The following is a 56,446-nucleotide window of genomic DNA, read 5'->3' on the forward strand; positions in this document are numbered from 1 at the left end:
ACAATGCATGCTCAGGAGAATCAATACAGTCGAGCACAGGTAGCCGGAGCACCCGATGGCAGAAGATAGCGAAGCCGAGAAGACAGAACCAGCGTCAGAACAGCGCCTGCGAAAGGCGCGTGAGGAAGGCGACGTTCCCCGTTCGCGCGAGGTCGCGACGTTTACCGTGCTCATGGCCGCGGGTGCCGGCCTGTACATCTTTGGTACGACGATGGCGCGCCAGTTGTCGGCCACGCTGGCCTCCGGCCTGTCGCTCACGCGCGAACAGGCGTTCGACATGGACGTGCTGGGCCACCGCATGCTGGCGGACGTGGTGCAGGTGCTGATCACGTTCCTGCCGCTGGGCCTGGCCGTGATGCTGGTGGCGATCGCCTCGCCCGTGCTCGTGGGCGGCTGGCTGTTCACCGCCAACGGCTTCATGCCCAAGTTCGGCAAGCTCAATCCCATGAAGGGCCTCGCCAACATGGTGTCGAAGAACGCGCTGGTGGAGCTCGTGAAGGCGATCATCAAGACGATCATCGTGGGCGCTGTCGCCTACATGGTGGTGATGCGCTACAAGGACGCGATCTTCGGCCTGCCTGCCGAGCCGGCGAACGAGGGCTATGCCCACATGCTCGACATGCTGGCGATGAGCTTCCTGATCCTCGTGGGTTCGCTGGGTTTCATCGCCATGATCGACGCGCCGTACCAGATGTGGCATTACGCGAACAAGATGAAGATGACGCGCCAGGAGATGATCCAGGAATCGAAGGAATCGGACGGCAACCCGCAGATCAAGGGCAAGATCCGCCAGATGCAGCGCGAGATGGCGCGGCGGCGGATGATGCAGGACGTGCCGACCGCCGACGTGGTGGTCACCAACCCGACCCATTACGCGGTGGCGCTGAAATATGCCGATGGCTCGAAGGGCGCGCCGAAGGTGGTGGCCAAGGGCACGGACGCGGTGGCCGCGAAGATCCGCGAGCTGGCCAAGGAAAACAAGGTGGCGATCCTGGAAGCGCCGGCACTGGCCCGCGCGCTGCACAAGCACACCGACATCGGCGACGAGATCCCGCAGCGGCTGTATGCGGCCGTGGCCGAGGTGCTGGCCTACGTGTACCAGCTGCGTGCCTACCGCCCGGGCGGCCACTACCCGGATCGCCCCACGAAGCTCGACGTGCCGCCGGACATGGATCCGAACACGGCAACGCCGAAACCGTAACCGCATTACCCGAGGAAGAACCCGATGCAAGCGCTCAAGATGCCCGCGTGGACCAATACCATCACCGGTGGCAAGCCGCAGACCCTGGCCGCCCCGGTCCTGATCATCATGCTGCTGGCGATGATGATCCTGCCGCTGCCGGCGTTCATCCTCGACCTGTTCTTCAGCTTCAATATCGCCATTTCCGTCATCGTGCTGCTGACCGCCCTGTACACGGTCAAGCCGCTCGATTTCATGGCGTTCCCGATCGTGCTGCTGCTGACGACGATGCTGCGCCTGGCGCTGAACGTGGCGTCCACCCGTATCGTGCTGACCGAAGGGCACACGGGGCCGGATGCGGCCGGCAAGGTGGTCGAGGCGTTCGGCCACTTCCTGATCGGCGGTAACTACACGGTGGGTATCGTGGTGTTCATCATCCTTACCATCATCAACTTCGTCGTGGTCACGAAAGGCGCGGGCCGGATCGCCGAGGTGGGCGCGCGCTTCGCACTGGATGCACTGCCGGGCAAGCAGATGGCGATCGACGCCGACCTGAACGCCGGCCTGATCGGCGAGGCCGATGCCAAGCAGCGGCGCGCCGAAGTGTCGATGGAAGCGGAATTCTATGGCGCGATGGACGGTGCGTCGAAATACGTGCGCGGCGATGCGGTGGCCGGCATCCTGGTCACGGTCATCAACATCGTCGGCGGCCTGCTGGTCGGCCTGATTATGCACGACATGGCCTTCGGCGACGCCGTGCGCACCTACACGCTGCTGGCCATCGGTGACGGCCTGGTGGCGCAGATTCCGTCGCTGATCATCTCGCTGGCGGCGGGTGCCGTCGTGTCGCGCGTGGCATCGGAAAAGGATATCGGCTCGCAGCTGGTCGGCCAGCTGTTCGCCAAGCCGCAGGTCATGTACATCACCGCCGCGATCATCGGCGGCCTGGGCCTGATTCCCGGCATGCCGAACCTCGTGTTCCTGCTGCTGGGTGGCGCGCTGGCCGGCGGCGGCTACCTGCTGGCCAAGCGTGACGAGGCCGCGGGAGAAAGCGGTACCGCGCCCCGGCCAGCCAGCCCGGGTGGCGGTGCCGGCGCTGGCGGCGCGGGTGCGGGGGCGGGCGGCCCGGCCGCGGGCGGGCAGGGCGGCGCGGCAGCCGAGAACGAGGAGGCCACGTGGAGCGACGTGCTGGCCGTCGACACGCTGGGCCTGGAAGTGGGCTACCGCCTGATCCCGCTGGTGGACAAGGCGCAGAGCGGCGAGCTGCTCAAGCGCATCAAGGGCATCCGCAAGAAGTTCGCCCAGGAAGTGGGTTTCCTGGCGCCGCCGGTGCACATCCGCGACAACCTCGAATTGAAGCCTTCCGCCTACCGCATCACGCTCAAGGGCGTGGAAGTGGGCACGGGCGAAGCGTTCAATGGCCAGTACCTGGCGATCAATCCGGGCATGGCGAGCGGCACGCTGCCTGGCCTGGCCACCACCGATCCCGCGTTCGGCCTGCCGGCGGTGTGGATCGACGCCAGCCTGCGCGACCAGGCGCAGGGCATGGGCTACACGGTGGTCGATGCCGGCACCGTCGTCGCGACGCACCTGAACCACCTGATCACGTCGCATGCGGCGGAACTGCTGGGTCGCGGCGAGGTGCAGGCGCTGCTCGACCACCTGGGCAAGGAAGCGCCCAAGCTCACCGAAGACCTGGTGCCGAAGACGATTTCGCTGTCGGCGCTGCAGAAAGTGCTGCAGAACCTGCTGGCCGAGGGCGTGCACATCCGCGACATGCGCACCATCATCGAGGCGCTGGCCGAACATACCGTGCACACGCAGGATCCGAACGAGCTGACATCGCTGGTGCGCATCGCGCTGGGCCGGGCGATCGTCCAGCAACTGTTCCCGGGCAATGGCGAACTGTCCGTGATGACGCTCGATAACCGCCTCGAACGGCTGCTGATGCAGGCGCTGGCGCAGGGCGGCGCCGATGGCGCGGGCATCGAGCCGGGCCTGGCCGACACGATCGCCCAGCAAGCGGCGCAAGCGTCGGCCCAGCAGGAGGCATTGGGCGTCAACCCGGTGCTGCTGGTGCCGGGCCCGCTGCGGCCGCTGCTGTCGCGCTTCCTGCGCCGCGCGCTGCCGCAGCTGAAAGTGCTGTCGCATGCGGAAATTCCGGAATCGAAGACGATCCGCGTAACCGCTCTGGTCGGCAATACCTGACATCGTGACTACTGTCCAGCCCGTGTCCACCATGGGGTCAACCCCGAAATCGGACACGAGCTCAGCCTGAGCACGCTCAGCCAAGGCCGAGTTCGTGTCCACAAATGGGGTTGACCCCATGGTGGACACGGGCCCGGCCTTAGCGCGATTCTTGAAATACCCCCCTTTTCCCCGCCTGTTCAAATGATGCTTACTCTGCGGCATCGTCAATAATTTCACCATCGAGAAAATCTCTGTGCATGGCGAACAGGAGCAGCAATGAACGTCAAGAAATTTACCGCGCCCACGTCGCGTGAGGCGCTGCGGAAGGTGCGCGAGGCGCTGGGGCCGGATGCGGTGATCCTGTCGAATCGCCCGATGGATGGCGTGGTGGAGATCCTGGCATTGGCCAATGACGATGCCGCTTCGCTGGCCAGTCCCGTCGACGATGCGCCGCCCGGCGCGCCCCACCTGGACCTGGACGACGGCCATGCGGCGCATATGGCACGCCCGCAGGCGCCGCCGATGCAGCGCCCCATGGCACCGCCGGCGCGCCCGGCCGCGCCCGAGCCGATGATGGCCGCCCGCCCGGCGATGGCCGCGGCACCGGTGCCGCGCGCGCCGTTCGCGCAGGCGATGCAGTCCGCGCCGCAAGCGATGCAGCCGATGCCATCGGCGCAGCCCGCGGTGGACATGGCCGGTATCACGGCGCTGGTGGCCGAGGCGGTGAATTCCGCCAAGGCCAACGCGGCCGCCGAGATGCACGGCATGATGAGCGAGCTGCGCGCCATGCGCGGCATGATGGAAACCCAGCTGGCCGAACTGTCGTGGGGCAATACGCAGCAGCGCGAGCCGCACAAGGCGGCCGTGCTGCGCGAATTGCTGGCGGCGGGCTTTTCCACGACGCTGGCGCGCCGCCTGCTCGACAAGCTGCCGGCCGGCCGCGGTGCCGACGAAGCGTCGCGCTGGATCCGCACCGTGCTGGCGCGTAATGTGGGAGCGATGGCCAATGAGGATGCGCTGATCGAGCGCGGCGGGGTGTTCGCACTGGTGGGCCCCACCGGCGTCGGCAAGACCACCAGCACGGCCAAGCTGGCGGCCCGCTGCGTGATGCGCCATGGCCCGGAAAAGCTGGCGCTCATCACCACCGATGCCTATCGTATCGGCGCGCACGAACAACTGCGCATTTACGGCAAGATCCTTGGCGTGATGGTACATTCCGTCAAGGATGAGGCCGACTTGCGGATCGCACTGAAAGAGCTGCGCAACAAGCACACGGTGCTGATCGACACGGTCGGCGTCAGCCAGCGCGACCAGATGGTCACCGAGCAGGTGGCAATGCTGCAGGGCACCGATGTCGACGTCAAACGGCTGCTGTGCCTGAACGCCACGTCCACGCAGGAAACGCTGACCGAAGTCGTGCGCGCCTACCAGGGCAGCGGCCTGGCCGGCGGCATCATCACGAAGCTGGACGAGGCGGCGTCGCTGGGCAATGTGCTCGACGTCGTCATCCGCCAGAAGCTGCAACTGTTCTATGTGTCGAATGGCCAGCGCGTGCCGGAAGACCTGCACCTGGCCCAGCCGGCCGAGCTCGTGGAGCGGGCATTCCGGCTGAAGAAGGATGTGTCCGAATATACCGATGGCGAGCTGCCGATGCTGATGGCGGCCGCCGGCAACGATGGACTGCGCGAGGTACACCTTGGCTAACTTCAATTTCGATCAGGCGGAAGGACTGCGGCGGATGCTGGCGGGGCCGCCGCGGCCCCGCATCGTCACGTTCCTGTCCGCCACGCCGCAGGACGACAAGGGCGCCATGCTCGTCAACCTGGGGGCCTCGCTGGCGCGTGCCGGCAACGACGTGGTGCTGGTCGATGCGTGCGCCAGCGCGCATGGCGTGGCCTCGCGCCTGGGCATCGACAACGGGGCCAGCCTGTTGAACGTGGCGCGCCAGGAATGCGCGCTGAACGAAGTCATCCATGAAGTGCCGCAGGGCTTCAACGTGGTGTCGATGACGCGCGGCGAACCCCGCAACGGCCCCCCGGAAGCACGCCGCCTGGCCAAGGCGTTCGACGTGCTGGCCGCGCAGGCCGGCATCGTCCTCGTCGATGGCGAGTTCGACGGCGAGGCATTCCCGGTGCCGGTCATGGCCAGCTCGGAAATCGTGGTGCAGGTATCGAACAGCGCCACGTCGATCACGAATGCCTACATGATGATCAAGCGCCTTAACCACGAGCTGGGCCGGCGCCCGTTCGGCATCGTCGTCACCGGTGCGTCCGAACGGGAGGCGCGGGTCGTTTACGATAATATGGCACAGGCGGCAAGCCGTTACCTAGCCGTGAATCTCGTGTCGATGGGCTCGGTGCCGGCCGATGAATACCTGCACCGCGCGGCGCGCCTGGGTCGCGCCGTGGTGGACGCGTTTCCGCTGGCGGGTGCCTCGGTCGCGTTTCGTCAACTGGCGGGGCGGTTCGCGCTGGCCGCGCCGTCGCATTTTGCGGGGAGCGGCCACCCTATGCAGCACTGAACAAGAATAGAAATATATGTACACGGTCAAAGGGAAGGTGAACAAGGATTCGCTGCTGACGGAGCACATGCCCCTCGTGAAGCGCCTTGCCCACCACATGAAGGCAAAATTGCCGCCCAGCGTGGAAGTGGATGACCTGGTACAGGCGGGCATGATCGGCCTGCTCGACGCGATCAACCGCTACGAAGAAACGCACGGTGCCCAGTTTGAAACCTATGCGGTGATGCGCATCCGCGGGGCCATGCTCGACGAATTGCGCAGCAGCGACTGGATGCCCCGCACGCTGCGGCAGGACATGCGCAAGATCGAAAACGCCATGGCCGTGCTGCAGCAAAAGCTGGGCCGTCCGCCCGCCGAATCCGAAGTGGCCCAATCGCTCAAGCTCTCGCTCGAGGCTTACCAGGAAATGCTGGGCGAGGGCGGCGGTCACCAGCTGCTGTACTACGAGGATTTCAAGAACGAGGACGGCAGCGACAGCTTCCTCGAGCGCTATGCGCAGGACGACGAAGCCGATCCGTTGCGCTCGCTGATGGACACCGGGTTCCGCCAGGCCGTCATCAACGCGATCGATGCCTTGCCGCCGCGTGAAAAGCTGCTGATGGGCCTGTATTACGAAGAAGAACTGAACCTGAAGGAAATCGGCGCCGTCATGGGCGTCTCCGAATCACGCGTGTCGCAGCTGCATACCCAGGCGGTATCCCGGCTGCGCGCCACGTTGCGAGAGCAGGCATGGACTGGTCCAGCGTAGCGGGTCTGCTGCTGGCGCTGGCCGGCCTGGTGGTGGGCATGGCACTGGAGGGCGGCAATCCGTCGTCGCTGGTCCAGCCCGCCGCGTTTGCGATCGTGGTCGTCGGCACGTTCGGCGCCGTGCTGCTGCAGACCCGGCCCGCCACGCTGCGGCGCGGCGTCCTCATGCTGCGTTGGGTATTCCGCCCCCCGAAGGACAGCCGCATCCTGCTCGCGCGCGACATCCAGGCCTGGAACCAGACCATCCGCCGCGAAGGCCCGCTGGCGCTGGAACGCCACATGGCCGGTGCGCGCAATGTCTTCCTGGCCAAGGGCTTGCGCATGGTGATCGACGGCATCAACCCCGACAAGCTGCGCCAGCTGCTCGACACGGAGATCACGGCGTTTGAAACGGCGGAGCGGCAGGCCGTGCGCATCTGGGAATCGGCCGCCGGCTACTCGCCCACGATCGGTATCCTGGGCGCCGTGCTGGGCCTCATCCACGTGATGGAAAACCTCACCGACCCCTCCCGGCTCGGGCCCGGCATCGCCGTGGCCTTCGTTTCCACGATCTATGGCGTGGGGCTGGCGAACCTGTTCTTCTACCCGGTCGCCAACAAGCTCAAGAACATCGTCATCGCCCAGGTGCACCAGCAGGAAATCGCCGCCGCCGTCTTCCACGACATCGCCAGCGGCGATTTCTCCCGCATCATGGACGAGCGCATCGCCACGCTGATGCAGGATTATTAGGACACACCGCGATGAGCTTCCAGTACCGCCGCGCGCGCCGCCCGTTCGACGAGGAACCGGAAAACCACGAACGCTGGCTGATCTCGTATTCCGATTTCATCACGCTGCTGTTTGCGTTCTTCGTGGTGATGTATGCGATCTCGTCGGTCAACATCGGCAAGTACCGGATCTTTTCCGATGCGCTGGGCGATGCATTGGGCGGGCAGGGCGCCAACGTCAAACCCAATACCGAAGTGCTGAACCAGCCGATCCCGAATCCGAACCTGAAGAAGCGCCAGGAAATGATGCGCCAGGAGCGCGCCTCGATGACCAAGCTCGCGCAGGACCTGCAATCGACGATGGCCCCGCTGGTAAAGGAGGGCAAGGTACGCGTCACGCAGAACAGCCGCGGCGTGTCCGTCGAAATCAATGCCAGCGTGCTGTTCGACCCGGCCGAAGCGCAGCTCACGAACGAATCGCGCGAGGCGCTGACCGCCGTGGCGTCGCTGCTGAAGAACGACCCGCACGCGGTGCAGGTCGAAGGGCATACCGACGACCAGCCGGTGCGCAACATCTATCCGTCGAACTGGGAGTTGTCGTCGATGCGCGCCGCTACTGTGGTCCGGCTGTTCATCGAATCCGGCGTCGCCCCCGAGCGGCTGACTGCCGTCGGCCATGCCTCGAACCACCCGGTGGCGCCGAACGACGACCCGGTCGGCCGCGCCCGCAACCGGCGCGTGGCGGTCACGATCCTGTCGGCGGTGCCGGATCCGGAAATGGAAATCCCGACCGGCCCCACGCCGCAATAGGAATCGTTGGCAGTGGAGAACCGGTGTCTGACACCTTTTCTGGAAGATTCACCCAGAAAAGGTGTCAGACACCGGTGTTCGCGCGCCAACTGCTTTCAGTTGGCACGGTTGGTACGCATGTTCCGGATTTTGGCTGCTCAGCCGGCGAGGAAGCCGCGCGAGACGGTGGTGCTGGTGGCGGTCAGGCCGCTTGGACCATAGACATTGCCGGCGGGGCTGGGCGGGCGCAGCGCCTGCAGGGCGCCCTGGGTGTGCGACAGCTGCTTGTTGATCAGCATGCCGTTCAGGCGGTTCAATTCCTTGGCTTCGCGCGTTTGCGCGAGCAATGTATTCCACAGCGCCCGGTCGTCCGGCGTGCCGTGGGCGCAGAGCCATGTTTCCATGCCGGCTTCGCGCGCTTCGCATCCGGCCTGGCCCAGCGCGTCGTGGCGCTCCCTGGCCAGGACACCCATATGCGTCAGCACCTCGGATTTGCGCGGCGTCAGCGCGGACAGCCTGTCGATGTCGGCGGCCACCAGCGACTGCTGCTCGTCCTTCAGGATGTCGAGCAGTTCAGTGATCAGGCACTGCTCTTCGCGCAGCTTCTGGATCGGGGCACCGTCATGCATGGCTTTGCCTTGTGATGAATGTTAACGACCGTCGACTACCGTTGCCGGGAGTGCAGCAGGTCCTTGACCGTATCCAGCAGGCCATCCGCGACTTTCTCGGAATTGACCTGGAACTGGCCATCGGCGATGGCCAGCTTGATACGTTCCACTTTTTTCGTGTCGAATACGCCGCTGTTGCTGTTGGTGGCCATGGCCTGCCCTTGCGCCGACAGCTTGACGCTATCCGAATTCGCTTGCGTGGACGCCGTTTCCGCCGCTTTCTCGGCGTTGCGGGCATTGCTCGTGGTTGGCGTGGACGCCGCCGGCACACCCGCGTTTTTTACTGAATCGTTGATTTTCACAGCATCTTCCTCGTCTGGTAGGAGCTTTGACTCCGAGCTTTTACTCCGGTGTACGAGTTCTTAACGGCTGGCGCATTGCAAACTTTAGCGGCCAAAGTCGAATCTTTTTAGAATGCAACCTCAACCTGGCCACCCGCGCGGGCAATCCCGCTCACGCTCCGGCCACCCGAGGTGCGCACCTGGACCACTTGCCCCTCCGCCGCGTTGGCGATCGCCTTGCCCTCGGCCGTGATACGGAACCCCGAACCGGCCGTGACAAGCCTGACCATCTGGCCGTTCAGCACCACTGGCTGGCTGCGCAGTGTATCGAGCCGCAGCGGCGTGCCTGCCGAAATGGAAACATTCGTGCTGCGGCCGATGACCTGCGCCTTGTCGGTGGCGATGCTTGCCGGCAATGTCGTCAAGTCGCCCTGTTGGGTGACCAGTTGCGTTTCCAGGATCGGCTGACCCTGCGACAGCGGCGTGGCCGCGGCGATGTAATTGCCCAGTACCGAAACGTTCGCCTGAATATACACCGTCCATTGCGCCGGTGCCGCACAGCGCACGCCCACCGTCGTCTTGCCCCAGGCTTTGCCGCCGGGCATCAGGAACGCTTCGGGGGCAGGGCAGTGCGCGAGGTTCATTCGCGTATCGACATTGCCGACCGTGACCGTCACCTTGCCCGGCAGGCCGGCGCTCTGCACCTGCAGGTAAGCATCGACCGTGCGGCGCAAGGTGGCCGGGTCCATGCTCGTGGCGGCGTGCGCGGCGCTCGTGGCCAGCGAGAGTGAAGCAATGGCAAGGGTCAGCGTTTTCATGGGCGGCGCCGTGAAGAGTGATGCGTGAAAAGTATGGATCAACGCCTGCCATCTTACGCGCGCGGGCCGCGCCGAAAGCCGCGAACAGCGTGGCAAAGTCCGTGCTTATTGCCCGATCATTTGCCGTGGAGCATCCGTAAGATGGATCCTGTCACCGATGGAAGGATACCGTCATGCTGGGAAAACTCGACAATCACCTGCGCTTCAACGAACTCGCACTGAACCTGCGTTCCACGCGCCAGAGCGTGCTGGCATCGAACATTGCCAATGCCGACACGCCCAACTACAAGGCGCGCGACATCGACTTCAACAGCGCGCTGCAGAACGCGCTGAATAATACGGCCGCGACCGGCACGCTGGCCACCACGGCGGCGCGCCACTTCCCGACCCCGGCGCCGGATGGCAGCACGCTCGCGGACGGTACGCCGCTGCTGTACCGCGGCATCGTGCAGGGCGCCGTCGACGGCAACACGGTGGAGATGGACGTCGAACGCAACCAGTTCGCCGACAACGGGCTGCGCTACGAAGCGGGCGTCACGTTCATCAACAGCCAGATCAAGGGCCTGATGACGGCCATCCAGGGCCAGTAAGAGGAGGATTGCCATGTCGTTGTTCAGCATTTTTAATGTTTCCGGTTCGGCCATGAGCGCGCAGTCGCAGCGCCTGAACGTGGTCGCCAGCAACCTGGCCAACGCCGACAGCGCCACCAGCGCCAACGGCGAGGCCTACCGGGCCAAGCAGGTGGTGTTCGAAGCCACGCCGTCGGCCAACAATGCCTCGACCGGCGTCAAGGTGCAGCAGGTGATCGAGGATCCGTCGCCGATGCGGCAGGTGTATGACCCGAAAAGCCCCCTGGCCGACGAGAACGGCTATGTGACGATGCCGAACGTGAACGTCGTCGATGAAATGGTCAACATGCTGTCCGCGTCGCGCTCTTACCAGAACAATGTCGAAACGATGAACGCGGCGAAAAGCATGCTGCTGAAAACCCTGACCATCGGTCAATAACCGGAAAGATCACCATGGCCGTCATTGCCACCCCCACTTCCACGAATGCCGTGTCGCAGTCCCTGATGGACTCGATGAACAAGAAGGCCGGCGCCGGCAACGAGATCTCGGCCGAGCAGGACAAGTTCATGACGCTGCTGATCACGCAGCTGAAGAACCAGGATCCGCTGAACCCGCTCGACAACGCGCAAGTCACGAGCCAGCTGGCCCAATTGAACACGGTCACCGGCGTCAACAAGCTGAACGACACGCTGGAGTCGCTGAAGACCGACTTGGCCGCCTCGCAATCGGCGCAGGCGGTCAACATGATCAACCACGGCGTGCTGGCTGCGGGCAAGACCATGCAGGTCACCGAAGGCAAGGGCATCTTCGGCATCGAGGTCGGTTCGTTCGCGGACAACGTGCAGCTCGAGATCAAGAACGGCAGCGGCAAGGTGGTACACACGATGACGCTCTCGAGCGTCGAACCCGGCGTGCTGCCGCTGGCGTGGGACGGCAAGCTGCAGGACGGCAGCACGGCGCCGGATGGCAACTACACGCTGTCGCTGGCGGCCACCACGGGCGGCAAGGCGCTGACCGATGCGCAGGCGCTCACGTTCGGCACGGTCGCCAGCGTGTCCACCGGCCCCACCGGCGCAAAACTCAACGTTCCAGGGCTCGGGCAGCTGAGCATGGACGACATCAAACAAGTTCTGTAATACCTATTTTTTCCAGCAGGGGAAATCCATGTTCCAGCAAGGTCTCAGCGGCCTGAACGCCGCCTCCACGCAACTCGACGTCATCGGCAACAACGTCGCCAATGCCAGCACGGTCGGCTTCAAGAGCACCGAAGCGCAATTCGCGGACCTGTACGCGAATTCGCTGAACGGCATCAGCGGCCGCAACCCCGGTATCGGCGTGACCGTGGCCCGCCTCGCCCAGCAATTCTCACAGGGCAATATCGAGACCACCAACAACCCGCTGGACATTTCGATCAACGGCGCCGGCTTCTTCCGCACCGTGCAGGATGGGGCGATCCAGTACACCCGCAATGGCCAGTTCCTGCTCGATAACACGGGCACGATCGTCAACGCCCAGGGAGCCGCGCTGACCGGCTACCTGGCCACCGTGGATGGCCAGATCCTGCAGGGCGCGCCGGTGCCGCTGCAGATCGACGCGGCCGACCTGGCGCCGGTGCAGACCACGCAGGCGAACTTCCAGATCAACCTGTCGTCGAACTCCACCACGCCGACCGTGCAACCGTTCAACGCCGGCGACCCGCGCACCTACAACAAGCAGACCGTGATCCCGGTCTACGATTCGCTGGGCAACGAGCACACGATGGGTCTGTATTACGTGCGCACCGGCGGCAGCACGTGGGATGTGTACGTGGCCAACGATGGCGTGCAGATCAATTCGCAGGAAGTGATGCGCGGCGTGGTGACGAGCGAGCCCGTGGTCGCCGCCCGCACCGCCTACAACACGGCGGTCGCCGGCGGCGATGCCGCCGCCATCATCGCGGCGCGCCAGGCCTATGCCTCCACGGTCGGTGGGGCCGTCACGGCCGCCGCCACCGCGGCCGGCGCATCGCCCGCCGCATTGGCCCAGATCGCCGCGCTGTACGATCCCGCCACCAGCGTGGGCAACGTGGCCAGCAACACGCCGGACCTGATCGATGCCGCGTTCGCCAACGCCGTGAACGTGCCGGCCGAAAGAGCGGGCTCGCTGATCTTCACGAAGAACGGCCTGATCGATTCGGCCGCGATGCAGGCCGCCGGCTCCACGCTGCCCTTCAACGTGACCTTGCCGGTGTTCCCGGACAATGGCGCCTTCCTGCAGATCCCGGTTGCCCTCACGTTCGACGGCAGCACGCAGTACGGCACCGAAACGAGCGAAAAGAATTCCACGCAGGATGGCTATTCGTCCGGCAGCCTGCAGCGCTTCGCGGCCGACGAGAACGGCATCATCATGGGCCAGTACAGCAACGGCAAGTCGCGCGCGCTGGGCCAGGTGGTGCTCGTCGACTTCGCCAGCGTGGACAACCTCACGCCGCTGGGCGGCAACGCCTGGGCCGAGAGCGCCTCGTCCGGCGTGCCGCAGATCGGCACGCCGAACACGGGCGGCATGGGCCAGTTGCGCGCATCCTCGGTGGAATCGTCGAACGTGGACCTGACCGAGCAGCTGGTGGACATGATCACCGCCCAGCGCGTCTACCAGGCCAATGCGCAAACGATCAAGACCGAGGACTCGATCCTGCAAACGCTGATCAACCTGCGCTAAGCGCTCTAGCTAGCCGCCCGGCAAAACTGGGGACGTACCCCTGTTTTAAAGAAATTTCTTGGAAACCAGGGTACGTCCCCGGTTTTTCTCCGATGTAAGCGATAGGAGTACCCATGGACCGCCTGATCTACACGGCAATGACTGGCGCCAGGCACATCCTGGACCAGCAGGCCACCACGTCGAACAATCTCGCCAATGCCACCACGGTGGGCTTCCGGGCGCAGCTCGATGCCTTCCGCGCCGTGCCCGTCGTGTCCGAAGGCATGCCCACGCGTACATTCGTGGTCGACAACACGGTGGGCTCGGACTTTCGCGCCGGGCCGATGGAAACCACGGGACGGCCGATGGATGCGGCGATCCGCGGCGAAGGGTGGTTCACCGTGCAGTCGGCGGACGGTTCCGAAGCGTACACCCGCAACGGCAGCTTCAAGGTCAGCGAGAATGGCCTGCTGCAAACGTCGAATGGCCTGACCCTGCAGGGCGAGGGCGGCCCGATCGCCGTGCCGCCCAATACAGAAATCTCGATCGCCGCGGACGGCACCGTCAGCGGCATCGATGCAAGCCAGGTGCAGGCCGGGCCCAGCAACATCATCGGGCGCCTGAAGCTCGTCAATCCCCCCGTGGCCGGGCTGGTGCGCGGCGACGACGGCCTGTTCCGCCAGCAGTCGGGCGAGCCGGCCGCGGCCGATCAGGCCGTGCGCGTGGCCGATGGCTGCCTGGAGCTCAGCAACGTCAATCCGGTCGATGCGATGGTCAACATGATCACGCTGGCAAGGTCGTTCGAGACGCAAATGAGCCTCCTGAAGAACGCCGAGAATAACGCCGCGAAAGCCGCCCAGATCCTTGCTTTGAACTGATTCCCGCCATCGCATAATGCTTTCGTGGATGAAAGCCCTCCGGGGCAGGGAGAAAGCAGATGATACGTTCGCTCTGGATTGCCAAGACCGGCATGGAAGCGCAGCAAACGCAGATGGATACGGTGGCGAACAACCTCGCCAACGTGAGCACCAACGGGTTCAAGAAATCGCGGGCCGTTTTTGAGGATTTGCTGTACCAGAACGTGCGCCAGCCCGGCGCCAGTTCCTCGCAGCAGACGCAGCTGCCGTCCGGCCTGCAGCAGGGTACCGGTGTGCGCCCCGTCGCGATCGAGCGTATCCACACGCAGGGCAACCCGCAGGCCACCGGCAACGACAAGGACCTGATGATCAACGGCAACGGCTTCTTCACCGTACTGCTGCCCGATGGTACCACCGGCTACACGCGCGACGGTTCTTTCCAGCGCGACAGCAACGGCGCGATGGTCACCTCCAGCGGCTACGCGCTGCAACCGCCGATCACGATCCCCATCGATGCCGACGAGATCAACGTGGCCAAGGATGGCACCGTGACCGTGCAACTGCCGGGCCAGGCCGCGGCGCAGCAGATCGGCAACCTGCAGCTGGCCTCGTTCATCAACCCGACAGGCCTGGAATCCATCGGCGAAAACCTGTACCTGGAAACCGGTGCCTCCGGTGCGGCGCAGGCCAACGCGCCGGGCTCCAACGGCCTCGGGAACATCCTGCAGGGCTACGTGGAAGTGTCGAACGTCAACGTGGTCGAGGAAATGGTCAACATGATCCAGACGCAGCGCGCGTACGAAATCAACTCCAAGGCCATCACCACGTCGGACCAGATGCTGCAGCGCCTGTCGCAGCTCTGATCCCGCGTTGATGCAGCCGCAAGGATCCATCATGAAGTCTCCAGCATCCGTCATCGCCGCGCTTGCCACCATTGCCACCGCAATGCTGGCCGGCTGCGCCAGCGAGCCCACGTCGATCGTCGCCGGCCCCACGTCCGCGCGGCCGATCCCCACGCCGCCCATTACGCTGCCGGCCAACGGCGCGATCTACCAGGCGCAAACGTTCCGGCCCGTGTTCGAGGACCGCCGCGGCCGCATGGTGGGCGACATCATCAACGTCCTCATCACCGAGCGCACCACGGCCAACAAGAACGGCAGCAGCTCGGCCACCCGTACGGGCGGCGTGGGCATCGGCATTCCCGGCCCATTGCAGGGCCGCCTCGGCGCGCGGGTCGCCACGGAGACGGACAACAACTATGCCGACTCGGCCGCGCAGACGGCCAGCAATGCCTTCACCGGCACGCTGGGCGTGACGGTCGTGGAAGTGCTGCCGAACGGGAACCTCGTCGTCGCCGGCGAGAAGCAGGTCGCGATGGACAAGGGCACCGAGTTCATCCGCATTTCCGGCACGGTGAACCCGGACACGATTGGCGCCGGCAATTCGGTGCCGTCGACGGCGATCGCCGATGCGCGCGTCGAATACCGCACGAATACCCACCTGGACCGCGCCGAGCTGACGTCGATGGCGTCGCGATTCTTCCTGAGCCTGCTGCCGTTCTGATATGGGTGAGCGCACATGAAATCCCTCCTCACCGCCATCGCCCTCGGTTTCGCCATGCTGGCGCCGGCGGCGCAGGCCGAGCGCCTGAAAGACCTCGCCAGCATTGCCGGCGTGCGGGAAAACCAGCTGATGGGCTATGGCCTTGTCGTGGGCCTCGATGGCAGCGGCGACCAGACCACGCAGACCCCGTTCACGATCCAGAGCGTGGCATCGATGCTGCAGCAACTGGGCGTGACGCTGCCTTCGGGCTCGCAGCTGCAACTGCGCAACGTCGCGGCCGTGATGGTGACGACGTCGCTGCCCGCGTTCGCGCAGCCGGGCCAGCAGCTCGACGTGACCGTGTCGTCGCTGGGCAATGCGCGCAGCCTGCGCGGCGGCACACTCCTGATGACACCGCTGAAAGGCGCCGATGGCCAGATCTACGGCATGGCGCAAGGCAACCTGGTGGTGGGCGGCGTGGGCGCGCAAGCGCCGGGCGGCGGCGCATCGACCGTCGTCAACCACCTGTCGGTGGGCCGCATCAGCAATGGCGCCACGGTCGAGCGCGCGGTGCCGACGGCGCTGGGCGAGGGCGGCCAGATCCGCCTGGAATTGAAGAACGCCGATTTCGCCACCACCAGCCGGGTGGTCACGGCCATCAACAACCGCTTCGGCGCCGGCATTGCCTATGCGCTCGATGGCCGGGTGATCCGTGTGACGTCGCCGGCCGCTTCCGACCAGCGCGTGGCCTTCATCGGCCAGCTCGAAGAGCTCGACGTGCAACCGGCCACGCTGCCGGCCAAGGTGATCATGAATGCGCGCACCGGCTCGGTGGTGATGAACCAGTCCGTCACGCTGCAGGCCTGTGCCATTTCGCATGGCAACCTGCAGGTGTCGGTTGCGGCCGATACGCAGGTCAGCCAGCCCGGTCCATTGTCCGGCGGGCAGACTGCCGTCACGCAGCCGGGCAGCGTCGACATCCAGCAGGCGCCGGGCAAGGTGCTGCAGCTGCAGGCCGGCGCCCAGCTGGCCGACGTGGTGAAGGCATTGAACGCCATCGGCGCGTCGCCGCAAGACCTGCTGGCGATCCTGCAGGCGATGAAGGCATCCGGGGCGCTGCGCGCCGAACTCGAGATTATCTGACCGGGAGTCGCCATGATCCGCCAGACCAGCACACCGACCGACCTTTCCGCCAACCTTGCCTTGGACAACAAGGGCCTGTCGGAACTGCGCCAGGGCGCCAGGGCCGGTTCGCCCGAGGCGCTCAAGGGAGCGGCCACGCAGTTCGAAGCCATGTTCGTCAACATGATGTTGAAGAGCATGCGCGACGCCACGCCCCAGGAAGGCTTGCTGGACAATTCGCAGACGAAGATGTTCACCACGATGCTCGACCAGCAGACCAGCCAGAACATCGCCAAGAAAGGCGTGGGACTGGCCGACGTGCTGGTGCGGCAATTGTCGAAGACCGCCGGCCTGTCGGGCATGGAAGGGGAAACGGGCGTTCCGGAAGGCGGGTTCACGAAATCGATGCTCGACGCGGCAAAGCTGCAGCGCTCGATCGACGCGGCGGGCGGCAACAAAACCAGCGCGGCCGCCAGCACGGTGGCACCCAGTACGTCGCGCCATGCCCACGTGCGCGCGTTCGCCGACAAGCTGTCCGGCCACGCGGAAGAAGCCAGCCGCGCCACCGGCATCCCGGCCAAGTTCATGCTGGGCCAGGCGGCGCTGGAAAGCGGCTGGGGCAAGCGCGAGATCAAGGGCGCCGATGGCACCAGCAGCCACAACCTCTTCGGCATCAAGGCCGGCCGCGACTGGAAAGGCAAGACGGTGGACGTGGCCACCACCGAATATGTCAACGGCCAGCCGCAGCGCAAGATCGAACGCTTCCGCGCCTACGACAGCTATGCCGACAGCTTCAAGGATTACGCAAGGCTCATCACGGACAACCCGCGCTATGAAAAAGTGCTGGCCAGCGCCGGCGATGCGGCGGCGTTCGCCCGCAACCTGCAAAAGGCCGGCTATGCGACCGATCCCAACTACGCCACGAAGCTGGCCGCGGTCATCAACAAGACGCTCGTGTAAAGCATGAGCGGGCAGGTGCGCTGGCACGGCCGCGCACGTTAGCTTTGCGACAACTCAAGTTTCGCCTTGATTTGCCGTAAACTGGCCATTACTGGAAAAAGTCACAGCATGAGCAATCTACTCAGCATCGGCAGGACCGGCTTGCTGGCGGCGCAGACAGGCCTCGCCACCACCGGCCACAACATCACGAACTCGAGCGTGCCGGGCTACACGCGCCAGGGCATCGTGCAGTCGACGCTGCCGCCGCTGAGCCAGGGCGTGGGCTATGTGGGCACCGGCACCCAGGTGGCGCAGATCAAGCGCTACTACGACGATTTCCTGAACAAGCAGGTGATGACGGCGCAGTCGACCCAGGGGGCGTTCAATGCGCACCTCACGCAGATGACGCAGATCGACAACATGGTGTCGGACAGCGCGATCGGCCTGTCCCCGGCCATGCAGGATTTTTTCCGTGGCGTGCAGACGGCCAATTCCACGCCGTCGCTGCAATCGTCGCGCGCCTCCATGCTGTCGTCCGCCGAAAGCCTGGCGGCGCGCTTCCATGAAGTGTCCGGCCGCTTGCAGGAATTGCAGGAGGGCGTCAACACCAACATCACGAGCACGGTCAACGGCATCAATTCGTATGCGGCGCAGATTGCCAACCTGAACAACCAGATCGCCACGCTGACGACCGATCCGCTGAACCCGCCGAACGACCTGCTGGACCAGCGCGACCAGCTTGTGCGCGAGCTGAACCAGCAGGTGAAGATCACCGTGCTGCCCTCCGATAACAATATGCTGAACATCACGTTCGGCTCGGGGCAGCCGCTCGTCGTCGGCACCAGTTCCCTGGAAATGGCGGCCGTGCAATCGCCGACCGACCCGGGCCGCCTCGTCGTGTCGTATCCGGCAACGGGGCGCAGCACGATCGTTGCCGACGACACCTTTGCCGGCGGCGCGCTGGGCGGGCTGATGGATTTCCGCCGCGAATCGCTGGACCGCGTGCAAAACGAGATCGGCCAGATTGCCGCCGGCCTCACGCAGTCATTCAACGAGCAGCACCGGCTGGGCCAGGACCTGAATGGCGACCTGGGCGGCGACTTCTTCACGCCGCTGAAGGGCTATGTCGGCTACGATGCGCGCAACTCGCCGCTCTCCACGGCCGAGCTGGACGCGTCGATCACGGATGCCAGTGCGCTGACCGGGCTCGATTATGAGGTGAACTACGGCGGCACGCCCGCCAGCTATACCGTCACCCGCTCCGACGGCGCGGTGACGGCAATCGCCGACCCCACCGTGCCGCAGGAAATCGATGGCGTCACGTACACGTTCACCGGCGCGCCACAGGAAGGCGACCGCATCCAGGTGCGCCCCACGTACACGGCCGCGGCCAACTTCGACGTGGCCATCACGGATTACCGCAAGATCGCGCTGGCGGCGCCGGTCACGACGTCCGTGCCGACGACGAATTCCGGCAATGGCACGATCAGCCCCGGCGTCGTCGATGCCGCCTATATCGGCAATCCGCTGGCGGCGCCCGTAACGCTCACGTTCACGGGTGGCCAGATCACCGGCTTCCCGGATGGCAGCTCGGTCCCGTACGACGAGGGGGAGCCGCTCAGCTTTGGCGGCATCAATTTCTCGATCTCGGGCACGCCGGCCGAAGGCGACACGTTCACCATCGGCCCGAACACGAGCGGGGTCGGCGACAACCGCAATGGCGTGCTGCTGGCGGGATTGCAGACACGAAATATCCTGAACAATGGCACATCGACCTTCCAGGGCTCCTATGCGGGGACCGTCAACTTCGTCGGCAACAAGACGCGCGAATTGCAGGTGGGCGGCGCGGCCGCCAACACCACGGTCGACCAGGCGCTTGCCGCCCAGAAGAGCGTTTCCGGCGTCAACCTCGACGAAGAAGCGGCGGACCTGCTGCGTTACCAGCAAGCCTACCAGGCCGCCGGCAAGGTGATGCAGGTGGCCGGAACATTGTTCGACACGTTGCTGTCGATCGCACAGTAAGAGGCAGGAATATGGCAATTCGTATCAGCACCCAGATGATGTATGACCGTAATGTGTCGCTGCAGGCGAACCTGCAGGGCAATCTGCTGCGCACGCAGTTGCAACTGGCCCAGACCATGCGCGTGCTGACGCCGGCCGACGATCCGGTGGCATCGGCCCGTGCACTGGAAGTGTCGCAGTCCCAGGGAATGAACAAGCAGTTCGAGGTCAACCGCCAATATGCCGTGGCGTCGCTGACCCAGGTCGACTCGGTGATGGAGACGGTCAATGGCATCATGGACGAGATCCGCCAAGGGGTCTTGTCGGCTGGTAATCCTGGGCAGAGCCAGGCAGACCGCGAAACGGTCGCCAGGGCGCTCGAAGGGCAGCTGGCAGACTTGCTGGGCCAGGCCAATACGGCGGACGGCAGCGGGGGCTATCTGTTCTCCGGCTTCAAGACCAACACGCAACCGTTCGCGCTGACTGCCTCGGGCGCCACGTATTTCGGTGACCAGGGCGAGCGCGAACTGCAAGTGGGTTCCGGCCGGCAGATGGCGATCAGCGCCAACGGCTCCCAGATCTTCGAACAGAACCTGACCGGCAACGGCACGTTCCAGACGAAGGCGGACCCGGGCAACGCGGCCCGTGGCGGCACCGGCATCATTTCGCCGGGCACCGTCATCGACGCGGCCGCGCTCACCGGCGACAACTACACGATCAATTTCACCAAGGATGCCACGTCGGGCCTGGTGCAGTATTCAGTGACCAACACAACCGACGGTTCGGTCGCCGTGCCGCCCACCGACTTCAAGGCCGGCGAACCGATCACTTTCGATGGCATGTCGCTCGATATCGCCGGCGCGCCGGCGGACCAGGACGTGTTCACGATCGAACCCAGCACGAATCAATCCGTCTTCACGACGATCCGCGACGTGATCGCCGCCTTGCGCAATCCGGGTGTCGGACCCACCGCCAACTCGCAGCTGACGAATGCGTTGAATACAGCCAACCAGAACCTGCAGAATGCGGCGGATAACATGCTTTCCGTACGCACGACAGCCGGTGCACGCCTGAGAGAAATCGACGTCCTTGATGATTCAGGCTCGGCAATGGACATCCAGTACACCGCACAGATCACCGATCTCGTCGGTCTTGATGAAGCGGGACAGATCGCCGCCGCCTCGCTCTTCCAGCAGCAAATCGCCAGCCTGCAAGCCGCCCAGCAAACGTTCCGCGCCGTCACCCAGCTCTCGCTGTTCAGCTACATCTGATCCACTTAACCTGCGGAAAAACAGGGGACGTACCCCTGTTTCCAGGCAACTTTGCGACTGCCGCAGACGCCAGGGAGCTCGTTTCGCTGCATTTCCTCAAAACCAGGGTATGTCCCCAGTTTTGCCTCAAAACCAGGGTACGTCCCCAGTTTTTCGTCCCCAGTTTTTCTTAGCGGACAGCTCCCTGTGGTTTCGGGGCGATGTTGCCTTCGCCCTGCAACGCGCGGGGGATCATCTGCGCTTTCTCCGCGCCCTGGCCCAGCAGGTTGACGAGCGGGTGGGCGAGGTAGGGCAGGGCGATCATCAGCACGATGAAGCCCACGCCCAGTGTGATCGGGAAGCCGATGCCGAACAGGTTCAGCTGCGGGGCGGCGCGGGTCAGTACGCCGAGCGCGACGTTGGCGATCAGCAGGGCGGCAACGAGCGGCAGCGACAGTTGCAGGCCGGCCGAGAAGATCTTCGCGCCCCACAGCGCCAGCTCCCAGAAGCCGCCGCCATGGAACATGCGGCCCGAGATCGGCAATGTGAAGAAGCTTTCCGCCAGCGCTTCGAGCAGCCACAGGTGCACGTTCGCGACCAGCAGCATCAATGTGGCGATCCAGGTCAGGAACTGCGAGATCGCCGACGAGCGCCCCTGCGACATGGGGTCGAAGAAACTGGCGAAGCCCAGGCCCATCGTCAGGCTGCTGATCTCGCCGGCCATCTCGACGGCGGCGAACACGAGCCGCATTGCAAACCCCATCATGACGCCGGTGATCATTTCCTTCGCCAGGATCAGCATGCCTTCCCACGACGCGGGATCCGTGGCGGGAACTGCCGGCACCAGCGGCGCGATGGCGATCGCGACCACGACACCGAAGCCCACGCGGGCGGTGCGCGGCACGCGGGCATTGCCGAACACGGGCGATGCGGCGATCAGCCCGAGGATCCGCGACAGCGGCCAGATGAAGCCGGCGATCCACGTGTTCAGGTCCGCGATGGTCAGCAGCTGCATGGGTGGCGCGATGTCAGGTGACGAGGCCCGGGATATTGCCGAAGATTTCGCGCATGTAGTCCGTCATCACGCTGATCATCCACGGCCCCGCCACCACGAGCGCGACGAACACGCCCACGAGCTTGGGGATGAACGACAGCGTCGATTCGTTGATCTGCGTGGCGGCCTGGAAGATCGAGACGACGAGGCCGATGCCGAGCGCCACCAGCAGCAGCGGCGCGGCGACCATCAGCGTCACTTCCATCGCGTGGCGGCCCATCGTCATCACGGTTTCGGGAGTCATGATTCTTGTCCTGTAAAGACGCTAGTAGAAACTCTGGGACAGTGAGCCCAGCAGCAATTGCCAGCCGTCGACCAGCACGAACAGCATCATCTTGAACGGCAGCGAGATCACCGCCGGCGACATCATCATCATCCCCATCGACATCAGTACCGATGCGACCACCATGTCGATGATCAGGAAGGGAATGAAGATGGCGAAGCCGATCTGGAACGCCGTCTTCAGTTCGCTCGTGATGAAGGCCGGCACGAGGATCCGCATCGGCACGTCTTCCGGCCCCTGCAGCGCCGGGCTGCGCGAGATCTTCACGAACAGCGCCAGGTCGGCCTGGCGGGTCTGCTTCAGCATGAACGTTTTCAAAGGCGCCGAGCCGCGCTCGATCGCCTGCTGCATCGTGATCTGGTTCGCCTGCAGCGGCTGGTACGCTTCCGTGTAGATGCGGTCGAACGTGGGCCCCATCACGAAGAACGTGAGGAACAGCGCCAGGCCCACCATCACCTGGTTCGGCGGCGCCGACTGCGTGCCCATCGCCTGGCGCAGCAGCGACAGCACGATCACGATCCGGGTAAAGCCCGTCATCATCAGCAGCACGGCGGGCAGGAACGTCAGCGCCGTCATCAGGATCAGCGTCTGCAGCGTCAGCCCGTACTGGACCCCGCCGCCGGGTGCCGGCGAGCTGGTGAACGCGGGAATCGTGGGCTCCGCGGCGGCCAGCAGGGGAAGGAAAATGGTCAGCGCGAATGCCGCTGCATGTCCGAGCTTACTTGCGGGCTTACTTGCCATTGCGCTTCTCGATGGTTTGCTTGAACCATTCCGAGAAATTGGTGCCGGGCAGGGCGTGCTGCCCGGCGGTGGCGCCGGGCTCCGCTTCCTGCCGCGGCATCGTGGCCAGCGCGTTCATGCGACCTGGCGAGGCGCCGACGACGATCCACTGGTCGCCCACCTCGACGACGAGAATGCGCTCGCGCGTGCCCACCGATAGTGCGCCGACCAGCTTGACGGTACTGCCGCCAGAGACGTTGCGCGGCCCGAAGCGCTTGAGCGCCCATGCCAGACCGACCAGCAGCGCCAGCACGAGGCCCAGCGCGACCACGGTCTGCAGCAGGCTGCCGACGGCCGAGGGCGGCGCGGGCAGTGCCGCCGGCGTTGCCGTGCGCGCGCCGGCCAGCGCGGCCTGCTGTTCGGGCGTGGCGACCGGCGGCGCCACGGGGCCGGGGGCGGGCGCCTGCTCTGCGGGCACGACCGTGGCCGGTTCGCCGGCCTTTACGGGCGCGACAGTACGATCGGTGGGATTGGTGATGACGGGCGCAGTCGCCGTGGCAGGCGCTTGCGCAGCCCCGGGCGCTTGTGCGGACGCGATGGTGCCGGCGAGCATGCCGCCCGCCAGCAGTGCGGAAACCAGGACACGATTCATTTATTCAGTTTTCGGATGCGTTCGGAAGGCGTGATGATGTCGGTCAGGCGAATACCGAACTTGTCGTTCACCACCACCACCTCGCCCTGCGCGATCAGGCAGCCGTTCACCAGCACGTCCATCGGCTCGCCGGCCAGGCCGTCCAGTTCCACCACCGAGCCCTGCGCCAGTTGCAGCAGGTTCTTGATGGCGATCTTCGTGCGGCCCAGTTCCACCGTCAGCTGGACCGGGATATCGAGGATGAAGTCGATGTCGTTGTGGGTCTCGGTCTTCGTGGCCCCCTTCGAGAAATCCTTGAACACGGCAGCGGTGGCAGCCTCCTTCTGCAATGCCTCCGCTTCGGCCTTGGCCTGTTCGGCAATCGCCGCGCCCCAATCGTCGTCGAGGCTTTGATCGTCCTGGTTGTCCGCCATGATGTGCTCCTGAACCTTACTATTTGCTTAGATTATCGCTATTAGCCAGCAACCGCTCCACCTTCAGCGCGTACTGCCCGTTCAGCACGCCGTACGTGCAATCGAGCACCGGCACGCCATCGACCGTGGCCTCGATCGTTTCCGGGATATTCAGCGGGATCACGTCGCCCACGCGGAAGTTCAGGATATCGTCGAAACTCACTTTCGCGGTGCCCAGCCGCGCCACCAGTTCCACCTCGGCGATCTGGATCTGCTGCGTCATCAGGCGGATCCAGCGCTTGTCCACTTCCAGCGCCTCGCCCTGCAGCGACGACGTCAGCGCATCACGGATCGGCTCGATCATCGAATACGGCATGCAGAAGTGGATCTGGCCGGATACCGAACCCAGCTCGACCGTGAACGTGGACGCCACCACCACCTCGTTCGGCGTGGCGATGTTGGCGAACTGCGTGTTCATCTCCGAACGGATATATTCGAACTCGACCGGGAAGACCGGTTCCCACGACTTCGTGTACGCCTCGAACACGATATCGAGGATGCGCAGGATGATGCGCTGTTCCGTGGCCGTGAAATCGCGGCCTTCCACGCGCGTGTGGAAACGGCCGTCGCCGCCGAACAGGTTGTCGACCAGCAGGAACACAAGGCCCGGGTCGAACACCATCAGCGCGGTACCGCGCAGCGGCTTCATGTGCACCAGGTTCAGGTTCGTCGGCACCACCAGGTTGCGGATGAACTCGCTGTATTTCGACACGCGCACCGACCCCACCGATACCTCGGCGCTGCGGCGCAGGAAGTTGAACAGCCCAACGCGCAGCAGGCGGGCGAAGCGCTCGTTGATGATCTCGAGCGTCGGCATCCGGCCGCGCACGATGCGTTCCTGCGTGGCCAAGTTATAGGTCCTGACCCCCGCGACTTCTTCCGGCGCCGCAACGTCGTCCTGGTCGCCGTTGACGCCCTTCAGCAGGGCATCGACTTCTTCCTGGGAGAGAAAATTATCCGCCATGGTTGCGTTGGATGCTGGTGTCTATTGGATAATAAACGAGGTAAACAATACTTCCGACACTTCCTGCTCGTCGCCGTGATCCTGGAACGGTTCGTTCACCTGCTTCATGATCTCTTCCGCGAGAGCGGTCTTGCCTTCCGGCGTATTGATTTCCGACGCCTTCTTCGACGACAGCAGCAGCAGGATGCGGCTGCGCACCTTCGGCATATTGTTCTTGATGGCGTCCGACTGCTCGGCATCGGGCACCTGCAGCGTGAAGGCCAGTTGCAGGTACTGCTCGCCTTCCTCGGGGTTCAGGTTCACCGTAAACGGTTCGACCGGCACGTAGACCGGCGGGCCTTCGTCCTGCTTTTTCTTTTTCTTCTTCTTGGGCTTGGCGGTTTCTTCCTCGTGCTCCGCTTCGGCGGCATCGCCCCCCTTCATGAGGAAGAATGCGGCCGCGCCGCCGCCGCCCAGCACGAGCACCAGCACGGCGATGAGAATGATGACCAGTTTCTTGCTGCCGCCACCGGCGGGCGCCGCTTCTGCCTTCGGGTCAGCTTTCATGTGTTGTTCCGCTTTCGACTCTGCTTGTCATGCATGCTCCTGCAATGCACGGTGGATACTTATCGCCATTATGGCATTATCGGCAGAGACGGCGCGTCGGGATACGCGGAACAGCGGGCAAGAAACCCGCCAGCTCTGCAGTATGGGGAACGCGCCGGAATCAGGCGAAGGTGTCGACGGCGCCCAGCACCGTGCGGCGAATGACCGGCTGGGCTTCCTCGGCGGCATCCGCATCGCCGCCGTCGCCATAACGGCCGCCGCCCCGGCTGCCGCGGGCCTGTTCGGCAAATGCCTGCTGCTGTTCCTGCGAACCCGCGGACACGCTGGCGTCGCCCAGCGTAATGCCGGCCTCGCTCATCATCTCGCGCAACTTCGGCAACGCGTTTTCGATTGCCTGCCGGGTTTCCGGCTGGTGCGCCGTGAAGGTGGCGGTCGCCGAATCGTTCGATACGCTCAGCACCACCTGCAGCGGGCCGAGATCCGGCGGATTGAGCGTCAGCGAGGCGCTCTGGTCGCCGCCGGCCACCATCCACACCACTTTCTGGCCCAGCTGCTGCTCCCAGGCATTCGAACCCACGCGTGCCTGCAACTGGTTCGCGGCCACCGCATTGGCGGCCTGCACGGAGGCCGCCATGGCTTGCGCGGCAGGCGGCACCGGCTGGGCAACCGGCGCGGCATCCGCCAGGTTCGCAGCCAGTTGCGCATCGAACGCTTCGGTTTTCGCGTCGGTGGAAAGGCCACCGCCGGTCTTGAGGAGCCGGTCTTCCCCGGCATCCTGCAGGGCGGACGTGCCGCCTGCCTGGGCCTTGCCGGCCCGTGCGTCCGCGGCAAGGTCGGCCAGTGTTGCCTTGCTGGCCTTGTCCGTTTGCAGTGCCGCCAGCGCGGCGGCATCCGTATCCAGCGGGGTTTCCGGCAATTCGGCCTTGGCTTCCACCTTGGTCGCCAGCTGGCCATAGGCGGCCAGCATCGCCAGCATGCCGGCCGCCGGGTCCGCAGCGGGCACCGTGTCGGTCGCGGCTGTGTCCGTGGCGTCGTCCGCGGCCGCCTTGGCATCCCCGGCTGGCGCTGCCTCGGCGGACACGGGCTTGCCATCGCTGGCGGCCGCGTTGGCGGACGCTTCGGCACGCTCGGCCTGGCTCGCGCCCTGTGCCTGCTGGACCGGTTTTGCCGCCTGGGTAGTCCTGGATTGCCGCGCATGCGCCTGCGCGGGCGAAGGCTGTTGCTCCGGCGCGGCGCACACGGGCTGGCGGTCGATCTCGAGCGCCAGCGCGTTCTGGAAATCATTGCTGGGCAGCGACGCGCTTTTCGATGGCTGGGGCTTGTTGGGCTGCTGGCTTTGAATGGATTGGGTCTGCATGAGGCCGCCTGTGGGTATTGCCGGAAGTAGAGGTGTTTGAAAATCAACGCCGGAAGAATGCCTGGCGCGAAGCGTGCTCATCCATGGCCTTCTGGTCGCGCTTGGCTTCAACCTTTTGCTGCTTGGCTTCTTCACGGTCGCGCAGCGTGGAATACGACACGCGCTTGCGTTCGGCCGCCTGCCACGTGGCCTTTTCCAGCTCGCCGCGCTTCCTGGTCTGGCGCAGCACTTCTTCCTGGCCGTGGATGGCGGTGTCGAGCTTTTCCATGAAAGCCTGGAAGTTACGGTAAGCCATCGGCGTAATGCCCGCCTGCTGGTTCGCCAGGAACTTGCGGCTGTACTCGTCCCGATAGCCGACCAGCATGTTCAGCTTGTCTTCCGCGTCGGTGACGGCCTTCAGGGCGGCGCCCAGGCGCTTGGCCGCCTCGTCCGTCTCCGTGCGGGCCATGTCGATCAGGGTTTCTAGTTGGGATGTCGAGGCCATGATGGAAAATTATACGGAGCGCCGGCGTCATCAATCAGTCGAACAGCGTGGCCAATTGCTCCAAGCTCTCGGACATGTCCACGCGTTCCGTGATCTTTTGTTGCAGGAAATGCTCGATGCGGTCGTGCAGCTTGATGGCTTCGTCGATCTTCGGGTCCGTGCCTGGCGTGTAGGCGCCCACGGCGATCAGGTCGCGGCTGCGCTCGTAGATGGAAAACAGCTGCTTCAGGCGGCGTGCCTTGGTCTGGTGATCGTGCGACGTGATCGAGTGCATCGCCCGGCTGATGGATTGCTCGATGTCGATGGCGGGATAATGGCCCGCTTCGGCAAGGCGCCGGTTCAGCACGATGTGGCCATCCAGGATCGCACGCGCCGAGTCGGCGATCGGATCCTGCTGGTCGTCGCCTTCCGTCAGCACCGTGTAGAACGCGGTGATCGAGCCGCCGCCCAGTTCGCCGTTGCCGGCCCGCTCCACGAGCACCGGCAGCTTGGCGAACACGGAAGGCGGATAGCCCTTGGTGGCCGGCGGTTCGCCGATCGCCAGCGCGATCTCGCGCTGGGCCATCGCATAGCGCGTCAGCGAATCCATGATCAGCAGCACGTCCTTGCCCTTGTCGCGGAAATGCTCGGCAATGGCGGTGGAATAGGCGGCCCCCTGCATGCGCATCAGCGGCGGCGTATCGGCCGGCGCCGCCACGACGACGGAGCGCGCCAGGCCTTCCTCGCCCAGGATGTGTTCGATGAATTCCTTGACCTCGCGGCCCCGTTCGCCGATCAGCCCGACGACGATGACATCGGCCTCCGTGTAGCGCGCCATCATGCCGAGCAGCACCGACTTGCCGACACCGGAACCGGCAAACAGGCCCATGCGCTGGCCGCGGCCCACGGTCAGCATGCCGTTAATACAGCGCACCCCCACGTTCAGCGTTTCAACGATGGGCGCGCGGCCCAGCGGGTTGGCGGGGCGCACGTTGATGGGCGCCGACTCGGTGCAGTTGATCGGACCCAGCCCATCGAGTGGCCGGCCGGCGGCATCGACCACGCGGCCCAGCAGTTCCGGGCCCGCCGGCAACTGCCGCGCCCGGTCGCTGGTGCGGCGGCGGCGGTGCGTGACGCTGCCCGGCTTGGGGATCGTCGGCTCGATCGGGAACACGCGGGTACCCGGCACAATGCCTTCCACGTCGCTTTGCGGCATCAGGAACAGCCGGTCGCCTTCGAAGCCCACCACCTCGGCCTCCACCTTGCCGCCCGCCGGCAGCGGCACCGTGCAGGCGGCGCCCACGGCGAGGCGCAGGCCCACGGCTTCCATCACCAGGCCGGCCACGCGCGTGACCCGGCCGGACACGACCATCGGTTCCACGAAATCGAGCAGCGTGCCGCAATCGTTCAGGTAGGAACGCCAGCGGTTGGCGTGCTCCTCCGGGCCCTGGACCTGGGTATCCATTACTCGCCCTCCAGCCAGTCGAGGTTCTTGCCGACGGCGTGCGCCAGCCGCGTCCAGCGCGCCTGCACCTGTGCATCGATCTGGTTGCTCGGCGTATCGATCCGGCAGCCGCCCCGTTCAATCGACATGTCATCGCTGACGATCCAGCCGCCCTTGTCCAGTTCCTCGCCCATCGCGCCGCGGATGATCGCCGCGTCGTCCGGATGGAGGAACAGCACGGCGGGTTTCTGCATCGTGGGCAGGTAGGCGATCGCATCTTGCACGATCGGCACGATGAACTCGGGTTTTACCGGCAGCGCCTGCTTGAGCATATTGCGCGCGAGGTGCAGCGCCAGATCGAGCACGTCGTTGGCGATCAGCTGGTCGGCGCCGCGCAGCGCTTCCGAGAAATTGTTGGCGAGATCGGCCAGCGGGGCGAGCGCCGCCTTCAACGCTTCCTCGCCTTCGCGGATCGCCTCGTCCTCGCCGGCCCGGTGGCCCTGCGCATAGCCATCCTCGTAGCCCTGCTGGCGCGCCTCTTCGCGGATCGCCGCCAGTTCTTCCTCGCTCGGGCCGGCCGGCATCATGGGCGGGGGCGGGGCGTTCAGTTCGCGTTCATACTCGGCCTGGCGCGCGCGCGCCTCGGCGGCCTGCTGCTGTGCCGCCTGCGAATTTGCCTGCTCGGCGCGGGTACGGGTCTCCGCTTCTTCCTTCTCGCGCGCCGCCACCGTGCTGGGGCGCAGATCGCCGAACGACTTCAATTCCCAGCGCTGGAATGCGGGTTGTGCATCTTTCGGAAAAGTAGCCAAGCGATTACCTCTTCAACAACTTTAATAACAACATTTCCTGGAAACAGGGGTCAGACCCTGGTTTTAAGGAAATCAACGAACAAGAAGTTTCCTGGAAACAGGGGTCTGACCCCTGTTTTAAGGCAATTAAACGAACGAATCCTCGCCCTTGCCACCCAGGACGATCTGCCCTTCGTCGGCCAGTCGCCGCACGATCTGCAGGATGCCCTTTTGCTGCGTTTCCACTTCCGACAACCGCACCGGCCCCTTCGATTCCAGGTCTTCGCGCATCATCTCGCTGGCGCGCGCCGACATGTTCTTGAAGATCTTCTCGCGCAATTCCTGCGAGGCGCCCTTCAGCGCGATGATCAGCATTTCCGACTGCACTTCGCGCAGCAGCAGCTGGATGCCGCGGTCGTCGATGTCGATCAGGTTGTCGAACACGAACATTTCGTCCATGATCTTCTGCGCCATGTCGTTGTCGTAGTTCTTGATGTTCTCCATGACGGAGTTTTCCTGCTCGCCGCTCATGAAGTTCAGGATCTCGGCCGCGGTGCGCACGCCGCCCAGGGTGGACTTCTTGATGTTCTCGTTGCCCGAGAGCAGCTTGGTCAGCACGTCGTTCAGCTCGCGCAGGGCGGCCGGCTGTACGCCGTCCAGCGTGGCGATCCGCAGCACCGCGTCATTGCGCAAGCGGTCTGTAAAGTGTCCCAGAATTTCGCAAGCCTGGTCGCGCTCCAGGTGCACGAGGATGGTGGCGATGATCTGCGGGTGCTCGTTCCTGATCAGTTCGGCAACGGATTGCGAATCCATCCACTTCAGGCTTTCGATGCCCGAAGCATCCTTGCCACCCAGGATGCGCGACAGCAGTACGGACGCCTTGTCGTCGCCCAGCGCCTTGGTGAGCACCTGGCGGATGTACTCGTCGGAATCGAGGCCCACCGTGGAGGCGGCGGCCACCTCGTCGCGAAAGCCGTCCAGCACGTCGACCACCTGCTCGTGCGGCACGTTCTTCATCGTCGCCATCGCCGCGCCCAGCTTCAGCACTTCGCGCGGCCCCAGGAACTTCATCACTTCCGCGGCTTCGGCTTCACCCATCGCCAGCATCAGGATCGCTGCCTTTTGCAGCCCGGTATTTTCAGTCATTGTTGCCTATCCATGCCTTGATCACGTTGGCGACGATCCGTGGGTCTTCGTTGGCCAGTTTCTTGGCCAGCGCCAGGTTGTCGCGGTAAGTCCGCGCCGTGCTTTCTTCGAGCGCAGCCATTTCCTGCGCGCGGATTTCTTCTTCCGTCGGGCCGGCCGGTTCCTCGATGATTTCTTCCTCGGGTTCGGGCTCGGGTGCGTTGATCTCGTCGATCTTCTTGAACACGGGCCGCATCATCGGGCGCACCACGCGCAGCAGGATGTACAGCAGGATCAGGGCCACGATCGCGAACTTGGCGATCTCGGCGGCCAGCGGCAGGTTGGCCGGGTCGCGCCACCAGTCAAGCACGGGCGCGGCCGGCGCATCGATGCCGTCGAACGGCACGTTGGCCACGCTGACGGAGTCGCCGCGGTCCTGGTTGAAGCCCATCGCTTCGCGCACGAGGCTGTTGATCTTCGCCATTTCCTCGGCGCTCAAGGGGCGCACCGTCACCTTGCCGGTCGCATCCACGATGCGGCGGTAGTTGACCACCACGCCCACCGTCATGCGCTTCAGGCCGGCGATGGCTTTCTGCTCGTAGCGCACGGTCTTGTCGACTTCGTAGTTGGTCGTCGATTCCTTGTGGCCGGGCAGGGTGCCTGGCGTACCGGCGCCAGGGGGCACGGTGCCCGGCGGCACCGCTTCAGCTGGCGGCTCGGTCGCCAGCGGCGCGGTCGCAGTGCCGGGTGGCTGGTTCGACAGCGCACCGGGCACGCCATTCGGATTGGCGTTCGGGGTGCCCGTGGTTTCGCTGCTCTGCTGGCTGCGGATCGCCGAGGGCGCCGGCTGCGAATTGGGCTTGTACGATTCGGCGGCCTGCTCGACGGCGGAAAAGTCCACGTCGGCCACCGCTTCGGCGCGCACGTTCTGGTCGCCGACGATGGGTTTGACGATGTTCTCGACCTGCTTGATGATCTGGTTCTGCAGCTCCTGCACGTATTTCAGCTGGGTCGCGTCCAGGCTCTTGATGCCGGTCTTGCTGTCCTTGTTCTGGTTCGACAGCAGGTTGCCCTGCTGGTCGACGACAGTGACGTTGGCCGGCGCCAGGTCCGGCACGCTGGAGGCCACCAGGTGCACGATGGCGCTGACCTGGCCGGGATCGATCGAGCGGTTCGGATGCAGCGTGAGCACGACGGACGCGGTGGGGTGCTGCTGCTCGCGCACGAACACGGAGGGCTTCGGCATGGCCAGGTGCACGCGGGCGGCCTGCACGCTGCCCAGCGATTCGACGGACTTGGCCAGTTCGCCTTCCAGCGCGCGCTGGTAATTGACCTGCTCGAGGAACTGCGAGATCCCCAGCTTCTGGTTCTCCATCAGTTCAAAGCCCACGTTGCCGCCCTTCGGCAGGCCTTGGGAAGCGAGGCGCAGGCGGGTGGCGGCCACCTGGTCCTCGGGGATCAGGATCGCGTTGCCGCCTTCGCTGAACTTGTAGGGCACCTGCATCTGGTCCAGCGCGGCCGTGATGGCGCCACCGTCGCGGTCCGAGTAATTGGCGAACAGCACGCGGTATTCGGGCTGGCTTTGCCACAGCCACACCATGACGATCACCGCGATCACGGCGGCCACGGCGCCGCCGCGGATGAGGTTCTTGCCCAGCGGCGTCTTGTAGAACGGTGGACGCGCGTCGCCGGCGGCGTTGGCGTCGAGGTCGAGTGGTTCGGCGGCTGCGGCCATGGGTGGATTCCGGAACGTTGATTGAGCGGCCTGACACAGCGGGCCTGATGCGCATTATCGGTTCGCGGCCGGTCATTCGATCCCCGGAAAAGAAGCCGGTTTCCCGGCCTGCTCGGCGCCGCCGCTGGCGTCCTGGGCTGCTATTCTGCGAGGGTCATAAAGGCATCCGGCATCACGCCGGTTCCTTCATCTATTGTAGCTCGGCAATTTTTAGTTTGCTCGGATTTGTTTTGCTACAGCAACAGTCAGGGTAAGGAGTCCACCATGCGCACAGGCGGTATCGACAGCAGCCAGATCCAGTCCATGATCGCCCAGCTGCGGGCGGCGGCAACACGCCCGCAGGCCACGCCGCCGGTGGTGCAGACCGAGCAGCCTGCCACGAGGGTGGACTTTTCCAATGCGCTGAAGGGCGCCCTCGACAGCGTGGCGGAAAGCCAGAACAAGGCGCAGGCCATGTCGAAGCAGTTCCAGCTGGGCGACGATTCGGTGAACCTGTCCGACGTGATGATCCAGATGCAGAAGGCCAGCATCAACTTCCAGGCCACCGTGCAGGTGCGTAACAAGCTGGTGGATGCCTATACCAACATCATGAACATGCAGATCTAGTCATAACGATCGTTGAAAGGAAAACCCGTGGCTGCCGATATCAAGGTTCATAAACTGTTCAGTACGCCGATCCTGATATCCGACCTCGACAATGCGGACGAGATCAATGCCGCGTTGCTGGCCCATTTCTTGCCGCTGGCGGGGATCGAAGACGGGCGCCAGCGCAGCAATCTCGGCGGCTGGCAATCGACGGACGATTTCCACACGCTCGATCTGCCCGCAGCCCAGGAAGTGCTGCGCCATATAACCGAAGTCATCAATTCCGCAACCGCGCTCCACACGCCGAACGGGTTGGCCGAAGTGGGCTTCCAGTGGCGGGTCAATGCGTGGGTCAACGTCAATCCGCCCGGATCGAGCAACGCGTTGCACGGCCATCCCGGCGCCTACTGGTCCGCTGTGTACTACGTCGACGATGGCGGGGCGGGGCCCGACGATGGCGGCGACCTGTTCTTCCAGGATCCGCGGGGGGTATTGCCGGCGATGCACGATCCGCTACTGCGCTTCCGTATCGAGGGCTGCCTCACGGCCGGCTATATCGAATCGATCAAGCCCCGGCCCGGCATGCTGATCGTGTTTCCCGCATGGCTGCTGCATGCGGTCGATCCGTTCCACGGTCCACGTGCGCGCGTCTCCGTCGCGTTCAATTTCGGCGCGCATTAGCAAGCTTTCCAGTCGTGGCCCTGCATGGCCACGCCGTTCGACAGGCGCAGAGCAGTGCTCTGCGAAACCCCTGTCTCATCCAATCCCGTTGATGCGGGCGTTCCGTTCGCGTTCCAGCTTGGTGATGTAGCGTTGCACGGCGGCGGCGGCGCCGCGGCCCATGTCGGTGAATTGACAGCCGAGGCGCCGGTTGGGGCGGTTGTTCAGCAGTGTCATGTCGAGCATGTTGCGGACCTGCAGGCCCACGGTCACGTTCCCGAGATCGGGCAGTTCGATCCGGCATTCGGTATAGTCGTGGCCGATCGCGTCGCCCAGCGCGAACTGGTTGTCGAGGATGGCGATGCCGCCGACGCTGATGTCGGCCAGCGGGAACACGCCCACGCCGTCGCCCAGTTCGGGCGGCAGCGGAATCGACACGCGCACTGGGTTCGTCAGCGGTGTCGCCATCCGGTAGTACTCGCGCCGCTGCAGCCGGATCAGGCTCGCTGGTACGGTCATTTTCAGCGCCGGCTTGCCGTCGTGGAGCGTGGCGTGCAACTGGTCGGCATTGAAGAAAATGCGAATCTTGTCGAGCGACGTCTCGAACGATACTTCCCCGCTGAGCAGGCGCCGTTCGTGTTCCGGGTCGAGCGGGCGGTCGATCAGCACCGTGTCGGTGTCGCCGTCCACGTCGAGGATCGCCGTGGTGTAGACCTCCGCGCCGTCACGCGCGGCGGCGCGTACGTCCTGTTTCTTGTCGGAGATCGCGCGCAGCAGCGCGATGATTTCCCGGCGCGATCCTACCTCGAAATCGTGCCAGTTTTCGGTATCCGTGTCCGCAATGAAGGGTTGCATCAAGGTTCGCCAGAGGTAGTAGTGGAAGTGGGAGGGGGGAGGGCGGCTTCGGTATCGGGGGCGGGCGGTGGCGCCGTGCCGGATTTTTTGGCTGCCTCGATATGATAAAGCCAGGCCAACAGTTCCGCAATGACACGGTAGAGCGTGGGCGGAATCTGCCGGTCGAGGTCGATATCCATCAGCAGCGATACCAACTCCTTCGACTCGTGCACGTAGACACCTGCCTCGGCGGCCACGGCGATGATCTGCTCGGCCACCAGCCCGCGCCCCTTGGCGACGACTTTCGGTGCGCCCTCACCGTTGCGGTAGGCGAGGGCAACGGCGTTCTGGTACGGGCGCTTGGGGGCTTCGTCACGCTTCGGGCTATCGTCACGCTTCATCGCTGCCCGCCCTTGCTTCGGTTTCCGCTGCGGTGTCTGCTCCAGCACCTGCTCCAGTACCGATGGTCAGCGAGGCCAGCGGCGCGTCGGCCGCTTCCAGCGCGCGCTGCAGTGCGCCGGACCAGGCGCGCAGCTCGGCGGCGGTGTCATCGGTACCGGATTGCATGGCCACGTGTACCTGGTCGCCGACCAGCGTGATGGTGGCCGCCACCTTGCCCAGCAGCGGCAGCGAAAAGCGCATGCCGCTGCGCCACACGGGCTGCTCGTCGGCCTCGCCGCGGCCGCGCGAACGGCCCTCGTTTTCCTCGCGCTCCACCTCCCACTGCATTTTCTGGCCGGGCCACGCCTCGCCATGCCATTGCACCTTGCCCTGTTCCTGGGCGTGCAGCTGCAGGTTGATCATCTGCGCGGCGGAGAGGTCGGGGCCACCCATCGCGCGCGCCAGCGCTTCGGAGGAGGCTTGCTGCGTCATCCGCTGCATCTGCGGTTCGCGTGCCAGGTCCTGCAGGCTGCGCTTGCCTTCCGCCCATTCGGCCACGTGCGATTCGTAGAACAGCCCGGATTCGCCCAGCACGTTCTTCAGCGCCAGTTCGATGCGTTCGGGATCGGGCGCGCCCGCGGCCACCAGCGGATTCCTGCCATGGATGACAACGGGCGCCCCGGGTGCCGTGTAGGCCTGCGTCAGCGCGCTGGCGATTGCCCGCGCGGCGGGGCTGAGCGTGGCCTGCGCGGAAGTGTGGTCAAGCTTGGGGAGCTGGTCGGCGGCAACCAGCGGTGCCTTGTTCAGCAATACCGCGGCTGAACTCATCGGCCGCGCCTGGCTCGCGCCCGCCTCGCCGGGGGCGGTGTAGACCGTGGCGGGCTGCGCCTGTTCGGTGCCGACCTGCAGCAATGGCCGTGGTTGCGCGGCGACGACATTGAGCGCAACCTGTGCGCCTACCTGCGTGCCGCCGGGAAGCACCATGCGGGCATTCGTGTCGGCCACACGCACCAGGTAGCTGCCGTCGGGGATCTTCGCCAGCACCTCGCCCTGCACGGTCTTGCCCACCATCGGCGCCAGGTTGCGCTGGAACGCAGCTTGCCGCGGATCGGCGACCGATGGGCCGCCGCCTGGCACCAGGGGCCGCAAGCCGGCCGGGTCGAGCCGCGTCTGCACTGCTTATGTTCTCCCGTTACCGCGTGTTTGCATTGTCCGTGTACTTCAGACGCCGCCGTAGGCGTTCACCAGGCGCCGCTCCGTGCCCGTGCTGTTGATGAGCCGGGACAGCTGCGCCATCCAGGGCGTGATCAGGTCGCGCACCTTGCGGTCATCGTCCAGCATCTGCTTGATGAGCGTGGCCTTGCGCGCACGCTCCTCGCCTTCCAGCCGCACCATGCCCTCGTTGACCTTGAGAACGGCCACATGCGCATTCATGCGCTGTTCCAGCTCCTGCAGGTGCTCCCAGTCGGAAGCATTGGCGGCCGCCACCATCTGGCTGGTCAGTTCGCTCATTGCCGCATACACGCACAGCACGTCATGATTGGTCATCGTCATCGTCTGGTCTGTTGGAAAAACTGCTTGTTGCCAAATTGCTTACTGCCGCTGGTTGGCCACGGGCGCACCACCCGCCTGCGCGCCGCCGCCTTCTTCGCCGATCTGCTTCCATGTGTCGCGCAGGTCCGTCAGCAGGCCGCGCACCTCATCCAGGATCTCGACCTGGTTCTGCAGGTTGGCGGTCAGCAGGCGCGAGCTCATGTATTCGTACAGCGCGTCCAGGTTCTTGGCGATGTCGCCGCCCACTTCCTTGTCCAGGCTGGCCTTCAGGCCGTTGTCGATGATCTGGATCGCGTGCGAAATGGCCTTGCCTTTCGCTTCGATATTGCCGGCCTTCATGTGATTGGTGGCATTGATCAGGGCGAGTACCGCGCCGTCGTACAACATCGTGATCAGTTTGTGCGGCGTGGCGGCCGCGATGCCGGTTTCCAGGCCGACCTTGGCGTAGGCATTGACGCCGCGTTGCGGGCTTCCGAACATGGTGTTCTCCTTGTTTCCTTGTTGCTGTTAGCGGTTGGCGGACAGGGCCGACAACTGCTGGGTCAGGTAGTTCGACGTCGTTTGCATATTCGACAGCATGACGTCCAGTGCGCTGTACTGCTTGCGGTAGCGGGCTTCGATGCCGGACAGCTTGTCGGTGAACGCGTCGCTCTGTTTTTGCACGCTCTTGATCGACGCGTTCAAGCCATCCGTGCGGCTGGCGATCTGGCCTGTCTTGCCGAGCATCGTGGTGGCCAGGTTGTTCATCTGGTAGGCATAGCCTTGCGAGAAGCTGACCGTGCCGCGCGGGCCGGCGGCACCGCCGGTGATGTCGATCTTCAGGCCTTCGACATCCGTGCCGGCCTTGCCGGTCATCGTTTGCCCGGAGCCCGTCACCGGATGGCCGCCGATCGTGCCGGTCACATCCAGCCCGGCGACCGCGGTGCTGCCGCCGAACAGGCTGTCGGTCGTGGTGCCGGTGCCCGAAGCCAGGGCGATGTTCGACGTCGACCCGTACTTCGCCGAGGACACGGCAAGCTTGCCGTCGGCGTCGATCGATGCCGTCACCGAGTTGCCCGCGCTGGAAAATGCCGTGGTGCCGTTGATCGACGACTGCACCACCTTCGCCAGCTCGGCCGGCGTGTAGGTACCGGCCGGGATCGTGACCATGGCCATGTTCTTGCTGTTGCTGGGCGTGGTGTCGTTCAGCGTGACCGACCAGGTGGTGTTGGCCGCAATGGTGGTGCTGGGCGGTACCGCGGCGCCGCTCGTCAGTGCGCCCTGGGTCGCCATCTGCGTGATTTCCAGGTCATATGTGCCGGGCTTGGTGGCGGCGCTGGAACTCGTGAACGAGACCTGATTGTCGGTGGTCTTGCCGACCGCGCCGAACAGCGTGCCGATATCGGCGTAATTGGTGTCGATCGCCTTCTGGAACTTGGTCGAATCGAGCGCCAGCGTGCCATCCTTCGTGAAGCCGATGCCCACGTCGCTCAGGTTGCTGAACGCGCCGGAAATACCGGTGATGCTCGACGTCAGCATGCGGCGCATCTGCGACTGGACCGACTGGGCGGTGGCATCGCCCTGCAGCGCACCGGCCGACTTGGTGTCGGGGTTGTAACCGGTCAGCTTCTTCAGTGTGCCGGACAGGTCGTTGTAAGCCTTGACGAACGCTTCGACATTGGTCTTGACCTGCGTGGTATTGCGGCTCACCGCCAGCGTGCTCGAGCCGGTCTGCGTCACGGTCAGGTTCACGCCCTGGATGGCCTCGCCGACATTGTTCGACTTGCTCGTGACGGCGATGCCGTTGACGGTCAGCTTTGTATCCTGCGCGGCCGAGGTCTGCGTCATCTTCTGCGTGCCGGAAGGATCGTAGCTCAGCAGGTCGGCCAGCGCCGCGTCGGGCGGATCGGTATCGGTGCCGGACAGCGAAATCTTCATCGACGAATTGGCGCCCGTGGCGTTCGAGGTGAACACCAGGTGGTAAGGCGTGCTGCTGCCGTCCGACACGATGGTGGCGGTCACGCCCAGGCCCGCCTTGTTGACGGCGTCGCGAATGCCTTCCAGCGAGTTATTGGTGGAATCGATCGTCACGGTGCCGGACGCAACGTTGGCATCCTGCGAAAAAGCGCCGCCAAGATAGGTGCCGCCGGTGCCGGCCGTGAGGCCCGCCGCGGCCGGGTTGCTGCCGGCGATCGTGATCGGGCTGGCGTCGGTCGAACTGAGCGAAATACCGCCGGTCGCCATAACGCTGAAACCGGGATTGACCGTGGCACTGTCCTTATGGATACCGCCGCTGACGCCGGCCGTGACGACTTCTTCCACCTCGATGTTGGAGCCATCGGTGCGGGTGAATTTCAGGTCGCCGCCGGCGGCAGTACCGCTGACGGAAATGCCGGCATCGTTCAGCGCGGTCAGCACGGTCGAGGGAACGGTCAGCGCCGTGTCGATCGACTCCGCCGTGATGCCCGCGCCGGCGGCGATGCCCGCTGCCTGCGCGCCGATCTCCACGCCGCCCACCTTCAGCGCATACGTGCCGCCGCCGTCAGTAGAAACCTGGCCGAAGCCGCCGAAGAGCGCGGCGTCCGTTTCCGCCGCCGTTGCATTGGCGGTCACCCCGGTCGTGGTGCTCTTGGCATTGATGGCCTCGGCCAATGCACGGCCGCTCGTGGTGGTGCTGTCGGTGGCGATCGCGGTGCCGTTGATCGACAGCGAGCCGTTGCTGATACCGTTCGCAGGCACGGCGCCGGTCAGCTTGGTGCCGGCCAGGCCGAAGCCGCCGCTGGCGCTGCCGAACTGGAACGACAGCGTGGTCTTGCCGCCCAGGCCGATGGCGGACTTGTTGCTGGTAATGCCAGGCGTCGTCAGCGTCTGTGCCTGGGCGAGCTGCGTGACATTGACCTTGTAGTTGCCGGCCACGGCCTTCGACGATGCCGATGCGGTCATGACATCGGCATTGCTCGGCGAGGCGCTGAGTGCATTGAAGTCCGAAGCCTTGGTCAGCGCGCCGAGCGACGACTGGAACACCCCGATGGCGCCGGACAGCGACCCATAGGCGGACAGCGACGCCTGGTACGACATCGTTTTTTGCTGGAACTTGGCCAACGGCTGCTGTTCGACAGCCATCAGCTGGGAAACGATGCTGCTGACGTCTAGTACGCCGCCGGTTGCGGAGATGGTTGCCACGGCTGTGCTCCTGAGAAAGCGATAATGTAGTTCATTATCGGCAGAATCAAACGAGACTTGAGAGGGAGAAACAAAGTCCAGTTTCTGCGATGAGTCCGATGGTAGCGCAAAGAAAATGGGGCCGACGCCCTTGTAGGAGCCGGCCTCGTGCTGTGGGCAACGCTGCGACAGGTCAGGCTTTTTCGCTGATCAGCAGGCCGAAGGCCTTGTCGAGCGCCTTGGCGATCTCCAGCGCTTCCTCGGTAGGCATCTGCCGCACTACCTCCTTCGTTGCGCTGTCGACGACCTTGACGACCGTGCGCTTGCTGTCCTCATCGATGGAAAACTCGAGGTTTTGCGCGTGCACCGACGCATTGAGCTTGCCGACGGCGTCCTTCAGTTCGTCGGTCGGGCCGGTGTACTTGCCGGCGGCATCCGCCGTGTCCGCGGTCGTGGTGGTTGTGGTGGTCGTGGCGGCCGTTGCCGTCGTGGTTGCGGGCGTGCGCACCGTGCTGGGGGCGGCGCCCTGTGCCGCGTAACCCCGTTCCGGTCTCGCGGCGGGATAGATGCCGAGCGGGTCGATTGTCATGATGGATTCCTGGATGCGAAAAATTCCCCGGCCGAATTTCTCCGGGCAGGGAACTGTAAAGTGCGAAATGAACCGGCTGGCTGAACGCTGGCCGGTTCACATTACCGATTAACGCAGCAGGCTCATCACGCCGTTCGGCAGCGAGTTCGCCTGGGCCAGCATGGCGGTACCGGCCTGCTGCAGGATCTGGCCGCGGGTCATGGCGGCGGTTTCCGATGCGAAGTCGGTATCGACGATACGGCTGCGCGATGCCGACAGGTTTTCCGACGTCGTCGACAGGTTCGAGATGGTCGACGAGAAGCGCGATTGCAGTGCACCGTATTCGGCGCGCTGGCTGTTGACCGTCGACAGTGCGGCGTCGGCGATCTTGATGGCCAGCTGGGCACCTTCGAACGAGGTCACGTCCAGGTCGGCGACCGAGTTCAGGGTCGACGAGCCGCCGTCCTGCAGGTCCAGGCCCGAGCCTGCGTCGTCGACGGAGAAGCTCTGTGCCGAGTCCATCGTGATACGGCCGTTGGCCGTGCCGCCGTTGGCTGCCGCCGCCGGGGTACCCATCGCGCCATCGGCCGCGTAGGTTGCCAGGGTCATGTCTTCGGTGCTGTTCTCGATCGAGATGTCCGCACCGCTGGCATGGGTCAGCTTGATGCCGCCGTTTTCCTGGTCGTACTGCGCCGTGATGCCGGTGGCGGACGATTGCGCGTTGATGGCGCTGATGCCCGAGGCGAAATCGCTGGCCGAGCTGCCGGAGCCGGTCGTGAAGGAGATCGTCTTCGCGGTGCCGTTGTCGCCCTTCAGTTCGAACGAGTAGGCGGTGCTGGCGGTCAGGCCCATGTTCATGTCGGTACGGGCGGTCGCGGACACGCCGGTGTCGCCAGTCTGCTTGTTGATCTTGTCGGCGATGGTTTTCGCCGTGTCGCCCGTTTCCGTGCTGACGGTCTTCGAACCGCGTGCGCCGTTGATCGTGATGTCCTGCGCGTCGACGACGTTGCTGGTGCCCGCAGCCGCGATATCAGCCTGGCCGGCAGCGATACGGTTGTTGCCGTACGTGTTGGTCTGGAAGTTCGAGCCATTGGCCGAGATCAGCTGGTTGGCATCGGCGCCGACCTGGAAGTTCGCGGTGCCCATCGTGCCGTCCAGCAGCGACTGGCCGTTGAACGTGGTGGTCTTGGCGATACGGTTCAGTTCCGACGACAGCTGGCCGACTTCGGTCTGCAGGGCCTGGCGGTCCGATGCCGAGTTGGTGCTGTTCGACGACTGCACGGCCAGTTCGCGGATACGTTGCAGGATGTCGCCCGACGAGGACAGTGCGCCTTCAGCCGTTTGCGTCATCGACACGCCGTCGTTGGCGTTGCGGGTTGCTTGCGTCATGCCGCGAATCTGGGAATTCATCCGGTCGGAAATTGCCAAACCAGCAGCGTCATCCTTTGCGCTGTTGATGCGCAGGCCGGAAGACAGGCGTTGCAGCGAGGTGGACAGCGCCGATTGCGACTGGCTCAGGTTACGCTGCGAGTTAAGGGATGCGACGTTGGTGTTGATTGGGGAAGCCATTTAATACTCCAGACAGATACTTCGATTCGGCATTTGCGCTTTCACTTTGGCCCGCCTCCACGTTTCGAGACGATCAAGCCGCTGTTGTAACTGGTTACGGTTTCCGTACGGGAACCTTTAGAGGTTTTCCGCAGGAAATCTAAATTTATTTTCGGAATCAAAAAAGAAAATCCCCGGCTGGTTGCCCAGCCGGGGATTCCGATGTTCCGCTGATAAGGTTCAGCGAACGATAGTCATTGAATCATGGTCCTGAATGCGGCGCAATTAACGCAGCAGGCTCATCACACCGTTCGGCAGCGTGTTTGCCTGGGCCAGCATGGCGGTACCGGCCTGCTGCAGGATCTGGCCGCGGGTCATGGCGGCGGTTTCCGCTGCGAAGTCGGTATCGACGATGCGGCTCTTCGATGCCGACAGGTTTTCCGACGTGGTCGACAGGTTGGCGATCGTCGAAGCGAAACGCGACTGCAGTGCACCGAATTCCGCGCGCTGGCCGTTGACCGTCGACAGTGCCGCGTCGGCGATCTTGATGGCCAGCTGGGCACCTTCGAACGAGGTCACGTCCAGGTCCGAAACCGAGTTCAGGGTCGAGGAGCCGCCGTCCTGCAGGTTCAGGCCCGAGCCTGCGTCGTCGATCGAGAAGCTCTGTGCCGAGTCCATCGTGACGCGGCCGTTGGCCGTGCCGCCGTTGGCTGCCGCCGCCGGGGTACCCATCGCGCCATCGGCTGCGTAGGTTGCCAGGGTCATGTTTTCGGTGCTGTTCTCGATCGAGATGTCCGCGCCGCTGGCGTGGGTCAGCTTGATGCCGCCGTTTTCCTGGTCGTACTGTGCCGTGACGCCGGTCGATGCCGATTGCGCATTGATGGCGCTGATGCCCGAGGCGAAATCGCTGGCCGAGCTGCCGGAGCCGGTCGTGAACGAGATCGTCTTCGCGGTGCCGTTGTCGCCCTTCAGTTCGAACGAGTAGGCGGTGCTGGCGGTCAGGCCCATGTTCATGTCGGTACGGGCGGTGGCGGTCACGCCGGTGTCGCCGGTCTGCTTGTTGATCTTGTCGGCGATGGTTTTCGCCGTGTCGCCCGTTTCCGTGCTGACGGTCTTCGAACCGCGTGCGCCGTTGATCGTGATGTCCTGCGCGTCGACGACGTTGGTCGTGCCGGCGGCGGCGATGTCGGCCTGGCCGGCAGCGATACGGTTGTTGCCGTACGTGTTGGTCAGGAAGTTCGAGCCGCTGGCCGAGATCAGCTGGTTGGCGTCGGCGCCGACCTGGAAGTTCGCGGTGCCCATCGTGCCGTCCAGCAGCGACTGGCCGTTGAACGTGGTGGTTTGTGCAATGCGGTTCAGTTCCGAGGACAGCTGGCCGACTTCGGTCTGCAGGGCCTGGCGGTCCGATGCCGAGTTGGTGCTGTTCGACGACTGCACGGCCAGTTCGCGGATACGCTGCAGGATGTCGCCCGACGAGGACAGGGCACCTTCAGCCGTCTGCGCCATCGACACGCCATCGTTGGCGTTGCGCGTTGCCTGGTTCATGCCACGGATCTGGGAGTTCATGCGGTCGGAAATTGCCAGACCGGCGGCATCGTCTTTTGCGCTGTTGATGCGCAGGCCCGAGGACAGGCGTTGCAGCGAAGTCGACAGGGCGCCTTGGGAGCCCGTCAGGTTACGTTGCGAATTCAGGGAAGCGATGTTGGTGTTGATGACCGATGCCATGGTGACTCTCCAGACGGTACTGCTGTTGGGCGCTTTGCTCGGTAACTTTGGCCCGTCACGCTGTTCTTGTGACGATCAAGCCGCTGTTATTCAAGGTAACGGTAGCCGTGCGGAAAGCTTTAGGCTTTTCGCGGAATCTTTTGCCGTATGGACTGATTTTTTTTGACAATAATTCCGATCACAAGCCCGAACGAAAAATCCCCGGCTGGTTGCCCGGCCGGGGATTTGATGGTTCAGTCAACTTTGAAGAATTAACGCAGCAGGCTCATCACACCGTTCGGCAGCGTGTTTGCCTGGGCCAGCATGGCGGTACCGGCCTGCTGCAGGATCTGGCCGCGGGTCATGCTCGCGGTTTCCGCTGCGAAGTCGGTATCGACGATACGGCTCTTCGATGCCGACAGGTTTTCCGACGTGGTCGACAGGTTGGCGATCGTCGAAGCGAAACGCGACTGCAGTGCACCGAATTCCGCGCGCTGGCCGTTGACCGTCGACAGTGCCGCGTCGGCGATCTTGATGGCCAGCTGGGCGCCTTCGAACGAGGTCACGTCCAGGTCCGAAACCGAGTTCAGGGTCGAGGAGCCGCCGTCCTGCAGGTTCAGGCCCGAGCCTGCGTCGTCGATCGAGAAGCTCTGTGCCGAGTCCATCGTGACGCGGCCGTTGGCCGTGCCGCCGTTGGCTGCCGCCGCCGGGGTACCCATCGCGCCATCGGCTGCGTAGGTTGCCAGGGTCATGTCTTCGGTGCTGTTCTCGATCGAGATGTCCGCGCCGCTGGCGTGGGTCAGCTTGATGCCGCCGTTTTCCTGGTCGTACTGTGCCGTGACGCCGGTCGATGCCGATTGCGCATTGATGGCGCTGATGCCCGAGGCGAAATCGCTGGCCGAGCTGCCGGAGCCGGTCGTGAACGAGATCGTCTTCGCGGTGCCGTTGTCGCCCTTCAGTTCGAACGAGTAGGCAGTGCTGGCGGTCAGGCCCATGTTCATGTCGGTACGGGCGGTGGCGGTCACGCCGGTGTCGCCGGTCTGCTTGTTGATCTTGTCGGCGATGGTCTTCGCCGTGTCGCCCGTTTCCGTGCTGACGGTCTTCGAACCGCGTGCGCCGTTGATCGTGATGTCCTGCGCGTCGACGACGTTGGTCGTGCCGGCGGCGGCGATGTCGGCCTGGCCGGCAGCGATACGGTTGTTGCCGTACGTGTTGGTCAGGAAGTTCGAGCCGCTGGCCGAGATCAGCTGGTTGGCGTCGGCGCCGACCTGGAAGTTCGCAGTGCCCATCGTGCCGTCCAGCAGCGACTGGCCGTTGAACGTGGTGGTTTGTGCAATGCGGTTCAGTTCCGAGGACAACTGGCCGACTTCGGTCTGCAGGGCCTGGCGGTCCGATGCCGAGTTGGTGCTGTTCGACGATTGCACGGCCAGTTCGCGGATACGCTGCAGGATGTCGCCCGACGAGGACAGGGCGCCTTCAGCCGTCTGCGCCATCGACACGCCATCGTTGGCGTTGCGCGTTGCCTGGTTCATGCCACGGATCTGGGAGTTCATGCGGTCGGAGATTGCCAGACCGGCGGCATCGTCTTTTGCGCTGTTGATGCGCAGGCCCGAGGACAGGCGTTGCAGCGAAGTCGACAGGGCGCCTTGGGAGCCCGTCAGGTTACGTTGCGAATTCAGGGAAGCGATGTTGGTGTTGATGACCGATGCCATGGTGACTCTCCAGACGGTACTGCTGTTGGGCGCTTTGCTCGGTAACTTTGGCCCGTCACGCTGTTCTTGTGACGATCAAGCCGCTGTTATTCAAGGTAACGGTAGCCGTGTGGAAAGCTTTAGGGTTTTTTCGTGGGAAATCGAATTTTTTTGAAGAAATACCTGCGCGATGCTTACTGTTGAGCTGGAATTGCCGGAAGTTGCTGATATAAACATACAACGGCAAAAGCCCGGTCTGGCCGGGCTCGTGTTATCGGAGAAAACGCTTATTCGGCGACGACCACGCGGTTCTTGCCGGTCCTCTTTGCCGTGTACATGGCCGCGTCCGCGCGCTTGACGAGCGCGGCCTGGTCCTCGCCCTGGCGGCGCAGCGCCACGCCGGCGGAGAAAGTAATCAACAGCTTTTCGTTCTCATGCAGGAAGAAATGCCGGGTCAGCTCGCGCTGCAGCCGCGTCATCGTGGCCACCGCCGCGTCGACCGCTGTTTCCGGCAGCAGGATCACGAATTCCTCGCCGCCGAAACGGGCGATCACATCCATGGAACGCAGCGTGTCCTTGACGACCTTGACAAGGTGCTTCAGGGCGCTGTCGCCGGCGATGTGGCCGTAGGTATCGTTCAGTTTCTTGAAATCGTCCAGGTCCAGCACGGCGATGCACAGCGGTGTGTGGCGCCGGTCGGCGCGGGCGGTTTCACGCTCGAACACGTCATCGAGGCCGCGACGGTTCAGGCTGCCCGTCAACTGGTCTTCACGTACCAGTTCGCTCATATGCTGCAGCTGCATTTCCAGCGCCCTGATGCGCTCTTCCGCTTCCTGCACTTCCTGGCGCGCGTTGACCATGTTGTCGCGGGCCTGCAGCGCTTCGTTCTGCACCACGCGGGTTTCGTGCAGCACTTCGTCGAGGATATGGTTCAGCTCGGTTATGTCGTTCGCGTGGCTGATCTTTTCGGAATAGGCCCCGATCTTCTGGGAGAAATCGCCCGTGGTGGCGGCTACCTGGCCCAGGCGGTCGATAAAGGTCATCACCATGTTCTTCACCGTGGCCTTGACGTCCGCCACGCTGTGCTTGAGCTGGCTCTGCTTGAAGATCACGTCCTTCAGGCTGCGCGTGGCCGCTTCGAGCGCGCGCGCATCCAGCGGGCCGGCGATCAGCGCCTGCACGGTGTCGACCTGGCCACGCAGCCAGGAATCGTCGTCCAGCAATTCGCTGACGTTTTCCAGCAGCAGGCGGAACAGGCGCAACAGCAATTCCTGCTGCTCGGCCGTGTCGCCATGCTTCAGTTCGATCTGGTAGCACAGCTGTTTCAGCCGCAGCGCGATTTCCGACAAGTCCGCTTCGGTGTGCGCTTCCTTCGTGGCGGCACCCAGCGACTCGGCTTCCGCCGCCATGTCTGGTGCGGCGCTCAGCAGCGAAGCCACGGCCAGGGTCAAAGTGCGGCTGAGCAGGTCGCGCAGCAGGCGCGTCTGCTCGCTCTCGTCCATCGGCGCCAGTTCGATGCCGCCTTTTTTGACGGGCCGGTCGGCCAGTTGCGACAGGGCCTTGGCGTATGCATCCCAATCGCGTGCCTTGACCGCGTGGTTGAACCGGCGGCCGAACTCGGCCAGCTCGCCTGGCTGCTCTTTCAAGCGCGCGGCAAAACGGTTCAGCACGTTTTCAGGGCCGGGATCGCTGGGAATGGCCACGACGGGCGCTGGGGCGGGAATGCCGGCGATTTCGTTGTAGATCTCCCGGTACGCGTCAGGCGTCGGCGCGATGCGGCGCACGGCCAGGCGGCGAAAGGCTTCGCGCGCGATTTCAGCTGGATTCTGGTCCGCGGAACTTGGAGGTTTGCTCGACATCTGGCGTGCACTTTACAAAAGGATGACCAATAGCTTGCATCTTAGAACAATGGCGCATTATTCGAAGCACAAAGGAGCGGGGGAAAATTCCTTTACTTTCGGAACCAGAAGTTTCTGAATGTCAGTGTCCAGCCGCGGGCGGGCGCGTTGTCAGTCGATCAGGCCGTTCCTGATCGCATAATGCGTCAACTCTGCGCTGTTCTTCAGTTTCATCTTGACCAGCAGGCGAGCCCGGTATTCGCTCACCGTCTTCACCGACAGCGACAGCTCCTTGGCGATCGCGCCCACCGTCATGCCCGAGGCAATCAGCGTCAGCGTCTGGTATTCGCGGTCGGACAGTGTTTCGTGCGGCGCCGCTTCATGGTCCTCGCCCACGTGGTTGGCCAGTTCCTGGGCCAGGGCGGGGCTGATGTATTTCATGCCGCCCGCCACCTGCCGGATCGCGTTGACGAGTTCCTTCGGCGCGCTCTGCTTGGTGAGGTAACCGGCGGCGCCGGCCTTCAGCGAGCGGATGGCGTACTGGTCCTCGCGGTGCATGGACAGCATCAGCACGGCCAGCTCCGGTTTTTCCTTCTTGATCTGTTTCAGCACCTCGATGCCGCTGCGATCGGGCATCGAGATATCGAGCAGCACCACGTGGCAGCCCGACTTGCGGAACAGGCGTAGTGCATCGCTGCCGTTTTCCGCTTCGCCGGACACCACGATGTCGCGGGTGTCGGCCAGGATCTGCTTCAGGCCCTCGCGCACGATCGCGTGATCGTCCGCGATGAAGACCTTGATGGCTGCCTTGTCGCTCATATACATCTCATTATGTTATTGCAGCCCGAATTGTAGCCGCTTCCGGCCCGTCGCCCGGGCCGGCACGCCGGATGCGGATCGCCACGACCGTGCCGCCACCGGGCGCATGCGCGAGGTTCAGCGTGCCACCCAGTGCCCGTGCCCGTTCGGCCATGCCGCGCAGGCCGAACGAGCCCGGCTTGGCGCGGTCGGCGGAGCGGATGCCGCGGCCATTGTCGGTGATTTTCACGCCGACGTGCGTGCGCGTGCTGTGCAGGCGCACCGTCACGGTGGAAGCGTGCGCGTGCTTGGCGATATTGGTCAGCGCCTCCTGCACGATGCGGAACAGCGCCGTGGCCTGGTCGGCATCGAGTTCCACATCCTTTTCGTTGGAGTGGAAGGTGCACGCCAGGCCCGCCTGCGCGGCGAATTCCTTGACCTGCCATTCGAGCGCGGCAACGAGGCCGAAGTCCAGGATCGACGGCCGCAGGTCGAGCGTGATGCGGTGCACGGCATCGATGGTGCGGTCGGCCAGTTCGTCGACATAGGCCGCCTTCCTGGCCAGCACGTCGTCGCCCTCCGGCAGGCGCGCGGCCAGCATCGCCAGCGCCATCTTGATCGCGGTGAGGTTGCCGCCGAGGTCATCGTGGATCTCGCGCGCCATGCGCGTGCGTTCCTGTTCCTTGACCTTTTCGATGTGGGCGGTCAGCTCCGCCAGCCGCGACCGGCTGGCCCGCACTTCCAGTTGCTCCAGTTTGCTTTCGGTGATGTTGGTCATGATGCCTTCCCACTGCACGGCACCATCGGGCAACACGTGCGGGGTGGCGCGCAGGTTGATCCACTTGACGTCCTTCCACGCCTCGATCCAGATGCGGCCTTCCCAGTTCCAGCTCCACAGCGTGGCGGCGGATGACGCCATCGCATCGAGATAGGATTGCCGGTCTTCCGGCAGCACCAGGTGCGCGAACTGTTCCGGCTGCGCGGCGAGTTCGGCCGCCGGCAAGCCCAGCAGCGCCTGGCAGCCTTCGCTGAGATAGGGGAAGGACACGCGGCCGTCCGTCTCGCGGCGGAACTGGTACACCAGGCCGGGTGTGTGCGACACGATGGCGTCGAAGCGCGTTTGCACCTGTTGCAGCACGTCCGTCGCCGCTTCGTCCTCGGCGATCGCCAGCACGCAGTCCCTGTCGTCGTGGCGCACCCGCAGCAGCCGCAGCGTCACCGGGTAGCTCGTGCCATCCGTCCGCGCCAGCGTGGTGCCGGCGGCGGTCCCGGCGGCAAGGGCCGCGTCGAACCCTTCGCGGGACAGGGCAGGGGCAATGGCGGCGAAGTCGTCGCCGGCGCGACCGCCCGATTGTCGGCCCGCCGCCGGGTTCGTATCGAGCAGGCGCAGTGTATGGGGATCGATCAGGAAGAGCTGGGAACGCGTGGCATGCCACACGGCTTGGTGGCAGGAATGGACAATGCTCATAAGTGTGTACAATCGTTCCGTATTGGCAGGATGATACGTGAAACACCACTTCTCATGAACAAAGCTTTTGTGAAAGAAACCGAGCAGGACGATGACGACGACGTCCAGCTGGCGCCGCCGATTCCTCCCGGCGCGAAGAACTACCTCACCCCGAGCGGCTACCAGCGCATCAAGGACGAGCTGCTGCAACTGATCGACGTGGAACGGCCCGAAGTCGTGAAGGTGGTGCACTGGGCCGCCTCGAACGGCGACCGCTCGGAAAACGGCGACTACATCTACGGCAAGCGCCGACTGCGCGAAATCGACCGCCGCATCCGCTTCCTCACCAAGCGGCTCGACCTGGCCGAAGTGGTCGACCCGAGCGTGCACCACGGCAGCGACCAGATCTTCTTCGGCGCCACCGTCACCTACAGCAACCAGGATGGCGTGGAAAACACGATCACCATCGTCGGCATCGACGAATTCGACCCGCTGAAGGGCAAGGTCAGCTGGATCTCCCCCATCGCCCGCACGATCACCAAGGCGCGCGAGGGCGATACCGTGACGCTGCACACGCCGACCGGGGTGGAGGAGCTGGAGATTCTGGAAGTCAGCTATCCGGCAGCGAAGTAGCCATCCGCAGCGTGTCTGGTGTCGGACACTTTTCCCGGGTTTTCGGGAAAGGTGTCGGACACCGGTGTTCCTTACAGAATTCGCCGGCGTGTCTGGTTTCGTACACCGGGGTTTTTCACGGCTTGCATCAACTCTCGACCGGGCGTTTCCCTGGCCGTCCCCGAGGGGCTGGAGAATACATCAAGCCCCGGATTTCCATTAACTCATCCGGATTCAGCTCGCAATCCGACAAGCACCGGTAGTTGGCAAAACGCTCCGTTTCGTTCAGTCCCAGACGCAGGTAAAGCTCGTGTGGACATACCAAGCGGTCAGCGTTGAAGCCGGCATTCCCACGGTAGCTCGACCAGCGGTATCGCTCCTGGTGAATAACCATTCCAGCCCGCATAGGGTTGGCCTCGATATAGCGCTGACATTTCATGAAGTACCGTTCGGTTGGAACCGGATGCGACCAGAAACGGCTTTCCCATACTGAGCCGGTACGGCGCAGCGTTTGTTGAAACAAAGCGTATATTGCTGGCCGAGGCGCCTCATCAGTTCTGGCGCAAGCCTGATCTCATCGAACGACGCAAGGATGTGGACGTGGTTGGTCATCAGCACGTAAGCATGGATTGAACAGCCAACGGTGGAGGCATGGCTGCCAAGCCACTCCAGGTAGACGAGAAAATCTGATTCGCTGAGAAAGCATGGCTGGCGATTGTGGCCACGCTGGATGATGTGCAAGGGTATGCCAGGTAACAGCAGACGGGGACGTCGCGACATGGTGCCTCCGGAGGATGAGAATGTCGCTATCTTCTCGCCAGCTTGTCATGGGCAGGCTGTGGGAGCGCAAGGGAAAACCGGTGTCTGACACTTTTTTCTGGATGAATCGCCCAGAAAAAAGTGTCAGACACCAGTCGCAGGCGGGGGCTGTCCCAGTTTTTATCCCCGCTCGCGGGATACCCGGTTCACACCAGTGACTTTGCGCACGTTGCGCAGCAGCCCGGCGAGGTGCACCCGGTCCTTCACCTGGATCGTGAAGCGCAGCTGGTGCAGCACGTGGTCGTTGTCCTCGTCCATGCCGACGAAGGTGATGTTGCCGTCGGATTCGCCGATCTCGGCGGCCACGCGGGCGAGGATGCCTTTTTCGTTGTTGATCAGCAGGCGGATGCGGCTGTCGAAGCGGCGGTTCAGTTCCGTGCCCCATTTCACCGCGATCCAGCGGTCCGGTTCCTTCTGGCGCTGGCGCCGCGCCACGCTGCAGTCGGACGTGTGCACCTGCAGGCCCTGGTCGCGGCGCAGCTGGCCGATGATCTGGTCGCCCGGGATCGGCAGGCAACAGGGAGCCAGTTGGACGGAGACGCCTTCGCTGCCGTAGATCGTCACCGGGTCCAGGTCGGCCGCCGAATTGTGGTCGATCGGCATCGAGGCCGATTCGCCGCCCAGCAAGCCGAAGACGTGCCGTGCCACGAGGGCCGCCATGCGCTTGCCGATGCCGATGTCGGCATGCAGCTCGTCCATCGATTTCGCCGACGATTCGTTCAGCAGCCGTTCCACCAGGGGTTCGGGCAGGTCCGGCGAGATGCTGATCGCGGCAAGCGCCTGCTGCAGCAGCTGCCGGCCCAACCCGATCGATTCGGGCAGGTTGATCGTGCGCAGGTGGTGCCGGATCGCCGAGCGCGCCTTGCCGGTGCGGACAAAACTCAGCCAGCTCGGGCTGGGCCGCGAATCCGGGTCGGTCACCACCTCGACGATGTCGCCGTTGCGCAGCTCGGTGCGCAGCGGAGCGGGTTCGCCGTTGATCGTCACGGAAACGGTATGGTCGCCGATGCCCGTGTGGATCGCGTAGGCGAAATCGATCGGCGTGGCGCCGCGCGGCATCGCGATGATCTTCGACTTCGGCGTGAACACATACACGGAATCGGGGAACAGGTCGACTTTCACGTGTTCGAGGAACTCGGCCGAGTCGCCCGTCTGCTGCTGGATGTCGAGCAGCGATTGCAGCCACGCGTGGGTGCGCTGCTGCATGTCCGTCATGTTGGCGTCGCTGTTCTTGTACAGCCAGTGCGCCGCCACGCCCGATTCGGCGGTGCGGTGCATTTCCTGCGTGCGGATCTGGAATTCCACCGGCGTGCCGTACGGGCCGATCAGCGTGGTATGCAGCGACTGATAGCCGTTCAGCTTGCGGATCGCGATGTAATCCTTGAACTTGCCCGGCATCGGCTTGTACAGCGAATGCAGCGTGCCCAGCGCGACGTAGCAGTTCGGGAAGCTGTCGACGACGACGCGGAAGCCGTACACATCGAGCACCTGCGAGAACGTGAGGTGTTTCGAGCGCATCTTCTTGTAGATGCCATACAGCGTTTTCTCGCGGCCATACACTTCGGCGTGGATGCCGGCCATGCCCAGCGTGTTCTTCACGGAATCGAGGATCTTGCCGACCACTTCGCGGCGGTTGCCGCGCGCCGCCTTCACGGCCTTGGCCAGCACCGTGTAACGCAGCGGGTGGAGATGCGAGAACGACAGGTCCTGCAACTCGCGGTAGATGTTGTTCAGGCCGAGGCGGTGCGCGATCGGCACGTAGACTTCCATCGTTTCTTTGGCAATGCGCTGTTTCTTGGCCGGCGCCATCACGTCCAGCGTGCGCATGTTGTGCAGCCGGTCAGCCAGCTTGATCAGGATGACGCGCACGTCCGACGCCATGGCCAGCAGCATCTTGCGGAAATTCTCGGCCTGCGCCTCGATCTGGCTCTGGAACTCGATCTTCTCGAGCTTCGACAGGCCGTCGACGAGTTGCGCGACCGGGGAGCCGAAGCGCTCGATCAGCTCTTCCTTCTTGACGTCCTGGTCTTCCATCACGTCGTGCAGCAGCGCCGCCATCAGCGCCTGCGCATCGAGCTTCCAGTCCGCGCAGATCTCGGCCACCGCGATCGGGTGCGAAATATACGGCTCGCCCGACTTGCGCACCTGGCCCAGGTGCATCTCGTCCGAGAACCGGTAGGCTTCCTTGACCTTCTTCAGGTCGGCCTCGGTCATGTATTCGGCGAGTTTTTCGGTGAGGTGGCTGATCGTGGCCACGCCCGCGGGCGTCATTGGCGCGGCGAGGGGAGACGTGGAAATGGCGGGAGGCTGGCCGGCATCGCCATCCGGCCAGGCGGCCGAACGACGGCCCCGCGAAACGGGGCGCTCGGTAATGCCGGATTCAGGGGAATTCAGGTTCATGGTGTTCGCAGTGTAATTCAACTGGAGAACCTGTGGCGGTACAGAGGAACCGGAGTCCCAAAATTACATCGGAACCTTTTTCAGCATTTCCAGGCCGACCTTGCCGGCGGCGATCTCGCGCAGCGCGAGCACGGTCGGCTTGTCCTTGGCATCCACCTTCGGGGTGTGGCCCTGCAGCAGCTGGCGGGCACGATAGGTGGCGGCCAGGGTCAGCTGGAAGCGGTTCGGCACATTCTGCAGGCAATCTTCGATCGTAATACGGGCCATGGTAACTCCTGGGCAAATTCGGTGAAATGGAAAACGAGGGAATAAATCGGTTGTGCTGTTTGTCGGGCTGCTTAATTATGCTGCTCGGCGTGGATACCCAACTGGGCAAACAGCGATGCATTGCGCGCCGCCTGTTGCGCAAACCGGCAACGGGCCGACCGGACGATCGCGCTCAGCTGTTGCAAGGCGACCGGAAACTCTTCATTGATAATAACATACTCGAACTCGGGCGCGTGGGCGATTTCGCCGCCGGCCGCCAGCAGGCGCCGCGTGATCACGTGCGGCTCATCCTGGCCACGCTTGTGCAGCCGTTCTTCCAGCGCCGCGATCGATGGCGGCAAAATGAAGATGCCGGCCGCCTGCGGGAACTGCTTCTTCACCTGGCGGGCGCCCTGCCAATCGATCTCCAGCAGGATGTCGGTGCCGGCCTTCATCTGCTCTTCGACGAACAGGCGCGACGTGCCATAGTAATTGCCATGCACTTCGGCCCACTCGAGGAACTCGCCGGCATTGGCACGGGCAACGAAATCCTCCGCCGTCGTGAAGAAGTATTCACGGCCATGTTCCTCGCCCGGGCGGGGCGGGCGCGTCGTGGTGGAAATCGACAGCTTGATCGCCGGCTCCTGGGCCAGCAGGGCATTGACCAGGGTGGACTTGCCGGCGCCGGAAGGCGCTGCAACCATGAACAGGCTGCCCGAGAAGTGTTGATTCATTTTCAATTCCGATTCGCGGGCGGTGGCCCAAAAGGCGTATTTTACCAAGAGCAACCGCGCACGGCACTACCTTGATAGCTGCCGGTCCGCGAAGGTCACTCCAGGTTCTGCACCTGTTCGCGCATCTGCTCGATCAGCAGCTTGAGTTCCATCGACGCGTCGGCCAGCTCCTTGACGGAAGCCTTCGCGCCCAGCGTATTGGCTTCGCGGTTCAGTTCCTGCATCATGAAATCGAGACGCTTGCCCACCTGGCCACCCTTCTTGAGGATATGGCGCGTTTCCGACAGGTGCGCCGACAGCCGTCCCAGTTCCTCGGCCACGTCGATGCGGATGCCATACAGGATCACTTCCTGCCGGATGCGTTCCATCGCATCCTGGCGGGACAGCGCCGCGTTCGATCCTTGCGAGGCCAGGCCCAGCGCTTCCTGCATGCGCTCGATTGCCTTTTGCTGGAATGCCGCCACCACTTGCGGGATCAGCGGCGTGATGCGCTTGACGATGGCTTCCATCGCCTCGATGCGCGAGATCAGCATCGCTTCGAGCGCGGCGCCTTCGCGCTGCCGGCTGTTCACGAATGCGCCAACCGTTTTCGTCATCAGCGCGGCCACGTCGGCCTGCAGCGTTTCCTGGCCGATCTGCGCCTCTTCGACAACGCCGGGCCAGCGCAGCAGTTCGGCCACCGACATGGCATGTGCGCCGCTGAAATGCGTGCTGACCTCGGCCTGCAGGCGGGCCAGTTCATTCAGGAGGGGAATATTCAGCGCCTGGGTGCCGGCGCCAGCGGCCTTGCGGCCAAAACTCAACCTGATTTCCACCTTGCCGCGCGTGATGGCGGCCATGATTGCCGTACGCAGGTCCGGTTCGAGGGCACGCAGGTCGTCGTTGATGCGGAATTGAAGGTCGAGAAAACGGGAATTGACACTCTTGATTTCAATGGTCAGAGTTCCCGCCGCGCTTTCGCTGGTGGCAACCGCGTAGCCCGTCATGCTGGAAATGCTCAATGGATATCCCCGATTTGGTCTTTACAAATGCCTGGTTTTGTCCACACAATCCGGATCTCAGTGGCGTTAGTTGATGCGAGGAAATGCATGGCTGCACAAAACAACGTCCCGTTGCCGGATGGGCTGGAGTTGGCTGGATACCGCATTGTAAAGAAAATTGCGTCCGGCGGGTTCAGTATCGTCTACCTCGCCTATGACGCCGAAGGCAATGCGGTTGCCATCAAGGAGTATCTACCAAGCGCATTGGCATTGCGTCAAGAGGGAGAACTCGCGCCCGCGGTGTCGGCGGCGAATCTGCCGGTATTCCGCCTCGGCCTGAAATGCTTTTTCGAGGAAGGCCGCGCACTGGCGAAAATAGCGCACCCGAATGTGGTGCGCGTACTGAATTTCTTCCGCGCGAACGATACCGTTTACATGGTAATGGCGTATGAATCCGGCAACACATTGCAGGACCAGATTTCGCGGCAGCGCGCAAAAGGCGGCAATATTGATGAAGCATTGATCCGCCAGGTTTTCATCCAGGTATTGAAGGGTTTGCGCGAAGTGCATGCAAATGGCCTGCTCCACCTCGATCTGAAACCGGCCAATATCTACCTGCGCAGCGACGGCACGCCGCTGCTGCTCGATTTCGGCGCGGCGCGCCGGACCATCGATTCGGGCGCCCTGACGTTGACGCCGATGTACACGCCCGGCTTCGCCGCGCCCGAACTGACGATCAAGACATCGCCGCTGGGGCCGTGGACCGACGCCTATGGCATCGGCGCCGCGATGTTTGCCTGCATGGCCGGCTCGCCGCCGCAGCCGGCGGAAGAACGGCGCAAGGCCGACCGCATGGACGCATCGTTCAGCGAGCTGGCCGGTGCCTATTCCCCCGCCCTGGTGCAGCTGGTACGCTGGTCACTCACCATGGATCCGCTGGCACGCCCGCAAAGCCTGTTTGCCATGCAAAAGGCATTGCAGGCGCTGGAGACGACAATGGCGCCGGCGGTGCCTGTCGCACCAGCGACACCAGCGGGCACGTTCGCCCGCCTGCGCACGCTGGCCGGCCGCCTGAGGCCGGGGCGCCGTGGTGCCGCGCCGGACACGCAAGGATAGGAGGCCACATGCGATTTTCCGTCTACCAGGAAAGCCATATCGGCGGCCGGGGCATGAACCAGGACCGCATGGGCTACAGCTTCACGCGCGATGCGTTGCTGCTGGTGCTGGCCGACGGCATGGGCGGCCATCCGCGCGGCGAAGTGGCCGCCACCGTGGCGTTGCAGACGATTTCCGCGCTGTTCCAGCAGCAGGCCAATCCTTATGTGAAAGGCCCGGAGCGCTTCCTGGCAGACGCGTGCCATGCGGCGCACCGCGAAATCCATCGCCATGCCGCGCTGCACGGCTTGCCGGAAACGCCACGCACGACGATCGTCGCCTGCGTCGTGCAGCATGGCATGGCCACCTG

General features: G+C 64.2%; 57 protein-coding genes (1 of these 57 only partly in view). 23 read left to right on the top strand and 34 right to left on the bottom strand.

Translation table 11 applies throughout. From position 1 onward, the window contains the following. Positions 1–55 precede the first annotated feature (55 nt). From flhB to motD, 7 genes are all read left to right on the top strand, one after another. Positions 56–1,201: a flagellar biosynthesis protein FlhB gene (gene flhB / locus EWM63_RS18975; protein ID WP_130187930.1), complete on the top strand. Its 1,146-nt coding sequence runs from the start codon at positions 56–58 to the stop codon at positions 1,199–1,201. 24 nt (positions 1,202–1,225) lie between these two features. Beyond that, entirely contained in the window at positions 1,226–3,388 is a 2,163-nt protein-coding gene (gene flhA, locus EWM63_RS18980; RefSeq protein ID WP_130187931.1) for a flagellar biosynthesis protein FlhA, read from the top strand. A gap of 258 nt (positions 3,389–3,646) precedes the next feature. After that, positions 3,647–5,074, top strand: coding sequence for a flagellar biosynthesis GTPase FlhF (gene flhF, locus EWM63_RS18985; RefSeq protein WP_130187932.1), 1,428 nt, complete (start codon positions 3,647–3,649; stop codon positions 5,072–5,074). Continuing rightward, a complete protein-coding gene (locus EWM63_RS18990; protein ID WP_130187933.1) occupies positions 5,067–5,891 on the top strand; it encodes a MinD/ParA family ATP-binding protein in 825 nt (274 codons plus the stop codon). The genes flhF and EWM63_RS18990 overlap by 8 nt, the downstream gene beginning before the upstream one ends. A 16-nt stretch (positions 5,892–5,907) precedes the next feature. After that, positions 5,908–6,639, top strand: coding sequence for an RNA polymerase sigma factor FliA (locus EWM63_RS18995; RefSeq protein ID WP_130187934.1), 732 nt, complete (start codon positions 5,908–5,910; stop codon positions 6,637–6,639). Beyond that, positions 6,621–7,367 (top strand): flagellar motor protein, encoded by a 747-nt coding sequence (locus tag EWM63_RS19000; protein ID WP_130187935.1) that lies wholly within the window; start codon positions 6,621–6,623, stop codon positions 7,365–7,367. Before EWM63_RS18995 ends, EWM63_RS19000 begins: the two co-directional genes overlap by 19 nt. 11 nt (positions 7,368–7,378) lie before the next feature. Beyond that, on the top strand, positions 7,379–8,155 hold the full coding sequence (gene motD, locus EWM63_RS19005) for a flagellar motor protein MotD (RefSeq protein WP_130187936.1): 777 nt from the start codon (positions 7,379–7,381) through the stop codon (positions 8,153–8,155). Between the two features lie 137 nt (positions 8,156–8,292). On the opposite strand, the gene EWM63_RS19010 is transcribed toward motD, so the two are convergent. The 3 genes from EWM63_RS19010 to flgA all read right to left on the bottom strand — a co-directional run bounded on the left by EWM63_RS19010 (position 8,293) and on the right by flgA (position 9,901). Next, positions 8,293–8,763, bottom strand: a complete 471-nt coding sequence (locus EWM63_RS19010; protein ID WP_130187937.1) for a flagella synthesis protein FlgN — start codon at positions 8,761–8,763, stop codon at positions 8,293–8,295. Between the two features lie 35 nt (positions 8,764–8,798). After that, the gene (gene flgM, locus EWM63_RS19015) at positions 8,799–9,104 is read right to left on the bottom strand and encodes a flagellar biosynthesis anti-sigma factor FlgM (RefSeq protein WP_130187938.1); all 306 of its coding nucleotides are present in this window, start codon (positions 9,102–9,104) and stop codon (positions 8,799–8,801) included. Between the two features lie 107 nt (positions 9,105–9,211). Next, positions 9,212–9,901, bottom strand: coding sequence for a flagellar basal body P-ring formation chaperone FlgA (gene flgA, locus EWM63_RS19020; protein WP_130187939.1), 690 nt, complete (start codon positions 9,899–9,901; stop codon positions 9,212–9,214). A gap of 173 nt (positions 9,902–10,074) precedes the next feature. Here flgA and flgB point away from each other — a divergent pair, with 173 nt between their 5' ends. From flgB to flgL, 11 genes are all read left to right on the top strand, one after another. Then, the gene (gene flgB, locus EWM63_RS19025; protein ID WP_130187940.1) at positions 10,075–10,491 is read left to right on the top strand and encodes a flagellar basal body rod protein FlgB; all 417 of its coding nucleotides are present in this window, start codon (positions 10,075–10,077) and stop codon (positions 10,489–10,491) included. A 13-nt stretch (positions 10,492–10,504) separates the two neighbouring features. Further along, positions 10,505–10,909, top strand: coding sequence for a flagellar basal body rod protein FlgC (gene flgC, locus EWM63_RS19030; protein ID WP_130187941.1), 405 nt, complete (start codon positions 10,505–10,507; stop codon positions 10,907–10,909). 14 nt (positions 10,910–10,923) lie between these two features. Then, a complete protein-coding gene (locus EWM63_RS19035; protein WP_130187942.1) occupies positions 10,924–11,607 on the top strand; it encodes a flagellar hook assembly protein FlgD in 684 nt (227 codons plus the stop codon). A 28-nt stretch (positions 11,608–11,635) separates the two neighbouring features. After that, on the top strand, positions 11,636–13,168 hold the full coding sequence (locus EWM63_RS19040) for a flagellar hook protein FlgE (RefSeq protein WP_130187943.1): 1,533 nt from the start codon (positions 11,636–11,638) through the stop codon (positions 13,166–13,168). 113 nt (positions 13,169–13,281) lie between these two features. Further along, positions 13,282–14,025, top strand: coding sequence for a flagellar basal-body rod protein FlgF (gene flgF, locus EWM63_RS19045; protein WP_130187944.1), 744 nt, complete (start codon positions 13,282–13,284; stop codon positions 14,023–14,025). Between the two features lie 59 nt (positions 14,026–14,084). After that, a complete protein-coding gene (flgG, locus tag EWM63_RS19050; protein ID WP_130187945.1) occupies positions 14,085–14,867 on the top strand; it encodes a flagellar basal-body rod protein FlgG in 783 nt (260 codons plus the stop codon). Positions 14,868–14,898: 31 nt separating this feature from the next. After that, positions 14,899–15,567, top strand: coding sequence for a flagellar basal body L-ring protein FlgH (locus EWM63_RS19055; protein WP_130187946.1), 669 nt, complete (start codon positions 14,899–14,901; stop codon positions 15,565–15,567). Between the two features lie 15 nt (positions 15,568–15,582). Then, positions 15,583–16,689 (top strand): flagellar basal body P-ring protein FlgI, encoded by a 1,107-nt coding sequence (locus EWM63_RS19060; RefSeq protein WP_130187947.1) that lies wholly within the window; start codon positions 15,583–15,585, stop codon positions 16,687–16,689. A 12-nt stretch (positions 16,690–16,701) separates the two neighbouring features. Continuing rightward, a complete protein-coding gene (gene flgJ, locus EWM63_RS19065) occupies positions 16,702–17,628 on the top strand; it encodes a flagellar assembly peptidoglycan hydrolase FlgJ (RefSeq protein WP_130187948.1) in 927 nt (308 codons plus the stop codon). 108 nt (positions 17,629–17,736) lie between these two features. Continuing rightward, positions 17,737–19,629, top strand: a complete 1,893-nt coding sequence (gene flgK / locus EWM63_RS19070; RefSeq protein WP_130187949.1) for a flagellar hook-associated protein FlgK — start codon at positions 17,737–17,739, stop codon at positions 19,627–19,629. An 11-nt stretch (positions 19,630–19,640) separates the two neighbouring features. Continuing rightward, positions 19,641–20,879: a flagellar hook-associated protein FlgL gene (gene flgL, locus EWM63_RS19075; protein WP_130187950.1), complete on the top strand. Its 1,239-nt coding sequence runs from the start codon at positions 19,641–19,643 to the stop codon at positions 20,877–20,879. A gap of 169 nt (positions 20,880–21,048) precedes the next feature. Here flgL and fliR read toward each other — a convergent pair whose 3' ends face one another. From fliR to fliF, 13 genes are all read right to left on the bottom strand, one after another. Further along, complete coding sequence (gene fliR, locus EWM63_RS19080; RefSeq protein ID WP_130187951.1) at positions 21,049–21,873, bottom strand: flagellar biosynthetic protein FliR; 825 nt, start codon at positions 21,871–21,873, stop codon at positions 21,049–21,051. A 13-nt stretch (positions 21,874–21,886) separates the two neighbouring features. Continuing rightward, positions 21,887–22,156 (bottom strand): flagellar biosynthesis protein FliQ, encoded by a 270-nt coding sequence (gene fliQ / locus EWM63_RS19085; RefSeq protein WP_130187952.1) that lies wholly within the window; start codon positions 22,154–22,156, stop codon positions 21,887–21,889. A gap of 21 nt (positions 22,157–22,177) precedes the next feature. Further along, complete coding sequence (fliP, locus tag EWM63_RS19090; protein ID WP_130187953.1) at positions 22,178–22,936, bottom strand: flagellar type III secretion system pore protein FliP; 759 nt, start codon at positions 22,934–22,936, stop codon at positions 22,178–22,180. After that, positions 22,926–23,567, bottom strand: a complete 642-nt coding sequence (gene fliO / locus EWM63_RS19095; RefSeq protein ID WP_229487378.1) for a flagellar biosynthetic protein FliO — start codon at positions 23,565–23,567, stop codon at positions 22,926–22,928. The genes fliP and fliO overlap by 11 nt, the downstream gene beginning before the upstream one ends. After that, the gene (gene fliN, locus EWM63_RS19100) at positions 23,564–23,980 is read right to left on the bottom strand and encodes a flagellar motor switch protein FliN (RefSeq protein ID WP_130187954.1); all 417 of its coding nucleotides are present in this window, start codon (positions 23,978–23,980) and stop codon (positions 23,564–23,566) included. Before fliN ends, fliO begins: the two co-directional genes overlap by 4 nt. Positions 23,981–23,999: 19 nt before the next feature. Continuing rightward, positions 24,000–24,983 carry a flagellar motor switch protein FliM gene (gene fliM / locus EWM63_RS19105; RefSeq protein WP_130187955.1) on the bottom strand — a complete coding sequence of 328 codons (984 nt, stop codon included), beginning with the start codon at positions 24,981–24,983 and terminating at the stop codon, positions 24,000–24,002. 21 nt (positions 24,984–25,004) lie between these two features. Beyond that, entirely contained in the window at positions 25,005–25,529 is a 525-nt protein-coding gene (gene fliL, locus EWM63_RS19110; protein ID WP_130187956.1) for a flagellar basal body-associated protein FliL, read from the bottom strand. A 160-nt stretch (positions 25,530–25,689) separates the two neighbouring features. Next, on the bottom strand, positions 25,690–26,886 hold the full coding sequence (locus EWM63_RS19115; RefSeq protein WP_165390867.1) for a flagellar hook-length control protein FliK: 1,197 nt from the start codon (positions 26,884–26,886) through the stop codon (positions 25,690–25,692). A gap of 43 nt (positions 26,887–26,929) precedes the next feature. Beyond that, entirely contained in the window at positions 26,930–27,370 is a 441-nt protein-coding gene (gene fliJ / locus EWM63_RS19120; RefSeq protein WP_130187958.1) for a flagellar export protein FliJ, read from the bottom strand. Between the two features lie 34 nt (positions 27,371–27,404). After that, positions 27,405–28,814, bottom strand: a complete 1,410-nt coding sequence (gene fliI / locus EWM63_RS19125; protein WP_130187959.1) for a flagellar protein export ATPase FliI — start codon at positions 28,812–28,814, stop codon at positions 27,405–27,407. Further along, positions 28,814–29,602, bottom strand: coding sequence for a flagellar assembly protein FliH (locus tag EWM63_RS19130; RefSeq protein WP_130187960.1), 789 nt, complete (start codon positions 29,600–29,602; stop codon positions 28,814–28,816). Before EWM63_RS19130 ends, fliI begins: the two co-directional genes overlap by 1 nt. Before the next feature lie 126 nt (positions 29,603–29,728). After that, positions 29,729–30,727 carry a flagellar motor switch protein FliG gene (gene fliG, locus EWM63_RS19135; protein ID WP_130187961.1) on the bottom strand — a complete coding sequence of 333 codons (999 nt, stop codon included), beginning with the start codon at positions 30,725–30,727 and terminating at the stop codon, positions 29,729–29,731. Beyond that, positions 30,720–32,441: a flagellar basal-body MS-ring/collar protein FliF gene (gene fliF, locus EWM63_RS19140; protein WP_130187962.1), complete on the bottom strand. Its 1,722-nt coding sequence runs from the start codon at positions 32,439–32,441 to the stop codon at positions 30,720–30,722. The genes fliG and fliF overlap by 8 nt, the downstream gene beginning before the upstream one ends. A gap of 264 nt (positions 32,442–32,705) precedes the next feature. On the opposite strand from fliF, the gene fliE reads away from it, so the two are divergent. Continuing rightward, positions 32,706–33,047 (top strand): flagellar hook-basal body complex protein FliE, encoded by a 342-nt coding sequence (fliE, locus tag EWM63_RS19145; RefSeq protein WP_130187963.1) that lies wholly within the window; start codon positions 32,706–32,708, stop codon positions 33,045–33,047. A 27-nt stretch (positions 33,048–33,074) separates the two neighbouring features. Continuing rightward, positions 33,075–33,707 carry a TIGR02466 family protein gene (locus tag EWM63_RS19150; protein ID WP_130187964.1) on the top strand — a complete coding sequence of 211 codons (633 nt, stop codon included), beginning with the start codon at positions 33,075–33,077 and terminating at the stop codon, positions 33,705–33,707. A 75-nt stretch (positions 33,708–33,782) separates the two neighbouring features. Here the strand turns inward: EWM63_RS19150 and EWM63_RS19155 are convergent, their stop codons facing one another. The 13 genes from EWM63_RS19155 to EWM63_RS19215 form a co-directional block, all read right to left on the bottom strand. Next, the gene (locus EWM63_RS19155; protein ID WP_130187965.1) at positions 33,783–34,541 is read right to left on the bottom strand and encodes a flagellar brake protein; all 759 of its coding nucleotides are present in this window, start codon (positions 34,539–34,541) and stop codon (positions 33,783–33,785) included. Next, positions 34,541–34,921 carry an EscU/YscU/HrcU family type III secretion system export apparatus switch protein gene (locus EWM63_RS19160; protein WP_130187966.1) on the bottom strand — a complete coding sequence of 127 codons (381 nt, stop codon included), beginning with the start codon at positions 34,919–34,921 and terminating at the stop codon, positions 34,541–34,543. Before EWM63_RS19160 ends, EWM63_RS19155 begins: the two co-directional genes overlap by 1 nt. Next, the gene (gene fliK / locus EWM63_RS19165) at positions 34,911–36,077 is read right to left on the bottom strand and encodes a flagellar hook-length control protein FliK (RefSeq protein WP_130187967.1); all 1,167 of its coding nucleotides are present in this window, start codon (positions 36,075–36,077) and stop codon (positions 34,911–34,913) included. Before fliK ends, EWM63_RS19160 begins: the two co-directional genes overlap by 11 nt. Before the next feature lie 45 nt (positions 36,078–36,122). After that, entirely contained in the window at positions 36,123–36,449 is a 327-nt protein-coding gene (locus EWM63_RS19170; RefSeq protein ID WP_229487379.1) for a flagellar protein FliT, read from the bottom strand. 45 nt (positions 36,450–36,494) lie between these two features. Next, positions 36,495–36,935, bottom strand: coding sequence for a flagellar export chaperone FliS (gene fliS / locus EWM63_RS19175; protein ID WP_130187968.1), 441 nt, complete (start codon positions 36,933–36,935; stop codon positions 36,495–36,497). 27 nt (positions 36,936–36,962) lie between these two features. Continuing rightward, on the bottom strand, positions 36,963–39,617 hold the full coding sequence (gene fliD / locus EWM63_RS19180) for a flagellar filament capping protein FliD (protein ID WP_229487380.1): 2,655 nt from the start codon (positions 39,615–39,617) through the stop codon (positions 36,963–36,965). A gap of 172 nt (positions 39,618–39,789) precedes the next feature. Then, positions 39,790–40,185 carry a flagellar protein FlaG gene (locus tag EWM63_RS19185; protein ID WP_130187969.1) on the bottom strand — a complete coding sequence of 132 codons (396 nt, stop codon included), beginning with the start codon at positions 40,183–40,185 and terminating at the stop codon, positions 39,790–39,792. Positions 40,186–40,293: 108 nt separating this feature from the next. Then, positions 40,294–41,733 carry a flagellin N-terminal helical domain-containing protein gene (locus tag EWM63_RS19190; protein ID WP_130187970.1) on the bottom strand — a complete coding sequence of 480 codons (1,440 nt, stop codon included), beginning with the start codon at positions 41,731–41,733 and terminating at the stop codon, positions 40,294–40,296. 264 nt (positions 41,734–41,997) lie between these two features. Next, positions 41,998–43,437, bottom strand: coding sequence for a flagellin N-terminal helical domain-containing protein (locus EWM63_RS19195; protein WP_130187971.1), 1,440 nt, complete (start codon positions 43,435–43,437; stop codon positions 41,998–42,000). Between the two features lie 251 nt (positions 43,438–43,688). Beyond that, positions 43,689–45,128 (bottom strand): flagellin N-terminal helical domain-containing protein, encoded by a 1,440-nt coding sequence (locus EWM63_RS19200; RefSeq protein ID WP_130187972.1) that lies wholly within the window; start codon positions 45,126–45,128, stop codon positions 43,689–43,691. Positions 45,129–45,394: 266 nt separating this feature from the next. Continuing rightward, positions 45,395–46,966, bottom strand: a complete 1,572-nt coding sequence (locus EWM63_RS19205) for a GGDEF domain-containing protein (RefSeq protein WP_130187973.1) — start codon at positions 46,964–46,966, stop codon at positions 45,395–45,397. Between the two features lie 150 nt (positions 46,967–47,116). Beyond that, positions 47,117–47,764: a response regulator gene (locus EWM63_RS19210; protein ID WP_130187974.1), complete on the bottom strand. Its 648-nt coding sequence runs from the start codon at positions 47,762–47,764 to the stop codon at positions 47,117–47,119. Positions 47,765–47,774: 10 nt separating this feature from the next. Then, the gene (locus tag EWM63_RS19215; protein WP_130187975.1) at positions 47,775–49,211 is read right to left on the bottom strand and encodes a sensor histidine kinase; all 1,437 of its coding nucleotides are present in this window, start codon (positions 49,209–49,211) and stop codon (positions 47,775–47,777) included. Positions 49,212–49,265: 54 nt separating this feature from the next. On the opposite strand from EWM63_RS19215, the gene greB reads away from it, so the two are divergent. Continuing rightward, positions 49,266–49,823 carry a transcription elongation factor GreB gene (gene greB / locus EWM63_RS19220; RefSeq protein WP_130187976.1) on the top strand — a complete coding sequence of 186 codons (558 nt, stop codon included), beginning with the start codon at positions 49,266–49,268 and terminating at the stop codon, positions 49,821–49,823. A 414-nt stretch (positions 49,824–50,237) separates the two neighbouring features. Here greB and EWM63_RS19225 read toward each other — a convergent pair whose 3' ends face one another. The 5 genes from EWM63_RS19225 to EWM63_RS19245 form a co-directional block, all read right to left on the bottom strand. Beyond that, positions 50,238–50,582, bottom strand: a complete 345-nt coding sequence (locus tag EWM63_RS19225) for a transposase (protein WP_130187977.1) — start codon at positions 50,580–50,582, stop codon at positions 50,238–50,240. Between the two features lie 159 nt (positions 50,583–50,741). After that, the gene (locus EWM63_RS19230; RefSeq protein ID WP_130187978.1) at positions 50,742–53,021 is read right to left on the bottom strand and encodes a RelA/SpoT family protein; all 2,280 of its coding nucleotides are present in this window, start codon (positions 53,019–53,021) and stop codon (positions 50,742–50,744) included. Between the two features lie 63 nt (positions 53,022–53,084). Continuing rightward, positions 53,085–53,288 carry a DNA-directed RNA polymerase subunit omega gene (gene rpoZ, locus EWM63_RS19235; protein WP_130187979.1) on the bottom strand — a complete coding sequence of 68 codons (204 nt, stop codon included), beginning with the start codon at positions 53,286–53,288 and terminating at the stop codon, positions 53,085–53,087. A gap of 71 nt (positions 53,289–53,359) precedes the next feature. Then, positions 53,360–54,001 (bottom strand): guanylate kinase, encoded by a 642-nt coding sequence (gene gmk / locus EWM63_RS19240; RefSeq protein ID WP_130187980.1) that lies wholly within the window; start codon positions 53,999–54,001, stop codon positions 53,360–53,362. A 95-nt stretch (positions 54,002–54,096) separates the two neighbouring features. Then, positions 54,097–54,987 (bottom strand): YicC/YloC family endoribonuclease, encoded by an 891-nt coding sequence (locus EWM63_RS19245; RefSeq protein ID WP_130190479.1) that lies wholly within the window; start codon positions 54,985–54,987, stop codon positions 54,097–54,099. Positions 54,988–55,089: 102 nt separating this feature from the next. Between EWM63_RS19245 and EWM63_RS19250 the strand changes: the two genes are divergently transcribed. Both EWM63_RS19250 and EWM63_RS19255 read left to right on the top strand, forming a co-directional pair. Beyond that, the gene (locus EWM63_RS19250; RefSeq protein ID WP_130190480.1) at positions 55,090–56,097 is read left to right on the top strand and encodes a serine/threonine-protein kinase; all 1,008 of its coding nucleotides are present in this window, start codon (positions 55,090–55,092) and stop codon (positions 56,095–56,097) included. Between the two features lie 8 nt (positions 56,098–56,105). Then, a protein-coding gene (locus EWM63_RS19255; RefSeq protein WP_130187981.1) for a PP2C family protein-serine/threonine phosphatase crosses the window boundary here: on the top strand, positions 56,106–56,446 show its start. The gene runs 559 nt beyond the window's last position; the window shows 341 of its 900 coding nt (coding positions 1–341); the start codon lies at positions 56,106–56,108; the stop codon falls past the right edge of the window.

This window comes from Pseudoduganella lutea (assembly GCF_004209755.1).
Classification (GTDB): Bacteria; Pseudomonadota; Gammaproteobacteria; order Burkholderiales; family Burkholderiaceae_D; genus Rugamonas; species Rugamonas lutea.

Coding starts and splice junctions, on each gene's coding strand:
- flhB (WP_130187930.1), top strand. CDS start 56: ATGGCAGAAGATAGCGAAGCCGAGAAGACAGAACCAGCGTCAGAACAG.
- flhA (WP_130187931.1), top strand. CDS start 1,226: ATGCAAGCGCTCAAGATGCCCGCGTGGACCAATACCATCACCGGTGGC.
- flhF (WP_130187932.1), top strand. CDS start 3,647: ATGAACGTCAAGAAATTTACCGCGCCCACGTCGCGTGAGGCGCTGCGG.
- EWM63_RS18995 (WP_130187934.1), top strand. CDS start 5,908: ATGTACACGGTCAAAGGGAAGGTGAACAAGGATTCGCTGCTGACGGAG.
- EWM63_RS19000 (WP_130187935.1), top strand. CDS start 6,621: ATGGACTGGTCCAGCGTAGCGGGTCTGCTGCTGGCGCTGGCCGGCCTG.
- motD (WP_130187936.1), top strand. CDS start 7,379: ATGAGCTTCCAGTACCGCCGCGCGCGCCGCCCGTTCGACGAGGAACCG.
- EWM63_RS19010 (WP_130187937.1), bottom strand. CDS start 8,763: ATGCATGACGGTGCCCCGATCCAGAAGCTGCGCGAAGAGCAGTGCCTG.
- flgA (WP_130187939.1), bottom strand. CDS start 9,901: ATGAAAACGCTGACCCTTGCCATTGCTTCACTCTCGCTGGCCACGAGC.
- flgB (WP_130187940.1), top strand. CDS start 10,075: ATGCTGGGAAAACTCGACAATCACCTGCGCTTCAACGAACTCGCACTG.
- flgC (WP_130187941.1), top strand. CDS start 10,505: ATGTCGTTGTTCAGCATTTTTAATGTTTCCGGTTCGGCCATGAGCGCG.
- EWM63_RS19035 (WP_130187942.1), top strand. CDS start 10,924: ATGGCCGTCATTGCCACCCCCACTTCCACGAATGCCGTGTCGCAGTCC.
- EWM63_RS19040 (WP_130187943.1), top strand. CDS start 11,636: ATGTTCCAGCAAGGTCTCAGCGGCCTGAACGCCGCCTCCACGCAACTC.
- flgF (WP_130187944.1), top strand. CDS start 13,282: ATGGACCGCCTGATCTACACGGCAATGACTGGCGCCAGGCACATCCTG.
- flgG (WP_130187945.1), top strand. CDS start 14,085: ATGATACGTTCGCTCTGGATTGCCAAGACCGGCATGGAAGCGCAGCAA.
- EWM63_RS19055 (WP_130187946.1), top strand. CDS start 14,899: ATGAAGTCTCCAGCATCCGTCATCGCCGCGCTTGCCACCATTGCCACC.
- EWM63_RS19060 (WP_130187947.1), top strand. CDS start 15,583: ATGAAATCCCTCCTCACCGCCATCGCCCTCGGTTTCGCCATGCTGGCG.
- flgJ (WP_130187948.1), top strand. CDS start 16,702: ATGATCCGCCAGACCAGCACACCGACCGACCTTTCCGCCAACCTTGCC.
- flgK (WP_130187949.1), top strand. CDS start 17,737: ATGAGCAATCTACTCAGCATCGGCAGGACCGGCTTGCTGGCGGCGCAG.
- flgL (WP_130187950.1), top strand. CDS start 19,641: ATGGCAATTCGTATCAGCACCCAGATGATGTATGACCGTAATGTGTCG.
- fliR (WP_130187951.1), bottom strand. CDS start 21,873: ATGCAGCTGCTGACCATCGCGGACCTGAACACGTGGATCGCCGGCTTC.
- fliQ (WP_130187952.1), bottom strand. CDS start 22,156: ATGACTCCCGAAACCGTGATGACGATGGGCCGCCACGCGATGGAAGTG.
- fliP (WP_130187953.1), bottom strand. CDS start 22,936: ATGGCAAGTAAGCCCGCAAGTAAGCTCGGACATGCAGCGGCATTCGCG.
- fliO (WP_229487378.1), bottom strand. CDS start 23,567: ATGAATCGTGTCCTGGTTTCCGCACTGCTGGCGGGCGGCATGCTCGCC.
- fliN (WP_130187954.1), bottom strand. CDS start 23,980: ATGGCGGACAACCAGGACGATCAAAGCCTCGACGACGATTGGGGCGCG.
- fliM (WP_130187955.1), bottom strand. CDS start 24,983: ATGGCGGATAATTTTCTCTCCCAGGAAGAAGTCGATGCCCTGCTGAAG.
- fliL (WP_130187956.1), bottom strand. CDS start 25,529: ATGAAAGCTGACCCGAAGGCAGAAGCGGCGCCCGCCGGTGGCGGCAGC.
- EWM63_RS19115 (WP_165390867.1), bottom strand. CDS start 26,886: ATGCAGACCCAATCCATTCAAAGCCAGCAGCCCAACAAGCCCCAGCCA.
- fliJ (WP_130187958.1), bottom strand. CDS start 27,370: ATGGCCTCGACATCCCAACTAGAAACCCTGATCGACATGGCCCGCACG.
- fliI (WP_130187959.1), bottom strand. CDS start 28,814: ATGGATACCCAGGTCCAGGGCCCGGAGGAGCACGCCAACCGCTGGCGT.
- fliG (WP_130187961.1), bottom strand. CDS start 30,727: ATGACTGAAAATACCGGGCTGCAAAAGGCAGCGATCCTGATGCTGGCG.
- fliF (WP_130187962.1), bottom strand. CDS start 32,441: ATGGCCGCAGCCGCCGAACCACTCGACCTCGACGCCAACGCCGCCGGC.
- fliE (WP_130187963.1), top strand. CDS start 32,706: ATGCGCACAGGCGGTATCGACAGCAGCCAGATCCAGTCCATGATCGCC.
- EWM63_RS19155 (WP_130187965.1), bottom strand. CDS start 34,541: ATGCAACCCTTCATTGCGGACACGGATACCGAAAACTGGCACGATTTC.
- EWM63_RS19160 (WP_130187966.1), bottom strand. CDS start 34,921: ATGAAGCGTGACGATAGCCCGAAGCGTGACGAAGCCCCCAAGCGCCCG.
- EWM63_RS19170 (WP_229487379.1), bottom strand. CDS start 36,449: ATGACCAATCATGACGTGCTGTGCGTGTATGCGGCAATGAGCGAACTG.
- fliS (WP_130187968.1), bottom strand. CDS start 36,935: ATGTTCGGAAGCCCGCAACGCGGCGTCAATGCCTACGCCAAGGTCGGC.
- EWM63_RS19185 (WP_130187969.1), bottom strand. CDS start 40,185: ATGACAATCGACCCGCTCGGCATCTATCCCGCCGCGAGACCGGAACGG.
- EWM63_RS19190 (WP_130187970.1), bottom strand. CDS start 41,733: ATGGCTTCCCCAATCAACACCAACGTCGCATCCCTTAACTCGCAGCGT.
- EWM63_RS19195 (WP_130187971.1), bottom strand. CDS start 43,437: ATGGCATCGGTCATCAACACCAACATCGCTTCCCTGAATTCGCAACGT.
- EWM63_RS19200 (WP_130187972.1), bottom strand. CDS start 45,128: ATGGCATCGGTCATCAACACCAACATCGCTTCCCTGAATTCGCAACGT.
- EWM63_RS19205 (WP_130187973.1), bottom strand. CDS start 46,966: ATGTCGAGCAAACCTCCAAGTTCCGCGGACCAGAATCCAGCTGAAATC.
- EWM63_RS19210 (WP_130187974.1), bottom strand. CDS start 47,764: ATGAGCGACAAGGCAGCCATCAAGGTCTTCATCGCGGACGATCACGCG.
- EWM63_RS19215 (WP_130187975.1), bottom strand. CDS start 49,211: ATGAGCATTGTCCATTCCTGCCACCAAGCCGTGTGGCATGCCACGCGT.
- greB (WP_130187976.1), top strand. CDS start 49,266: ATGAACAAAGCTTTTGTGAAAGAAACCGAGCAGGACGATGACGACGAC.
- EWM63_RS19225 (WP_130187977.1), bottom strand. CDS start 50,582: ATGTCGCGACGTCCCCGTCTGCTGTTACCTGGCATACCCTTGCACATC.
- EWM63_RS19230 (WP_130187978.1), bottom strand. CDS start 53,021: ATGAACCTGAATTCCCCTGAATCCGGCATTACCGAGCGCCCCGTTTCG.
- rpoZ (WP_130187979.1), bottom strand. CDS start 53,288: ATGGCCCGTATTACGATCGAAGATTGCCTGCAGAATGTGCCGAACCGC.
- gmk (WP_130187980.1), bottom strand. CDS start 54,001: ATGAATCAACACTTCTCGGGCAGCCTGTTCATGGTTGCAGCGCCTTCC.
- EWM63_RS19245 (WP_130190479.1), bottom strand. CDS start 54,987: ATGACGGGCTACGCGGTTGCCACCAGCGAAAGCGCGGCGGGAACTCTG.
- EWM63_RS19250 (WP_130190480.1), top strand. CDS start 55,090: ATGGCTGCACAAAACAACGTCCCGTTGCCGGATGGGCTGGAGTTGGCT.